Genomic DNA, 57671 nt, shown 5'->3' with positions numbered 1-57671 from the left:
TGATTGAACGTTTACCGGGCCGCCATGCTGACGCTTGAAAAACTGACCTATCTATATGAACACCTGCCGATGCGTTTTGACCTGCGCATTCAGCCGGGAGAACACGTCGCGGTGCTGGGCCCTAGCGGCGCAGGCAAAAGTACCTTGCTCAGCCTGATCGCGGGTTTCCTGCCAGCGGCCAGCGGCAAACTGTGGCTCAACGGAAGCGATCATACCGCTTCGCCACCGGCCAAACGCCCGGTGTCGATGCTGTTTCAGGAAAACAACCTGTTTGCCCACCTGACGGTCAGGCAAAACATCGGCCTGGGGCTGGATCCTGGCCTGCACCTAACCGCCGCCCAGCAGGAACAACTGGCACAGATTGCCCAGCAGGTCGGGCTGGAAGAACATCTGCAACGCCTGCCGTCGCAGCTTTCCGGCGGGCAGCGGCAACGGGCAGCCTTGGCGCGTTGCCTGATCCGCCAGCAGCCGATCCTGCTGCTCGATGAGCCTTTCTCTGCACTCGATCCGGCATTACGCAGTGAGATGCTGCAACTGCTGCAAAACGTCTGCGACCAGCGCCAACTCACGCTGCTGATGGTGTCACACAATCTTGAGGATGCTGCCCGCATCGCGCCGCGTACCTTGCTGGTCGTGGATGGGCGGATTTATTACGACGGCCCGACCCAGGCGCTGGTCAGCGGCAGCGCACCGGAGGCCCAGGTGCTGGGTATTCTGGTTAAACCGTGATCTACCACGCGTTTTTTATGCTGAACCAATAAACCTGTTGTGCGAATTTTGCACCTGTGGTTTTATAAAATTCTGTTTTTTACTATTGATGATAAGGCTCCCTGTGATCGCATCCTCGCTGACCTCGACCCTACTAACAACCGCGCTACCAGCCGCGGTGGTCGTCGTGCGTGTGGTGGTGGTCGTCGGCAACGCGCCGTAGGGTCCGAATCAACGCATCGATTCCCAAACCCCGCCGGCGCAAACCGGGCGGGGTTTCTTGTTTTAGTCCCCCTGCCCAGAAAAGCTAACCGGCCCAGAGAAAAGGATAGGCACATGGCAACTTCGGGCACGCCACACCAAGGCCAACGTATTACCGGCGCACAGCTGATCGTGCATCTGCTGGAGCGTCAGGGTATCACCACTATTGCAGGCATTCCCGGTGGCGCAGCGCTGCCGCTGTACGATGCTCTGAGCCAAAGCACCGTCATCCAGCACGTGCTGGCCCGCCACGAGCAAGGGGCCGGTTTTATGGCGCAGGGCATGGCACGTACCAACGGCAAGGCGGCGGTCTGCATCGCTTCCAGTGGCCCGGGAGCCACCAATCTGGTGACCGCTATTGCCGACGCCAAGCTCGATTCAATCCCGCTGGTGTGTATCACCGGCCAGGTATCATCCTCAATGATCGGCACCGATGCCTTCCAGGAAGTCGATACCTACGGTATCTCTATCCCCATCACCAAATACAACCATCTGGTCCGCGATATCAGCGATCTGCCACAGGTGATCTGCGACGCGTTCCGCATTGCCGAATCCGGCCGTCCAGGCCCGGTGTGGATCGACATCCCGAAAGACGTGCAAACCGCCGAAATTGAGTGGGATTCATTACCGCCAATGGCCGTACCCGACGCCCCACCGGCCTTTGACAGTAAGCTGGTTGAACAGGCTGCGGCCATGATCAATCAGGCCAAGCGGCCTATTCTGTATCTGGGTGGCGGCATTATCTGCGCAGAAGCCCATAAACCGGCGCTGGAAATGGCCGAGCGCTCCAACCTGCCAACCACCATGACGCTGATGGCATTGGGCGCAATGCCGGTAGAACACCCTCTGTCATTAGGTATGTTGGGGATGCATGCTGCGCGCAGCACCAACTTTATCCTGCAGGAAGCCGATCTGCTGATCGTGTTGGGCGCCCGTTTCGACGACCGGGCAATCGGTAAAACCGAGCAATTCTGCCCGAACGCCAAGATTATCCACGTGGACATCGACCGTGCCGAACTGGGCAAGGTAAAACAGGCCAATATTGCCATCCATGCCGACGTCGGCCAGGTGCTGCAACAGCTGTTACCGATGATTGAAGCACAGCCGCGTACCGAATGGATGAACACCGTTAACGATCTGAAGCGTGAATTCCCGATCAACATGCCAAATGTGGCAGACCCATTGAGCCATTACGGGCTGGTTAAGGCCGCGGCACGCTGCGTGGACGAAAGCGCCATTATCACCACCGATGTAGGCCAGCATCAGATGTGGGTAGCCCAGGCTTATCCACTGAGCCGCCCGCGCCAGTGGCTGACCTCCGGCGGTTTGGGCACCATGGGCTTTGGTTTGCCTGCTGCGATTGGCGCAGCCCTGGCAGAGCCTCAGCGCAAGGTGCTGTGTTTCTCCGGTGACGGCAGCCTGATGATGAATATTCAGGAGATGGCGACCGCCGTTGAGCATAATCTGGACGTGAAAATCATCCTGATGAACAACCAGGCCTTGGGGTTGGTACACCAGCAGCAGACGCTGTTCTATCAACAGCATATCTTTGCCGCCACCTATCCAAAGCGTACCGATTTCCTGAAAATTGCCGCCGGTTTTGGCCTGGACACCTGCGATTTGAATGCCGAGCCAGATCCACAGGCTGCGCTGCTGGCAGCGATCCAACGCCCTGGCCCTTGCCTGATCCACGCGCTGATCGATATCAACGAAAAAGTCTACCCAATGGTGCCACCAGGTGCCGCCAACATCGAAATGATTGGAGAATAAGCCATGCAATCACTACAAAAGAATCCACAGGTGATCCTGGAGTTGGCGGTACGGAACCATCCGGGCGTAATGACCCACGTTTGCGGCCTGTTTGCCCGCCGTGCCTTTAACGTGGAAGGTATTTTGTGTATGCCGCTGAAAGATGGGACCCAGAGCCGCATTTGGCTATTGGTGGCCGACGATCAGCGCCTGGTGCAGATGATCAGCCAGGTTGAAAAGCTGGAGGATGTATTACAGGTGAAACGCCATAACGAAGATATGCGGGTGTTTGAGCAGTTGGAGGCGTTCTTCCAATAAGCTTTGGCGGCTGAATGTTAAAGGCCGGGAAGTGGTTAGCCCCCGGCCTTAGCTACGTTTCCGTTATCAGTTCAGTAACTGAAGCACATAACGGATCAGTTCCAGTAACGCGATCAGCGCCCCAAGAACGATGATTGCCTTATCGATATCAATCACCCGTTTTCTCCATAACATGGAGTGAGCCACCGCCGCTTACCCTTACATTGCCTGTCACAGCGCAGCACTCAGTTGTTAGATGGGTGCAGTCTCACTCCGGCCAGAGCGCCGGATAACGGCACCATCCGTACACCCGACCAGGACTTGAATGTGTACATGCGCATACCGAAGTAAAGACAGCAGCAGAGCTAACCTGCTGATTATATCTTAACCAATTCAGGGCGCGACATAACAGATTTCCGATTTCTGCGTTTTTGACATTGAGGACGATCGACGATAAAATCAACTACGTTAGATGGGTGCTGTCTCATCCGGTCAGAGTGACCAACTCCAGCCCGGGAAATAAAAAAACCGACCTCACCAGTCGGTTTTTTTACGCCTGAAACTCGCCCGCCAGCACTTTCCATAAATGTTAAAGGCCGGGAAGTGGTTAGCCCCCGGCCTTAGCTACGTTTCCGTTATCAGTTCAGTAACTGAAGCACATAACGGATCAGTTCCAGCAACGCGATCAGCGCCCCAAGAACGATGATTGCCTTATCGATATCAATCACCCGTTTTCTCCATAACATGGAGTGAGCCACCGCCGCTTACCCTTACATTGCCTGTCACAGCGCAGCACTCAGTTGTTAGATAAATGCGGCTTCACTCCGGCCAGAGCATCGGATAACGGCACCACCCGTACACCCGACCAGGGCTTGAATAGGTACATGCGCACACCGAAGTAAAGACAGCAACAGCGCTAACCCGCTGATTGTATCTTAACCAGCCCAAGGCATGACATACTAGATATCCGATTTCTGAGCTTTTGACATTGGAGGGTATCAAAGATAAAATTGATCCGGTTAGATGAATGCGGCTTCAACCGGTCAGAGTCTCCATCTCTGAATCGGAAAATAAAAAAACCGACCTCACCAGTCGGTTTTTTTACGCCTGACATCAGCCCGCCAGCACTTTCCACAACAGGTGTCGATATACCGGCATCAACGCCTGCTGATGCATGTAATAGAAACACACCAGCGCCCCTCCCCAGCTAGCAATACAGGCCAACCGCAGCCGCTTCGGCGTTAGCCAGCGCGTCAGCTTATCGGCACTGCGCTTTCCTTCACGCCACCAGCGCCAACTCAGCCAGGCCGCCAGCCAGACCAGCACCACCACGCCAAACAACAGCCATTTGAACAACGCGCTGTTGGCGCTAGCAGGAATATCGATCGCGACTCCCGCCAGAATACCAGGGAAGAAATAGACCGGTGGCCAAGTCAGGCAACCGATGATATTTGGCAGGGCAAATTTGTAGGGAGGAAGATCAAGCATGCCGGCCACCATCGGCACCAGCGGGCGCGTCGGGCCAACAAAGCGACCGATCAAAATGGTAACGATACTGTGCTGATGCAGCGCATGCTCGGTTTTATCCAGCATCGCCTTGTTCTTTTTCAGGAACGACCAGCGGTGCAGCGGCCCCTTGAAAGCCCGGCCGATAAAGTAGGAGATCCAATCCCCCAGCAGACAACCGACAATACCCGCCCCCCAGGCCATATAAAAGTCCACCTGCCCGCTGCCGATCAGTGCGCCAATGCTGGCCATCATCACCGTGCCCGGCAATAACAAACCGACCAACGCCAGCGACTCCAGGAACGCCACCAACATGACCACCACCAGGGTGAAAGCCAATGACTGGGTGATCAACTGCTGTAAATAGGCTTCCATTAAACCTCTGTTGGTATGCTAAACATATGGGCGAAGGATTGTCCGGCGCGGGCCAGGGGGAGTCAATCGTTGAATTGTATGTAGATTTAGCCAATCCGGCCAGTGATAGACAATTACTGTATAAAAACCCATACTATAAACACCTATAGAACATCGATGATCAGGAACTAGTGACATCTCTACAGCAGGGTTTCTTACTCACTCGCCATTGGCGTGATACGCCCGCCGGTACCGAAGTTGAGTTCTGGCTGGCAACCGATAGCGGGCCACAACGGCTACGGCTGGCCCCACAGACCTCCGTGGCATTCATTCCCGCCGAACAGCGTCAGCGGGCCGAGTTGTTGCTGCGTGAAGAGCGTCATGTCGAGCTGAAACCCCTGCCGCTGCAGGATTTCCATTCCCGTCCGGTGATGGGCCTTTATTGCCGCCAGCATCGTCAGTTGATCAAGCTGGAAAAGCTGCTCAAAGAGGGCGGCGTCAACGTGTTTGAGGCTGATATCCGCCCGCCGGAACGCTATCTGATGGAGCGCTTTATCACCGCCCCGGTGTGGTTCAACGGCCAACCCGACGGTCATGGCCTGTGGCTCAATGGCCAGATGAAGCCTGCCCCAGACTACCGCCCCACTCTAAAGCTGGTATCACTGGATATCGAAACCACCGCCCATGGTGAGCTTTACTCCATCGCGCTGGAAGGCTGTGGCCAACGCCAAGTGTATATGCTCGGCCCGGCCAACGGCGGCACTGAGGCGCTGGATTTCGAGCTGGAATACTGCAACAGCCGCCCACAGCTGCTGGAACGCCTGAATCAATGGCTGGAGCAGCACGATCCAGACGCCATTATCGGCTGGAACCTGGTGCAGTTCGATCTGCGGGTACTGCAAAAACACGCCGAGCGGTATCAGATCCCCCTGCGCTTTGGCCGTGGCGGTAACCTGTTGGAGTGGCGCGAGCATGGCTTTAAGCAAAACCACTTCTTCGCCTCGGCCTCCGGGCGATTGATTATCGACGGTATCGAGGCGCTGAAGTCGGCCACCTGGAACTTCCCGTCCTTCAGCCTGGAATATGTGGCGCAAACGCTGCTTGGGGAAGGGAAATCGATCGACAATCCTTACCAGCGGATGGCGGAAATAGACCGCCGTTTTGCCGAAGATAAACCCGCTCTTGCCCGCTATAACCTGAAAGACTGCGAGCTGGTGACGCGCATTTTCGCCAAAACCGAACTGTTGACCTTCCTGCTTGAGCGCGCCACCGTGACCGGCCTGGCGGCCGATCGCAGCGGCGGTTCGGTGGCGGCCTTCAACCACCTTTATATCCCGCGCATGCATCGTCAGGGCTATGTGGCCCCCAACCTTGGGGAGTTGCCGGAAGAGCACAGCCCCGGCGGCTTTGTGATGGATTCACAGCCCGGCCTGTATGATTCGGTGCTGGTACTGGATTACAAAAGCCTGTATCCGTCGATCATCCGCACCTTCCTGATCGATCCCGTCGGGCTGGTAGAAGGCATGCAGCACCCGGATGATGAAAACTCGGTGCCGGGTTTTCGCCAGGCTCGTTTCTCCCGCACCAAACACTGCCTTCCCGAGATTGTTCGCCAGATCTGGCAGGGGCGCGAAGCGGCCAAACGCCACAACAACAAGCCGCTGTCGCAGGCGCTCAAGATCATCATGAATGCCTTCTACGGCGTGCTGGGATCGAGCGGCTGTCGCTTCTTCGATCCCCGGCTGGCTTCTTCGATCACCCTGCGCGGCCATGAGATCATGCGCCAGACGCGAGAGTTGATCGAAGCTAAAGGTTACCAGGTGATCTACGGCGATACGGACTCGACCTTTGTCTGGCTGAAAAAGGCCCACAGTGAACAGCAGGCCGCCGAGATTGGCCGCGAGCTGCTCGATCACGTCAATCAATGGTGGCATCAGCATCTACAACAGCAATATGGGCTGGAAAATGCGCTGGAGCTGGAGTTTGAAACCCACTACTCCCGCTTTTTAATGCCTACCATCCGCGGTGCCGAGCAGGGCAGCAAAAAACGCTACGCAGGGTTGATCAGCAAACCGGACGGCAGTGAAGAGATGGTGTATAAAGGGTTGGAAACGGTACGCACAGACTGGACCCCGCTGGCGCAGCAGTTTCAGCAGCAGCTCTATCAACGCATCTTCAAGCGCCAGCCCTATCAAGACTTTGTGCGCGATTACGTGGCCAAAACGCTGAACGGCGAATTTGACGACCGGCTGGTGTACCGCAAACGCCTGCGGCGCAAGCTGGACGACTATCAACGCAATGTCCCGCCACACGCCCGAGCAGCCCGCCTGGCCGATGACTATAATCGTCAACAGGGGCGGCCGCTGCAATATCAGAACGGTGGCTGGATCAGCTATGTAATGACGCTAGCCGGGCCAGAGCCGTTGGAAACCCGGCAATCCGCGATCGATTACGACCATTATCTCGAACGCCAGCTGCAACCGGTAGCAGACGCTATACTTCCCTTCCTGTACGACGATTTTTCGGCGTTGGTAACCAGGCAGATAGGCCTGTTCTGAGCGGTCAAAGCTGGGGGTAATACCATCCCATGGGGAAACCCTTTCTTTTTACTGGTGTTAGTCGGCATTTGGGAAGAAAAAATCATCGGGTTTTACAGGTGACGAATGCGCCGCCTTCCATTACCATAGCGCCCTTCCCAAATTCTGAACCACTATTCACAACATCGTTGTCGCCATGCCGTCACCAGACGTCTGGCGTAACAGGCTATTACCCGCTAAATGAAAATAAAGCTCGCCAACCGGTAACAACGCGGTGGCAGGCAAGATGCCGGGAATAGCAAGCAGTTGAAACAGGTTACCCAGGGCTTATCTGCCGGGTAGCAAGACTTACTTAATAAGAATCGAGCCGACAAACTATGCCTTTTACACTTGGTCAACGCTGGATCAGCGATACGGAAAGCGAATTGGGACTGGGAACCGTGGTAGCACTTGACGTGCGCATGGTCACCCTGCTTTTCCCCGCAACCGGTGAAAACCGCCTCTATGCCAGAAACGACTCGCCAATCACCCGCGTGATGTTTAACCCGGGCGACACCATCAGCAACCACGAAGGCTGGCAGTTGCAGGTGGAGGAAGTCAAAGAGGATAACGGCCTGTTGACCTATATCGGCACGCGTCTGGACACCCAGGAAAGCGGCGTCGCTATGCGTGAAGTGCTGCTGGACAGCAAGCTGACCTTCAGTAAACCGCAAGACCGCCTGTTTGCCGGTCAGATTGACCGCATGGATCGCTTTGCGCTGCGTTTCCGCGCCCGCAAATACCAGAGCGAGCAGTATCGCCTGCCGTTCGCTGGCCTGCGCGGCATGCGCGCCAGCCTGATCCCGCACCAATTGCATATCGCCTACGAGGTCGGCCAGCGCCATGCACCGCGCGTTCTGTTGGCCGATGAAGTGGGCCTGGGTAAAACCATCGAAGCCGGGATGATTATTCATCAGCAACTGCTGGCTGGCCGCGCCGAACGCGTGCTGATCGTGGTACCGGAAACCCTGCAACATCAGTGGCTGGTTGAAATGATGCGTCGCTTCAACCTCTATTTCTCACTGTTTGACGATAGCCGCTATTCCGAAGCGATGCTCGACAGCAGCAACCCGTTCGAAACCGAACAGTTAGTGATCTGCTCGCTGGATTTCGTGCGTCGCAACAAACAGCGCCTTGAGCAGTTGGCCGATGCCCACTGGGATCTGCTGGTGGTAGACGAAGCTCATCATCTGGCCTGGAGCGAAGACGCGCCGAGCCGTGAATATCAGGTGATTGAACAGTTGGCGGAGCACATCCCGGGCGTACTGTTGCTGACGGCAACTCCGGAGCAGCTTGGCCAGCAAAGCCACTTTGCCCGCTTGCGCCTGCTGGATCCCAGCCGTTTCCATGACTACCAGGAGTTTGTCACCGATCAACAGAAATACCGTCCGGTAGCCGATGCGGTGACGCTGCTGCTGAGCGGCGAGCGTCTGGCAGATGACAAGTTGAACCTGCTGGGTGAGCTGATCGACGAGCAGGACATTGAACCACTGCTGAAAGCGGCCAACAGCGATACCGACAACAGCGAACAGGCGCGCCAGGAACTGGTCACCATGCTGATGGATCGCCACGGCACCAGCCGCGTGCTGTTCCGTAACACCCGTAACGGCGTAAAAGGCTTCCCACGCCGTCACCTGCACCAGATCAAACTGCCGTTGCCAACGCAATATCAGACGGCGATCAAGGTGTCCGGCATCATGAGCGCCAAGAAAACCGTCGAAGCCCGCGCCCGCGACATGCTCTACCCAGAACAGATTTATCAGGAGTTCGAAGGGGAGAATGCGACCTGGTGGAACTTCGATCCGCGCGTTGAGTGGCTGCTGGATTATCTGGTCGCCAACCGTCATGAAAAAGTGCTGGTGATTTGTGCCCAGGCCGCGACAGCTCTGCAATTGGAGCAGGTGCTGCGCGAGCGCGAAGCGATCCGTGCCGCCGTGTTCCACGAAGGGCTGAGCATTATCGAACGCGATCGTGCCGCCGCCTACTTCGCTTCACAGGAAGAAGGCGCGCAGGTACTGCTGTGCTCCGAAATCGGTTCGGAAGGGCGTAACTTCCAGTTTGCCAGCCAGATGGTGATGTTCGATCTGCCGTTCAACCCGGATCTGCTGGAACAGCGTATTGGCCGTCTGGATCGTATTGGCCAGATGCACGATATCCAGATCATGGTGCCGTACCTGGAAAACACCGCTCAGGCCGTGCTGGGCCGCTGGTTCCATGAAGGGCTGGATGCCTTCGAGCATACCTGTCCAACTGGCCGGCCGATTTACGACAGCAGCTACGAGCAGCTGATTGGCTACCTGGCCGCCCCTACCGAGCAGGAAGGTCTGGACGAGTTTATCCATGCCTGTAACCAGCAGCACAAACAGTTGAAAATGCAGCTGGAACAGGGCCGTGACCGTCTGCTGGAAATGCACTCCAACGGCGGTGACAAAGCGCAGGCGCTGGCGGAAGCCATTGCTGCGCAGGACAACGACGTTAACCTGGTGAGCTTTGCACTCAACCTGTTCGATATCGTCGGTATCAATCAGGAAGACCGCAGCGACAACCTGATCGTCCTGACCCCATCCGACCATATGCTGGTACCGGACTTCCCTGGGCTACCGCAAGATGGCTGCACCGTGACGTTTGATCGCGAGCAGGCACTGTCGCGTGAAGATGCCCAGTTTGTCAGTTGGGAACACCCGATTATCCGCAACGGGCTGGATCTGATCCTCTCCGGCGACACCGGGAGCTGTGCGGTTTCCCTGTTGAAAAACAAGGCACTGCCGGTGGGCACCCTGCTGGTCGAACTGGTGTATGTGGTTGAGGCCCAGGCCCCTAAACACCTGCAGTTGACCCGCTTCCTGCCGCCAACGCCGATCCGCATGTTGATGGATCGCAAGGGAACCAACCTGGCGGCACAGGTCGAGTTCGAAAGCTTTAACCGCCAACTGAACGCGGTCAATCGCCACACCTCCAGCAAGCTGGTCAATGCGGTACAACAAGAAGTGCACGTGATGCTGCAACAGGCAGAAAGCCTGGTGGAAGAACAGGCGCGCGCCCTGATCGAACAGGCCAAGCAAGAGGCCGATGACAAGCTGAGCACCGAGCTGGCACGTCTGGAAGCCCTGAAAGCGGTTAACCCGAATATCCGTGATGACGAAGTCGAAGCGCTGGAGTTCAACCGCAAGCAGGTGCTGATTAACCTCAACGAAGCGGGATGGCGGCTGGATGCTATTCGTCTGGTAGTGGTGACGCACCAGTGATCCACACAGCGGGGAGCCAAGGCTCCCCGGTTTGCCCTTCTCAGCGGAGCTAACATGGAACCTTACAATCCCCCGCAAGATCCGATGCACGTGCTGTATCAGGATGAGCACATCATCGTGGTCAACAAACCTAGCGGACTGCTTTCCGTGCCTGGCCGTGCTCCGGAGAACAAGGACAGCCTGATGACGCGTATCCAGGCAGACTTTCCGGCGGCAGAATCCGTGCATCGCCTGGATATGGCGACCAGCGGGGTGATCGTGGTGGCATTGAACAAGGCCGCCGAGCGTGAGCTAAAACGCCAGTTCCGCGAGCGCGAGCCGAAAAAATGCTATATCGCCCGCGTGTGGGGGCATATGGCACAGGATGAAGGGTTGGTGGATTTACCGCTGATTTGCGACTGGCCGAACCGGCCCTTGCAGAAAGTGTGTTTCGAAACCGGCAAGGCTGCGCAGACCGAATATGTGGTGCTTTCCCGGGACCCGGATGGCAGCACGCGGGTCAAGCTGCTGCCCATCACCGGGCGCTCACACCAATTGCGCGTGCATATGCTGGCATTGGGTCACCCCATTCTCGGCGATGGCTTCTACGCCCCGCCAGAGGCCAAGGCGATGGCACCGCGCCTGCAACTGCACGCACAAGAGTTGCGTATCACCCATCCCGCGTTCCAGACCCCGATGCATTTTCGCGTAGAACCGGATTTCTGAGTTTTTAAGGGCGCCGCACTCGGCGCCCTTAACGACAACTACTTAAAGCCCTTCTCGCGTTTGATCAGGTCGTAGGCGGCCTGGATCTCCTGCGCTTTCTGTTTCGCCATCTCCATCATTTCCGGCGGCAATCCCTTGGCGACCAACTTATCCGGGTGATGCTCGCCCATCAGCTTACGATAGGCACGCTTGATGGTGGTGGCATCGTCGCTGCTGTTCACGCCCAGCACCTTGCAGGCATCTTCCAGCGTCGGGCCACGTTGCGCCTGCTGGTAGCCGCCCTGGGAGTATCCCCCTTGCTGCCCCTGCCAACTGCCGCCGCCAAACTGACGCCCTCCTTCGATCATACTGAGGAACTGATCGAACTGAGCGCGGGAAATACCCAGCTCTTCGGCGATCACATACAGCACCTGGCGTTCATTCGGATGCAATGAACCGTCGGCAAACGCGGCCTGGATTTGAATTTCCAGAAACATCCGAATCAGATCAAAGCGACCAAAACAGATGCTGCGCAACTGCTGCAAGGTTTCACGCAGCGGGAACTGGCTGTGCTTGCCTTCGCGGAACGCTTGCTGCGCCGCGGTACGGGCTTCGCCATGCAGCTGCAGGCGGTCCATAAACAGGCTGGCTATCTGGATATCGGCTTCGGTCACCCGCCCTTTCGATTTGGTCAGATGCCCCATAACCTGAAAGGTAGTGCGAAAAAATAACGTCTGCCGCGTTTGCTGGTCGGTAAAGAAGCCCCGGCTGCGCTTGTTATTACGTGCGGTGTCGATCATATGGCCAACGATCAACCCCAGCACGACACCCCAGAATCCGCCGCCAGCCCAAATGGCGACAATCACTCCGAGCAGTTTTCCCCAATACTGCATATACTCCCCAACTATCAAACCGTAATAAGCCGTGTATCCCTATCGGTACGAGCAAGGGTTAAGGCGATTTTTTCCAAGAATTCGATTATCATACCTGTCATTTATCTCTGCGCCTAACGACGACGCAATCGAACGGCAGGATTTAACACTAGCGCAACGCTGATGAGTGATATAGTCTCTGACCGTTTGCCGGACATGACGCCTCTGATGACGGAACACCAATACCGCGTATGAAAAAAAGTTTCCCAACACTGCTGGCCACGTTGATTTGGACGGCAATTTATAGTCAGCACGCGCTGGCAGATCTGGCCGAGCAATGTATGCTCGGCGTGCCTGTTTACGATAAACCTTTGATCAGCGGCGACCCCAACAGCCTGCCGGTCACCATCATTTCCGATGATTCAGAAGCCAACTATCCGAACAACGCGCTGTTCACTGGCAACGTCAACGTCGAACAGGGCAACAGCACCCTGACGGCGAAGCAGGTTGAGCTGAAGCAGACGCAAAAAGATGGGCTACCGGATCCGATCCGTACCGTTACCGCCACCGGTGACGTGAACTATGCGGATAATCAGATCAAACTGAAAGGCCCTAAAGCCTGGTCAAACCTGAACACCAAAGATACCGACGTCTATCAGGGCGACTATCAGATGGTAGGTCGCCAAGGGCGTGGTGACGCCGACAAGATGAAGATGCGCGGCCAAAACCGCTACACCATCCTGGAAAACGGTACCTTCACCTCTTGCCTGCCAGGCGATAACAGTTGGAGCGTAGTGGGCTCCGAAGTGATCCTCGATCGCGAAGAAGAAGTGGCCGAAGTGTGGAACGCCCGCTTCAAGATTGGCAAGGTGCCGGTGTTCTACAGCCCCTATTTGCAGCTGCCAGTGGGCAATAAACGCCGCTCCGGCTTCCTGATCCCCAATGCCAAATATGGCAGTAATAACGGCTTCGAGTTCATGCTGCCGTATTACTGGAACATAGCGCCAAACTTTGATGCCACCATCACCCCGCATTACATGACGAATCGTGGCCTGCAGTGGCAGAACGAATTCCGTTATCTGCTGCAACCGGGTCTGGGCACCATGGCCTTCGACTGGCTGCCAAGCGATAGGCAGTTCGAAAAAGACCATGGGGATGTCGACGACAGTAAGCGTTGGCTGTTCTACTGGGGCCATAACGGCGTAATGAATCAGGTGTGGCGTTTCAACGTCGACTACACCAAGGTCAGCGACCCTTATTACTTCACCGATCTGGACTCCAAATACGGCTCCACCACCGATGGCTACGCCACGCAGAAATTCAGCGTCGGTTATGCCGATGAGAACTGGGATGCCACGTTGGCTTCCAAGCAGTTCCAGATCTTCAGCGGGGTGGGCAACCAAAACGCCTACCGTGCGCAGCCACAGTTGGATCTCAACTACTATAAATCGGATATCGGCCCGTTTGATTTCCACACCTACGGCCAGGTTGCCAACTTTACCAGCGTCAACCCGAATAACCCAAAAGCCACTCGTTGGCATGTGGAACCGGCGATCAATCTGCCGCTGGCCAACAGTTGGGGTAGCCTGAATACCGAAGCCAAACTGATGGCAACGCATTTCCAGCAGACCATTCCAAACGGTTTTGCCGCCGACTATGCCAGCCGTAACCCGGGGAGCCCGGTTCCCGATCTGGAAGATTCGGTCAACCGCGTACTGCCGCAGTTCAAGACCGACGGCAAAGTGGTGTTCGAACGCCCAATGGATTGGTCAGAAGGTTTTACCCAAACCATTGAGCCGCGTATGCAGTACCTGTACGTGCCTTATCGCGACCAAAGCAACATCTATACCTATGACTCAACCCTGCTGCAAACCGACTACTCAGGCCTGTTCCGCGACCGTTCCTACAGCGGCCTTGATCGTGTCGCCTCGCAGAACCGCGTAGCAGCCGGTGTCACCTCGCGTATTTATGATGACGCACTGGTTGAACGTTTTAACGTATCCGTAGGTCAAATCTACTACCTCAGTCGCTCGCGGACCGGGGATCAAAGTAGCAACTTTGATAATAGCGATGATACCGGCAGCGTCGTCTGGGCTGGTGACACCTATTGGAAGATTGACGATCGCTGGGGCCTGCGTGGTGGTGTGCAATACGACACCCGTCTCGATAGCGTCGCGTTAGGCGACGCGGTTGTGGAATATCGTCAGGATCAGAATCGCATGGTGCAGTTGAACTATCGTTATGCCAGCCCGGAATATATTTCGGCAACCCTGCCGGATATCAGCAACCCGGGCTATCAGGACGGTATTTCACAGGTCGGTATGGTGGCCAGTTGGCCGATTGCCGATCGTTGGGCGGTGGTCGGGGCGTATTACTACGATACCCGTGCGAAACAAACCGCCAACCAATTGGTCGGCCTGCGTTATAACACCTGCTGCTGGGCGGTTAACGTGGGTTATGAGCGTAAGATCACCGATTGGGACAACGGCAATCAGGTCAGCAAGTACGATAACAAAGTTTCATTCAACGTCGAGCTGCGCGGCTTGAGCAGCGATCACAGCCTTGGCACCAATGAAATGCTGCGCTCGGGTATTCTGCCTTACCAGCGCGCATTCTGATATTGATTAACGAATTGAAAAAAAACAACTTTCACCCGCATTTGCGGAAACAGATAACGGGAAATGTATGAAGAACTGGAGAACGCTTCTTCTCGGATTGGTGGTTTGTGCCAATACCGCGTTCGCAGCACCGCAACAAATGGATAAAGTCGCCGCCGTCGTCGATAACGGCGTAGTCCTCGAGAGCGACGTGAACGGCCTGATGCAATCGGTGAAACTCAACGCACAGCAGGCTGGCCAGCAATTGCCAGACGACAATACGTTGCGTCACCAGATCCTTGAACGTCTGATTATGGATAACATCCTGCTGCAGATGGCGCAAAAAATGGGGATCACCGTCAGCGATGCCGATCTGGACAAGGCGATCGGCAACATCGCCGCCCAGAACAAGATGAGTCTGGATCAACTGCGTAGCCGCTTGGCGTATGAAGGTCTGAACTACAACACTTACCGTGCGCAGATCCGCAAGGAAATGCTGACCTCGGAAGTGCGTAACAACGAAGTGCGTCGCCGTGTCACCATCCTGCCGCAGGAAGTTGACGCGTTGGCCAAACAGGTCGGCGCACAGAACGGCGGTGAAACCGACATCAACATCAGCCACATCCTGATCCCGCTGCCAGAAAACCCATCGCAGAAGCAGGTTGATGAAGCCGAAGCGCTGGCAAAACGCCTGGCGGGTGAAGCGACCGGCGGTGCCGATTTCGGCAAACTGGCGATCACCTACTCTGCCGACTCACAGGCGCTGAAAGGCGGCCAGATGGGTTGGGGTAAACTGCAGGAAATGCCAACGCTGTTTGCTGAACGTCTGTCCAGTGCCAAAAAAGGCGACGTGGTTGGCCCAATCCGCTCCGGCGTCGGCTTCCATATCCTGAAGGTCAACGATATCCGTGGCGGTACCCAGTCGATTTCCGTGACCGAAGTGCATGCCCGTCATATCCTGCTGAAACCTTCAGTGGTGATGACCGACGATCAGGCACGCGCCAAGCTGCAAGAAGTGGCAGCGGCCATCAAGAGCGGCAAAGCGAAGTTTGAAGACGAAGCCAAACAGCTGTCACAAGATCCAGGCTCTGCCCTACAGGGCGGCGATCTGGGTTGGGCTTCGCCAGACATGTACGATCCTGCCTTCCGCGATGCGCTGCTGAAGCTGCAAAAAGGTCAGGTCAGCGAGCCGGTACACTCTTCCTTTGGCTGGCATCTGATCCAGTTGATGGATACCCGCCAGGTGGATAAAACCGATGCGGCGCAGAAAGATCGTGCCTACCGCATGCTGTTTAACCGCAAGTTCGCCGAAGAAGCGCAAACCTGGATGCAGGAACAACGTGCCGCTGCTTACGTGAAGATCCTCGATGGAAGCAATGCACCACAATAACCGTATCGTCATCACCCCCGGCGAGCCTGCCGGGGTTGGGCCGGATTTGGTCACCGTACTGGCACAACAGGATTGGCCTGTTGAGCTGGTGGTGTGCGCCGATCCGGCCTTGTTGCTTGAGCGCGCCCGCCAGTTGGCGTTACCGCTCACGCTGCGCGACTACCAGCCAGGCCAGGCTGCACAGCCCCAGCGTGCCGGGACATTAACGGTATTGCCCGTTGCAGCCCCGGAGGCCGTGGTCGCTGGTGAACTTAACGTCGCCAACAGCGCCTATGTGGTCGAGACTCTGGCACGCGCCTGTGACGGTTGCCTGAACGGTGAGTTCGCCGCGCTGGTTACTGGCCCGGTCAACAAAAGCATCATCAACGACGCTGGCGTCGCCTTTACCGGCCATACTGAGTTCTTTGCCGATCGCAGTCATTGTGAACGGGTGGTGATGATGCTGGCTACCGAGGAACTTCGCGTCGCTCTGGCAACGACCCATCTGCCGTTACTTGCAGTCCCGGGCGCCATTACCCAACAGAGCCTGTTCGAAGTGATCACCATTCTCGATCGGGATCTGAAAAACCAGTTTGGCATCCCACACCCGCTGATTTATGTCTGTGGGCTAAACCCACACGCGGGGGAAGGCGGCCATATGGGCCGTGAAGAGCTGGATGTGATTATTCCGGCTTTGGACGAGCTGCGCAGCCGCGGTATCCAGCTGATTGGCCCGCTCCCGGCGGATACGCTGTTCCAGCCCAAATATCTGCAACATGCAGATGCGATGCTGGCGATGTATCACGATCAGGGCTTGCCTGTACTAAAATACCAGGGGTTTGGTCGAGCGGTGAATATCACCCTCGGTTTGCCTTTTATCCGTACCTCGGTCGACCATGGTACCGCGTTGGAACTGGCTGGCAGCGGCACTGCCGATGCAGGCAGCTTCAAAACGGCCTTGGCTCTCGCCATTAAAATGATAATTAACAGCAATGAATAATAGAGTCCACCAAGGGCACTTTGCCCGCAAACGTTTTGGACAGAACTTTTTAACCGATCAGTTTGTCATCGATAGCATTGTCTCAGCCATTCACCCACAGCCGGGCGAAGCGGTAGTCGAAATCGGCCCAGGCCTGGGAGCCTTGACCGAGCCGGTTGGCGCACGGATGGATCGCATGACGGTCATTGAACTTGACCGCGATCTGGCGGCCCGCCTGGCCAATCACCCACAGCTAAAAGACAAGCTGACCATTCATCAGCAAGATGCCATGACGGTGAACTTCGCCGAGCTGGCAGCCGTAGAAGGCCAATCGTTGCGCGTGTTCGGCAACCTGCCGTATAACATCTCGACGCCGCTGATGTTCCATCTTTTCAGCTATACTTCCGCTATCCGCGACATGCATTTTATGCTGCAAAAAGAGGTGGTCAACCGTCTGGTTGCCGGCCCAAACAGCAAGGCATACGGGCGTTTGACCGTGATGGCGCAGTATTATTGTAACGTTATTCCGGTGTTGGAAGTGCCGCCGACAGCGTTCGCACCGCCGCCTAAAGTCGATTCTGCCGTGGTTCGTCTGGTACCACATCTGGTGATGCCCAATATTGTCGGCGATGTGCGCATGCTCAGCCGTGTGACCACCCAGGCATTTAACCAACGCAGAAAAACCATCCGCAACAGCCTGGGCGATCTTTTCACCCCGGAACAGTTGACGGAACTCGGCGTCGATCCGACGCTCAGAGCAGAGAATATTTCTGTAGCGCAGTACTGTAAGCTGGCTAACTGGCTTTCACAACAGCAGGCGCAGCAGCAATAAAGGAGCAGTTGTCATGATTGATTCGCCCCGTGTATGTGTGCAGGTACAGAGTGTGTATGTAGAATCACAATCGATTCCTGAGGAAGAACGTTACGTCTTCGCGTATACCGTTACCATCCGTAATCTGGGGCGCTTTGACGTGCAACTGCTGGGCCGTTACTGGCTGATCACCAACAGCAACGGCCGCCAAACCGAGGTTCAGGGCGAGGGGGTGATCGGTGAACAGCCCATTATCCGGCCCGGCAGCGAGTTCCAATATACCAGCGGTGCGATACTCGAAACCCCGCTGGGCACCATGGAAGGCCACTATGAAATGGTTGATCAGCAGGGTCAGCCATTCCGTACCGCCATTCCGGTGTTCCGTTTAGCCATCCCTACGCTGATCCACTAATATGTCGACATATCTTATCGGCGACGTTCATGGCTGTTTCGATGAACTGCAGTCGCTATTAGCTCAGGTTGATTTCGATCCCCTGCAAGACCAACTGTGGCTGACTGGCGACCTGGTCGCCCGTGGCCCTGGCTCGCTCGAAGTGCTGCGCTACCTCCGCTCTCTCGGCCCGGCATTGCGCATGGTTCTGGGTAACCATGACCTGCACCTGCTGGCGGTGTACGCCGGTATCAGCCGTAACAAACCCAAAGACCGCATTACCCCCTTGCTCGAAGCACCTGATGCTGACGAGTTGATCAACTGGCTGCGTCGCCAACCAGTGCTACAGGTGGATGATGAACGCAAACTGATCATGGGCCACGCCGGCATTACCCCACAGTGGGATATCGAGACCGCACAGATGTGTGCCCGTGAAGTGGAAGCGGTACTCAGCAGCGACAGTTATCCGTTATTTCTGGATGCGATGTACGGCGATATGCCCAACAACTGGAGCCCAGAGCTGAGTGGGCTTGCACGCCTACGCTTTAGCACCAATGCCTTGACCCGCATGCGCTATTGCTTCCCTAACGGCCAGTTGGACATGATCTGCAAAGATGCGCCGGGCAGCGCTCCCGCTCCGCTGAAACCCTGGTTTGATCTGCCGCGTCTGGTCGACCCCGAGTACAGTATCATCTTCGGTCACTGGGCTTCACTGGAGGGCAGAGGCACGCCGGAAGGCATCATCGGTCTGGATACCGGCTGCTGTTGGGGTGGGGATTTGACCCTGCTACGTTGGGAAGACAAGCGCTACTTTACCCAGCCAAGCAACCGCCGTGATGCGATAGACGGCGCGGATACGCTGGCGGCTTCTTAAAACGACAATGGGCACCCAAGGGTGCCCATTTGATAGCTAACCCGCCTTAGCGGCGTTCCAAAATCTCAAAACAGTAACCGTGCGAGTTCAGTGCGTCCGCATCGTGGAAGGCGCTGAATGAGGTTTCCCATTCGTCTGGCTCGTAATCCGGGAAGTAGGTATCTCCGCCTACTTCAGCATCGATATGCGTCAGATACATTCGGGAAGCCCGTGGCAGGAACTGGCTATAAATGCTGCCACCGCCCATCACCATCACTTCCTCCACCTCGCCAGCCGCAGCCAAAGCCTCCTCCAGCGAAGTTACCCAGGTCACGCCAGGTTCTTTACCCGGCTGGCTGCTTAATACGATATTATGACGGCCCGGCAATGGGCGGCCAATCGACTCAAAGGTCTTACGGCCCATAATCACCGGTTTGTTTAGCGTGTTACGTTTAAACCACGCCAAATCCTCCGGCAGGTGCCACGGCATGGCATTTTCCATACCAATAACGCGATCCGCCGCCAAAGCAGCAATCAGGCTGATAATCATTGTTTAACCCTGTATAGGCAGCAAAATTGCTCACACTATACGTAAAGCCCCGGCCACCGTCGATAGACGAATCGAGCGATACTCATATATCGGACGGCTCTGAAGATAAACTCTAATAATCCCAGATCCTTAGAAAAATCCCTAAACGCCGGGACGTTTACGATACAGCCACAGACCCGGTACCGACAGGCCGATCGACAAGGCTCCCACAATAAAACAGGCCTTGAGGAAGTTGGAGATCATCACCGACATCAGGGCTTCGCTGTAGCCCAAATGCGAAATTTCCACCACGCTGATCATCGCGGTATAGGCTGAAATACCGGGGAACATCGGGATCACCGCCGCAACGGTGAACACCTTGGGATGCGCCAGCAGCCAGCGTGACCAATAAATGCCGATGATGCCGATCAGAATGGCGGCCAGGAACGAACCCCACTCGATATTCATGCCAAAATGCATCAGCAGCATCCGCGATCCATGCCCCAGCGCCCCGAGCAAGGCACAATAGCGCAACGCTCGTACCGGCACATTGAACACCATGGCAAAGCCGAGCGCAGGTACCGCCGCCAACAGCATGTCCTGTAACAGCGCCCACAGCAGGCTCATGACCACCCCCGCAAATCCCACAGTGACATCGCCATCACCACGCCGATGCAGGTTGCCAACGTCAGCAAACTGGCCATCGCCCAGCGGGCCAGACCGGTATTCACGTGGCCTTTAAACATATCGGCTACCGCGTTGATCAGCGGGAAACCAGGCACCAGCAACAGCACGCTGGCCGCCATCGCCACGCTGGAGGTCTGGTGGAAAAACGGCACACGCAACAGCAGGCCGGAGACCGACGTAGCTACAAAGGCCGTCAGGCAAAAGTTGATCAGCGGATTCATATGGCGAGCGGTCAGCATCTGGCGCACAAACATCGCCAGGCCGCTGGCCATAAAGGTGACCGCAAAAGCATCTGGCCCACCGCCGTTAAGCATGCTGAAACAGCCACAGGACAACCCCACCATCAGCACCACCAGCCAACGCGGGTAGCGTAGCGGGCGGATCTTTTCAAAGCGCCGAGCCACGTCATGGACGTCGGCCAAATGGTGTTCCGCCAGGATCACAATGTGCTGGACCTCGGTCACCATTTGCATGTTGATCCCGCGATCGACGTTCTTCCGCGTGGTGGTCAGGCAGGCTTCATTGCTGATGGTGGTCAGCACCACGGCGTTAGCCGAGATGGAGCTTTCTACACTATCCATGCCAAGCGCCAGACCCAGGCGAGTCGAGAGTTGTTCCACCACCATGCTTTCCGCCCCGTGCTGTAGCAGCAGCAACGCACACTGAATACACAGACGGGTGATTTCACGCTGTTGCTGGTTTACACCGGGTAGCTCTGCGGTTAATTCCTTTTTCATATCGCTCAATCGCTTCCTCTTAATGAAGCCCCATCATATAACCAGAGATTAGTGTAATAGGTTGATGCACGTCAGGAGGAGTGGCGTTATTATCAGCAGAATTAGGCCTTTTTCAGAGACTCGCTCATGCTTGAAACCTCATTGTTCGTCGCCGGTATTGCCACGCTCGGCATGCTTTCCCCCGGGCCAGACTTTTTTCTGGTGATTAAAAATGCGGCGCGCTATCCGCGCCTGGCAGCAATGATGACCGCGTTCGGCGTGATCTGCGGCGTGGCAACTCATATGTCTTACTGTGTCGCGGGCCTGGCGGTGGTGATCACCACCACGCCGTGGTTATTCAACGTGCTGAAATACGCTGGCGCGGTGTACCTGATCTGGGTTGGCATTCAAGCCCTGTTATCACGCGGGGGCAGCAAGATGAACGTCAGCAGCCTGCCTCAACAGCAGGTCAGCCTGAAAAGCGCCTTTGTACAAGGGTACCTGTGTAATCTGCTCAACCCGAAAGCCACGCTGTTCTTCCTGGCGGTGTTTACCCAGGTACTGCAAATCAACTCCGGCCTGGGTGAAAAGCTGTGGTACGCCGGAATTATTTTCGGCCTTTCCGCCGTTTGGTGGCCGGTGCTGGTGTTTTTGATCCAAAGCGGGCCTGTGCGCCGTGGGCTGGAAAAGACCCAGAAGGTGGTCGATAAGCTGTTGGGTGGGATGTTAATCGCCTTGGGTATCAAAGTCGCGCTGAGCTGAAAAATCGGCGAGGGTAAAACCCTCGCCAAGCTATTACCCTTTCGCCTCTACGACCTCTTCCTCCGGTGCTTTGCCATCAATACTGCCGCGCCAGCCGTTTTGCTGCACGTGAGATAGGCGCTTCTGATCTTGCTCGATGGCCGAAGACAGCATTTCTTTAGCCCGTTGCAGGCTGGCGACCCGGAACTCGGTGTCTTCGTAGTTCTCCAACGTATCCTCCAGCATCTTCAGGTTATAACGCCGGAAGGTATCCGCCTTTTCACGGGCTTCGTAGGCGTCCAGCCCCAGCAGCTCGAGAGTTTCTCTGCCGATCAGCAACGAGCTTTCAAAGGTTTCCCGTGCGGGTTTCTCCACCCCCAACTGCCGCAGTTGATACCAGTGATCCACATCGCGGGCACGCGCCACCACTTTCAGGTGCGGGAAATGGCGTTTGACCAACGCCGTCAGTTGCAGGTTGGCTTCCACATCGTCGATGGCGTTAATCAGGATTTTGGCATGTTCTGCCCCCGCGGCTTCCAACAGATCGGCTCGCGTCGCATCGCCATAGAACACCTTGGTACCAAATTTGCGCAGCGTTTCGATATGGTCCGGATCGTGATCCAACACCACGGTATGCACGCCGTTAGCCAGCAGCATACGGCCGGCGATCTGGCCAAAACGGCCAAAACCGGCGATGATCACGCTGGCATTCTCTTCGTCGATCACGTCTGCCGGGCGTTCGTCCTGTGGGGCATTCTTGGCCAGGCGAGCGGCAACCACCAGCAGCAATGGCGTAGCGGCCATCGAAAGTGCAACGGCCAACGTCAGCGATTTAGCCCATTCGAGCGGTAATACACCGGCCATCTGTGCCGCAGCAAAGATCACAAAGGCAAACTCACTGCCCTGCCCCAGCAAAATGGCGAATAGCCCGCGCTGGCGCTTGGGTACCCCAAGCATTGGCGCAACCAGCCACAACAGTGCCGCCTTCAGCAGCATAAAACCCAGTAACAGCGAGGCGATCAGCAACGGATGATGGAACAGCGTGCCAAAGTCGATTGACATCCCCACGCCGATAAAGAACAGCCCAAGCAGCAGGCCTTTAAATGGCTGAATATCGCTTTCCAGCGCATGGCGGTATTCGGAACTGGCCAGCAACACGCCAGCCAGAAAGGCTCCCATCGCCATCGATAGCCCAGCCATCTCCAGCAGAATGCCAAAGCCAAACACCAGGAACAGCGCCACGGCGCTAAAGACTTCACGCATGCCGGAACGCGCCACAAAGTGCAGCAAGGGCCGGGTCACATAGCGCCCCAGTAACACCACGACCGCCAGCGCCCCCACCACCTTGGCAGCAGAAAACACAAAGGCACCCAGCGTGGTAGCCGCACCGCTGCTGGCTAGCAGTGGGATCATCGCCACCAAGGGAATGGCGGCAATATCCTGGAACAACAGCACCGCAAACGAGCTGCGGCCAATCGGCGAAGGCGTCAGGTTACGCTCACTCATCGCCTGCATGGCGATCGCCGTAGAGGAGAGAGCCAACGTCAAGCCAATCAGCAAGGCCACCTGCCAATTCAGGCCGAGGAAATAGCAGAAGGCGCTCAGCACCAGACCGCATCCCACCATCTGGATGCTCCCACCGCCAAAGACCGCTGCCCGCAGCGTCCACAACCGCCGGGGATCCAGCTCCAGCCCGATGATAAACAGCATCAATACCACGCCGATTTCGGCAAAGGTCAGTATCGACTCGGGATCGGAAACCAGTTTCAACCCCCAGGGGCCAATGACACAGCCCGCAATCAGGTAGCCAAGTACCGATCCCAATCCCAGGCGTACGGCAATCGGCACCAACAGTCCGGCCGATCCCAGATAGATCAGCCCTTCAATCATCATCGAGTGGTTATCCATGCACGGACTCCTGCTCTGCTGCTGGATCACTGTGTTCCATCAGATACTGCACCAGCCGCTGGCGATAGGCTTCTCCAGCGGCGATCAAGGCCGGTTCGTTACAGGTAAAGGTGTTGTGCACGGCAAAATACGGTTGCCACTTCATACCGCAGTAAATCGCTGTGGCCTGCAGCGGCTGGCCCAGTGCGGCAAAGTTGGGGTAATCGCCCAACGCGAAATGCTGCTCATCTCCGCCGCTGGTGACCGCCCATAGGCAGTCTTTCCCCACCAGGGCGTTGCCCTCGTGGCCATAGGCCCAGCCATGCTCCAGCACTTTGTCGATCCACAGTTTCAGCAACGGCGGCAGGCTATACCACTGCATCGGATGCTGTAAAACCACCATATCGGCCCGTTCCAACGCCCGCTGTTCGGCGTTGATATCGATATTAAAATCCGGATACAGTTCATACAGTGCACGAACTTCCACGCCGGGAATGTCTTTTACCGCCTGTAGCAACCGTTGGTTGGCATGAGAATGCCGAGGATATGGATGGGCGTAAATAATCAGGATCATGCGCTTCTCGTTGTTGCGTTTCATACAACGAGTATATACCAGTCATAGTGTCGCCATTACTGGCATGAAAACTTGCTGGCTCACGATGCCCCCATCCCCTGATCGTCAGGATATGGGGGCGATATGGCATCACCGGCTTACGGCAGTGACTGATTCAACGTGTTGATAATCTCAAACAAACGGTCAATTTCCTGGCGGGTGTTGTAGTGCATTAATCCGATCCGCACGACACCGCCACGTTGCTCCAGACCCAGTTGGCGGACCAGCCCCAGCGCATAAAAATGCCCGTTGCCGACACAAATATTATGTTCTCCCAGCGCCTTGGCAACCTCTTCAGGCAGCCCGTGCGCAAACGTCACGGCAAAAGTCGGGGTCCGGCGGTTGGCATCGGGCCGATCGATACCGTACAAGCGCGCCCCCTTCACTTGCCGTAGTTTTTCCAGGAAATAAGCGCTGAGCGCTTCTTCATGCTGGCTGAGTTGGCTAAAGCTGTCTTGCAAGCGCTGGCGCAACGGCGCGCCGGGTTCTCCCCACTGAGCCAGGTATTCGATCGCAGCAGTCACTCCCGCAAGCCCTTCAAAACTCTGAGTTCCCGTCTCGAAACGCCCAGGGCCAAGATCGGTGGCCGGCTCGACCTTGTAAGGACGTAACGTTTGTAACCACGGCGTAGCCAGATAGGCAATCCCGACGTGTGGGCCAAAAAACTTATACGCGGAACACAGGAGTATGTCGCAACCCAACGCCTGAACATCAATCAGACGGTGTGGAGCATAGTGCACAGCATCTACATAAACCAAAGCGCCTACCTGGTGCGCCACCTCAACGATACGCTTTAAATCCACGATCGAACCTGTGGTATTTGACGCATAGGTAACAGCCACCAATCGGGTTTTGGCGTTAATAAGCGCACAAAGTTTATCGACGTCTAACGTACAATCCTGCTCATTAACCGGGGCCTGATGAACAACGACCTGTTTATCGGCAGCGGCCTGTTGCCAGCTCGAAACGTTCGCATAGTGATCCAGAGCGGTGACGATCACCTCATCCCCCGCTTGCCACTCCCGGCTGATAGCGCGGCTCAGTTGAAAAGTCAGTGAGGTCATGTTGGCGCCAAAGACAATATTGTCGGCCGAGCTGGCATTCAACAACGCCCGAACAGACTCTCTGGCTTGTAACATCACTCGCTCAGTGGCTTTACTGGAAAAATAGTGTCCCCCCAGGTTGGCATTATGGTGGCCCAAATAATCGACCATCTTGTCTAACACCGTGCGCGGGACCTGTGAGCCACCGGGGCCATCAAAGAACACCACGCTTTTTCCTTGATACAGCTGACCCAGAGCGCTAAATTGCATCCGGCTTTGTTCAGGCGTAAATTTCATGCCACCCTCGCTGTCAGAACAAAAACATCCATATGCCCTTCTTTATCTGTCTCGACGGCACGGATTGGGCAGGCGTTATGCCACAACTTACTGTCTGCAATCATGGCAACTTCGCCATTTTCCAACACCTTACGGAAAAATGGCTCTTCGCGATTGCTGTTATAGAGCAGGATATCCCCGCCGACAATGTTATGCCTGTCGATACCGACTATCGCGATGTGATCAAAACCATCGCGATGGATACCTTCCGGTGCCACCTGAGTTTCAACATAGGTGGTGGTAATGCGGATTTGGTGGATCTCTATCTCCTGGTTGTCCGGTAGGTCATTGCTATTAACAAAGACCTCGCACATTTCGCGCATCCCCTCATTTTGCCAGGTCGTGGTCAAGAGCGGTTCGAATTGGCGGACGATATTGCCCTGAAAATGGTTGATATCCTCAGACTGTACAAACTCATGTTTGCCCGTCTCTACCACCAAGCCTTGCTGAAAACGCAGGACGGAATAACGCCGCAGGCGGTACTTGCCATCCGCATGCTGGGTGTGGGGAAGCGTGTTGAATGAAGGAGCCAGTTGAGCAATCCCTTCCTGGCTAAGATGGGTGATCTGCAGGATATTCTCGTGTTTGTTGAGCATGATGACACCTTATTGAACAGGCCTGTTTCACAACAGAAAATAACAGTAATCACCATTAAAAATAGATAAAGATAATGGGATATCAAATTTGTCATCCCAAAAATATGACGCACCCCTACAAAATCAGCACAAGCCGCAAACCGCAACCTTTGGGGGCTGCGGCAACAAAAAAGGCGCTGCAAAAGCAGCGCCTCAGTGGCAACCAAGTTATTAACTTACTTGGTGATACGTGCGTGTAGTTCCTGCACCGAAGTCACCTGCTCGGTTGGATCGGCCTTCATCGCCATCGAGGTGGCAAAACCACCGTTCATCGTGGTGTCGTAGTGCACTTTATACTGCAGCGCACTGCGGCGGATCAGCTTGGAGTCTTCAATCGCCTGACGCCCCGCCGTGGTATTCACGATGTAAGTATACTCGCCGTTCTTGATGCGATCCTGAATGTGCGGACGCCCTTCATGCACCTTGTTGACCAGGCGTGGGTTAATCCCCGCTTCGCCCAGCACCACTGCGGTGCCGTGGGTGGCATCCAGTTCAAAGCCCTGCTTGAGCAGGCTGGCAGCCAAATCCACTACGCGAGCCTTGTCCCCACTGCGTACCGACAGCAACGCACGGCCTTTCTTCATTCCGGAGTTACTGCCCAACATCGCCTTGGAGAAGGCTTCGGCGAAGGTGCGGCCAACGCCCATCACTTCACCGGTCGAGCGCATTTCTGGCCCGAGGATCGGGTCAACGCCTGGGAACTTGTTGAACGGCAGCACCACTTCCTTGACCGAGTAGTACGGCGGGATAACCTCTTCGGTCACGCCCTGTTCGGCCAGTGATTTACCGGCCATCACGCGCGCAGCCACTTTTGCCAGCGCTACGCCAGTCGCCTTGGAAACGAACGGCACGGTACGCGCGGCGCGTGGGTTCACCTCGATCAGGTAGACTTCGTTGTTCTTCACCGCAAACTGCACGTTCATCAGGCCACGGACCTGCAGTTCAAACGCCAGTTTTTCTACCTGCTGGCGCATCACGTCCTGAATCTCTTTGCTCAGCGTGTAGGCTGGCAGTGAACAAGCGGAGTCACCGGAGTGGACGCCAGCCTGTTCGATATGCTCCATGATGCCACCGATCAGCACGCGCTCGCCGTCACAGATAGCATCCACATCCACTTCTACCGCATCATCCAGGAAGCGGTCCAGCAGCACTGGCGCATCGTTGGACACGCTGACTGCGTTCTGGAAGTAACGGCGCAGGTCGATGTCGTCATAAACGATCTCCATCGCGCGACCACCCAGTACGTAGGATGGGCGAACCACCAGCGGATAACCGATACCGGCCGCTTTCTCAACTGCCTGCTCGATGGTTGCCACGGTGGCGTTGGCCGGCTGCTTCAGGCCCAAGCGGTTAACCGCCTGCTGGAAGCGTTCGCGGTCTTCGGCACGGTCAATCGCATCCGGGCTGGTGCCGATAATCGGCACGCCTGCCGCTTCCAGCTCACGCGCCAGTTTCAACGGGGTTTGCCCGCCGTACTGCACGATCACGCCTTTTGGCTTCTCGATGCGCACGATTTCCAGCACGTCTTCCAGCGTCACCGGCTCGAAGTACAAGCGATCCGAGGTGTCGTAGTCGGTAGAGACAGTTTCCGGGTTACAGTTGACCATGATGGTCTCGTAGCCGTCTTCGCGCAGCGCCAGCGAAGCATGTACGCAGCAATAGTCGAACTCGATGCCCTGGCCGATACGGTTCGGGCCACCGCCCAGGATCATGATTTTCGGGCGATCGTTGGTCGGGTTGGATTCACACTCGTCTTCGTAGGTGGAATACATGTAGGCGGTGTCGGTCGCAAACTCTGCCGCACAGGTGTCCACACGCTTGTAGACCGGGTGCATATTGAAGCTGTGACGCAGCTTGCGGATTTCGCTTTCCGCCACGCCAGCCAGCTTGGCCAGGCGCGCATCGGCAAAGCCTTTGCGCTTGAGCGTGCGCAGGAAATCAGCGTTCAGGCCGTTGATGCCCGCTTCGGCAACCTGCTCTTCCAGACGCACCAGCTCTTCAATCTGCACCAGGAACCAGCGGTCGATGTTGGTCAGGTTGAACACGCCATCGACGGACAGACCGGCGCGGAAAGCATCGGCGATATACCAGATGCGATCTGAACCGGCATCTTTCAGTTCACGGCGGATCTTGGTCAAGGCTTCCGGATCGTCCAGGCTCACTTTCGGATCGAACCCGGTCGCACCCACTTCCAGCCCACGCAGCGCTTTCTGCAACGACTCTTGCTGGGTGCGGCCAATCGCCATCACTTCGCCGACCGACTTCATCTGGGTGGTCAGGCGATCGTTGGCTCCGGCAAACTTCTCGAAGTTGAAGCGCGGGATTTTGGTGACGACGTAGTCAATGGAAGGTTCAAAGGAGGCTGGCGTACGGCCACCGGTGATGTCATTCATCAGCTCATCGAGGGTGTAACCCACCGCCAGCTTGGCGGCGATCTTGGCAATCGGGAAGCCGGTGGCTTTCGAGGCCAGCGCCGATGAACGGGATACGCGTGGATTCATTTCAATCACGATCAGGCGGCCGGTTTTCGGGTTCACCGAGAACTGCACGTTGGAGCCGCCGGTTTCCACGCCGATCTCACGCAGTACCGCCATCGAGGCGTTACGCATGATTTGGTATTCTTTGTCGGTCAGCGTTTGCGCTGGAGCCACCGTGATGGAGTCACCGGTATGGATCCCCATGGCATCGATGTTTTCGATCGAGCAGACGATGATGCAGTTGTCATTCTTATCGCGCACCACCTCCATCTCGTACTCTTTCCAGCCGATCAGCGATTCGTCAATCAGCAGCTCTTTGGTCGGGGACAGATCCAGACCGCGCTCGCAGATCTCTTCGAACTCTTCTCGGTTATAGGCGATACCGCCACCGGTGCCGCCCATGGTAAATGACGGGCGGATAATGCATGGGAAGCCCACATCGGCGGCCACCGCCAACGCTTCTTCCATATTATGGGCGATGCCGGAACGCGCCGTGTCCAGGCCAATTTTCTTCATGGCGATATCGAAACGGCGGCGGTCTTCAGCTTTGTCGATGGCATCGGCGGTAGCGCCAATCATGGTGACGCCGAACTCGGCCAATACGCCCTGCCGTTCCAGCTCCAACGCACAGTTCAGCGCGGTTTGCCCACCCATGGTTGGCAGCACCGCATCCGGGCGCTCTTTCTCGATGATTTTACGCACCACTTCCCAGTGGATCGGCTCGATATAGGTGGCATCGGCCATTTCGGGGTCGGTCATGATGGTGGCCGGGTTCGAGTTGACCAGTACGACGCGGTAACCTTCTTCACGCAGCGCCTTACACGCCTGGGCACCAGAGTAGTCAAATTCACACGCCTGGCCGATAACGATCGGGCCAGCGCCGAGGATCAGGATGCTTTTTATATCTGTACGTTTTGGCATGGCTTTTCTGGCTCCTGATTATTTGGCGTTGGTACGGTAAGTCTCAATCAGTTCGATAAAGTGATCGAACAGCGGCGCGGCATCGTGCGGGCCTGGGCTGGCTTCTGGGTGCCCCTGGAAGCTGAACGCGGCTTTATCGGTACGATGGATGCCCTGCACCGTGTGGTCGAACAGGGATTTATGCGTGACCCGCAACGTGCTCGGCAGATTATTTTCATCAACGGCAAAGCCATGGTTCTGCGCGGTGATCATCACGGTGTTGTTATCCAGATCCTTCACCGGGTGGTTACCGCCGTGGTGGCCAAGCTTCATCTTCATGGTTTTGGCACCGCTGGCCAACGCCAACAGTTGGTGGCCCAGGCAGATACCAAATACCGGGATATCGGTTTCCAGGAAGCGTTTGATGGCGCTGATGGCGTAATCGCAAGGCTCTGGGTCACCAGGGCCGTTGGACAGGAAGATACCGTCTGGAGCCATTTTCAACACGTCTTCTGCAGGGGTTTGCGCTGGCACCACGGTGAGGCGGCAGCCGCGATCCACCAACATGCGCAGGATGTTGCGCTTGGCGCCGTAATCGTAGGCCACCACATGGTAAGGCAGTTCGCCCGCAGGTTTGGCCTCCGGCAAATCGCCTTCCAGCGTCCAGCTCCCCTGTTGCCAGGCGTAAGCCTCTTTGGTGGTGACCTCTTTCGCCAGGTCCATGCCTTTCAGGCCAGGGAAAGCTTTGGCTTTCTGCAGCGCCAGTTCGGCATCGGTGAGGTCGCCCGCGATGATACAGCCGTTCTGTGCGCCTTTCTCACGCAGCAGGCGGGTAAGCTTGCGGGTATCGATATCGGCAATCGCCACGATATTGTGACGCTTGAGGTAATCGGCCAGGCCCATTTCGTTGCGGTAGTTGCTGGCAATCAGTGGCAGGTCGCGGATGACAAGGCCTTGAGCATGAACAGCGGAGGATTCTGCGTCGGAATCATTGGTGCCGACATTGCCGATATGAGGATAAGTAAGAGTAACGATCTGGCGGGAGTAGGAAGGATCAGTGAGGATTTCTTGATAACCGGTCATCGAGGTATTGAAGACCACTTCCCCCACTGCCGTACCTTCTGCCCCGATGGCCCGACCGTGGAATTGGGTTCCGTCTTCCAGAACCAATAGCGCTGACTTAATCAAAACACCCTCCGAGGAATAATCAATCACAATATTTGCATATTAATTCAGATTTCACGCCCTAAATCAATGCAAAAACCGCCCTCAAGGCCAATTTTTGGCAAATTGGGCGCATTTTAATGATGAGCGTCCCGCTTGTCTAGATAAAGCGCCATTTTTTCCATTATTTTTGCTGACCTCAGGGTTTTAATGGGGTCACAGGCACAAAAACATCAGCAAACTAGGCCGAGTAAACGGTTGCGAGACACAGTGACAGAAAAAATAGCTTAAAACAGCTAAAATCGGTGTGGGGAGCAATAAAGACGACGGAAAAAACAGGATTAAGACTAGATAAGGCCAACAAAAACAGATTACAGCATTAAAATTAATCGTAAGCCTCATTTTCAATGTTAAAAAAAAGGACAATAAAATTATTGTCCGATTATCATATCATTATGATCAACACAACCACATCACGATGGTGTTCAATAAATTATAACTGGTCTAAACCGAGCACGTCTCGCATATCAAACAGCCCATTATGCTGGTTTGAGATCCAGGATGCGGCACGGACCGCGCCATTGGCAAACGTCATCCGGCTTGAGGCTTTATGGGTGATCTCTACTCGCTCGCCAATATCGGCAAACATGGCGGTATGTTCACCCACTATATCCCCGGCACGAATGGTGGCAAAGCCGATGCTCTTTGGATCGCGCTCGCCGGTATAACCCACACGCTCGTAAACCGCACACTCTTTCAGATCGCGTCCCAAAGCACCGGCAATCGCCTCGCCCATGGCTAACGCCGTTCCTGAAGGAGCATCTACCTTGTGGCGGTGATGAGCTTCCACAATTTCGATATCGGTATAATCGCCCATCACCTTGGCCGCTTTTTCCAACAGCTTGAGCACCACGTTGACACCCACGCTGAAGTTGGCGGCAAACACGATACCAATCTGCTGCGCAGCGGCCTGAATAGCCGCTTTACCCGCATCATCAAAGCCGGTGGTACCGATCACCATGGCTTTGCCGTGGGCCACGCAAAACGCCAGATGGGCCAGAGTGCCTTCCGGGCGTGTGAAATCGATCAGGATATCGAAATCATTGACGACCTTTTCAAGGTTATCGCTGACGGTGACACCTACTGCGCCAACACCAGCCAGTTCGCCGGCATCTGTACCAACCAGGCTAGAACCCGGGCGCTCCAGTGCTGCACCCAATACCACGCCCTGTGCCTGCTGCACGGCCTGTATCAATTGGCGCCCCATGCGGCCACCGGAACCCGCAATCGCGATGCGGATGTGTGAATCAGTCATACTTCGCTCTCTTTTATGGTCAAAAGCCACTCCTCGGCTATGGGTTCAGGGTAACTTCCCTACCCTATCACTACCAGAGGATTTGCTTACGGATTAGAAAATTATGATATGCCCGATATGTTATCAGTAACGCTGTCAATTGATTAACAATTACCCGATTAGCGTCAACCTTCTGTTGCTACATAATCATGCACTATTTATGCATTGCGATGAATGGCGATAAAGTCGATTTTTGCTCATTCTGCACGCTAATGGGCGAGCTCAATACTGCGACACCTGAAGCCTGATGCCGGTGGGAGCCATTAATTACAGCTAGTTAAAACGCAAAACGGGAAGCCAAGGCTTCCCGTTACTTAATGATATTGGCAACGATCAGTCGATCTGCTTGATATCCATGCGCAGTTCTTTCGGCACTTCAAACACGATGTTCTCTTCACGGCCGCTAAGCTCATGCACATCCTTGCCGCCCAAGGCTTTCAAGCGACTGATGACGTCCTGAACCAGCACGTCCGGCGCAGAGGCTCCGGCGGTGACGCCAATGTTGCTGGCGTCTTTCAACCAGGATTCCTGAATGTCCGCCGCCGAGTCGATCAGATAGGCTGGTTTACCCACACGCTGGGCAAGTTCCGCCAAGCGGTTGGAGTTGGACGAGTTCTTCGACCCCACTACCAGCACCACGTCGGCATCACCTGCCAAGCTGCGCACCGCTTCCTGACGGTTGGTGGTGGCATAGCAGATATCGTCCTTACGCGGCCCGATAATATCCGGGAAGCGCTTACGCAACGCATCGATCACGTCAGAAGTATCGTCCACCGATAACGTGGTCTGGGTCATAAAGCACAGGTTATGTTCGTTCTTCACCTGCAATTGCCAGACATCTTCCGGCGACTCAACCAGGTACATGCCCCCCTCAGGGTTGCTGTACTGGCCCATGGTGCCTTCCACTTCCGGATGCCCGGCGTGGCCAATCAGGATTGCTTCGGTGCCCTTACGGCTGGCCCGAGCCACTTCCATATGCACCTTGGTCACCAACGGACAGGTAGCATCAAACAGCATGGTCAGATCGCGGGCTTTGGCCTCGGCCCGAACTGCCTGTGACACACCGTGGGCGGAGAAGATCAGGATCGAGCCATCCGGCACTTCCGCGATCTCTTCGATAAATACCGCACCGCGCTCACGCAGGCTTTCGACCACGTAGCGGTTATGTACCACTTCGTGACGGACGTAAATCGGCGCGCCATAAATCTCCAGCGCACGTTCTACGATGCTGATCGCACGATCAACCCCGGCGCAGAAGCCACGCGGGTTAGCCAGCAATATTTGCATGCGCTTCCTCCTGCTGCGGGTCGATCTCCAGCACTTCGATATCGAAGGTCACCGGATGCCCCGCCAACGGATGGTTGAAATCAACGGTGATCGAATCTTCCGCCACTTCGCGCACCACGCCAGGCATTTCACTGCCGTCGATGGCGGTAAACAGCATGATGGTACCGACATCCGGCACGCCGGTTTCGTTGAAGTCGCGGCGTGAGAAGAACTGGATGAGATCCGGGTTCTCCGCACCGAACGCGGCTTCCGGTTGCAGGGTAAACGCACATTTGTCCCCTACCCGCAAACCGATCAACTGCTGTTCCAACGGAGCAGACAGGCTGCCATCGCCCAGGCGGAACAGCGCTGGTTTGCCGTTGCCCTGGGTGGATTCCGCGGTCGTTCCATCTGCCAGTTTCAGCGTGAAATGCACCAGCACTGCGCTGTTGCCGTTAACCTGAGCCGTCATATCACTTACCTTCGCTGTTGACGCTTTTCTTCGCTGGCAAGAACCCTTCCAGCACGATCATGGCGGCACCGACGCAGATAAAGCTGTCCGCCAGATTGAAGGTCGGGTAATGCCAGTTGCCGATATAAAAGTCGATGAAATCGACCACAAAGCCATGCCACAGACGATCAAACAGGTTGCCGAGCGCACCGCCGATAATAAAGGCATAGGCGATATTATTCAGCTTCTGCTGGGCACTGCTGCGATACATCATCACCAGCAGCACCACCACGATGGCGACCGCAATACCGGCAAAGAACCAGCGCTGCCAGCCACCGTGATCCGCCAGGAAACTGAACGCCGCACCGTAGTTACGGGCGTAGTACAGGTTGATTGACGGGAACAACGGCTGGGTCTGGCCCAGCACGAAGTTACTCAGGATCCACTGTTTGCTGAAAAAATCCAGCGCCAGCACCACCACTACCAGCCATAGCCAGCGCAAGCCGGTCGAACTTATCGGTCTACTCATCAGGCGCTTGATCTCAGGCAAAGTTACGTTTTTCGCCGTCACCGGCTACGTTGGTCACACAGCGGCCGCAAAGTTCTGCGTGCTCCGCTACCTGGCCGACATCGGTGGTGTAATGCCAGCAGCGCGGGCACTTCTCACCATCCGCTTTGCTGAATGCAATTTTCAGCCCTTTCAACAGTTCACTTTGCTGCGCATCGGCAGGAGCATCGGCAAACGGTGCTACGCTGGCCGATGAGGTCAGCAACACAAAGCGCAGTTCGTCCTGCAGGCTGTTCAGGCGTGCTGCCAGATCGCTATCGGCATACAGCGTAACCGCCGCCTCCAACGAACCGCCAATGTGCTTGTCCGCACGTGCCTGTTCCAGCACCTTGTTCACTTCGCCACGCACTTTCAGCAGATCGGCCCAGAACGCATCGTTCATGCCTTCGCCTGCCGCCAGCCCGAACAGACCGTCATACCACTCTTCGGTAAACACGTACTGCGCGCGTTTGCCTGGCAGGAAGGCCCAGATTTCATCGGCGGTAAACGACATGATCGGTGCCATCCAACGTACCAGCGCTTCTGCAATGTGGAACAGAGCGGTCTGGCAGCTGCGGCGGGCAACGCTGTCGCTTTTCGCGGTGTACTGACGGTCTTTGATGATGTCCAGATAGAAGGACCCCATTTCTACCGAGCAGAACTGCATCAGGCGCTGCACCACTTCGTGGAAATCGTAGTTGGCATAGGCCTGCTCGATATCCTGCTGTGCGGCCATTGCACGGCCTACGGCCCAACGATCCAGTACCACCATCTCTTCCGGTGCCACGCAGTCAGTGCTTGGATCAAACCCGTTCAGGTTGGCCAGCAGGAAACGCGCGGTATTACGGATGCGGCGATAAGAATCGGCAGCACGCTTGAGGATTTCGTCGGAAACCGCAATCTCGCCGGTGTAGTCGGTAGAAGCGACCCACAGGCGCAGAATGTCGCCACCCAGCTTGTTCATCACGTCCTGCGGGCTGACGGTGTTGCCGATTGACTTGGACATTTTGCGGCCCTGACCATCGACGGTAAAGCCATGGGTCAGCACTTCTTTGTAAGGCGCCTTACCCTTCATGGCGGTCGAAATCATCAGCGATGACATGAACCAGCCACGATGTTGGTCGGAACCTTCCAGATACATGTCGGCAGAGTGGCCGTTGAATTCTGGACGCACGTCAACCACGGAAGAATGGGTTGAACCCGAGTCGAACCAGACGTCCAGCGTATCGGGCACTTTCACATAATCGGCCGCTTCGGCGCCGAGGATATCGGCAGCGTCCAGATCCCACCAGGCCTGGATCCCATCTTGCTCAACACGCTTGGCCACTTCTTCCATCAGCTCTACGCTGCGTGGGTGAAGCTGCTCGGTGTCTTTATGCACGAACAGGGACATTGGAACGCCCCAGGTACGCTGACGTGAGATACACCAGTCTGGACGGTTAGCCACCATGGTTTCGATACGCGCCTGGCCCCAATCCGGGATCCACTGCACGCCCTTGATCTCTTCCAGTGACTGCTTGCGCAGCCCCTTTTGATCCATGCTGATAAACCATTGCGGCGTGGCACGGAAAATGATCGGCGTTTTGTGGCGCCAGCAGCACGGGTAGCTGTGTTGCAGTTTTTCCACGTGCAGCAGAGCGCCTTTCTCACGCAGCAGCTCAACGATCAGATCGTTGGCCTTGAACACGAATTTACCATCCAGCGTTGGATAGGTGCCGGTCAGGTAGCAGCCGTTCGGACCAACCGGGTTGGCAACTTCCAGGCCGTATTTCTGGCCGATGATGAAGTCATCCGGGCCGTGACCAGGAGCGGTATGTACGGCACCGGTACCGGCATCCAGCGTAACGTGATCGCCCAGGATCGCCGGCACGTCAAAGCCCATAAACGGATGGGTAAAGCGCATCAGTTCCAGATCGCTGCCCTTGCAACTGCCCAGCACTTCCCAATGGGTAATGCCTGCACGCTTCATCACGCTTTCTACCAGGTCCGCTGCCAGGATCAGGCATTGACCTTCAACCTGTACCAGATGGTAGCTGAACTCTGCATTCAGCGAGATCGCACGGTTGGCAGGCAGCGTCCACGGTGTGGTCGTCCAGATCACCAGTGACACCGGGCCATTCACGTTGGTTACACCAAACTTGCTGGCCACCGCCGCCGCATCAACCGCATGGAACGCGACGTCGATGGATGGCGAGGTTTTGTCGTAATATTCAACTTCTGCTTCCGCCAAGGAAGAACCGCAGTCCGTACACCAGTGCACCGGCTTGGCGCCTTTGAGCAGATGACCATTACTGATGATCTTGCCCAACGCACGGATGATGTTGGCTTCGGTTTTAAAATTCATGGTCAGGTACGGATGATCCCAGTCGCCCAGCACCCCCAGACGGATAAAGTCTTTCTTCTGGCCTTCTACCTGCTCGGCAGCATATTCACGGCATTTCTGGCGGAACTCTGCCGGTGTCAGTTTCTCACCCGGTTTGCCATACAGTTGCTCAACCTTCAGTTCGATAGGCAGACCGTGGCAGTCCCAGCCTGGAACATAAGGCGAATCAAAGCCAGCCATCCCTTTTGACTTGATAATAATGTCTTTGAGGATCTTGTTTACCGAGTGACCAATGTGAATGCTGCCATTCGCATACGGAGGGCCGTCATGCAGAATGAAGGATTTCTTGCCCTTTTTGGCGGCACGAATGATCCCGTACAGATCCTGTTCATACCAACGTGCGAGCATGCCAGGTTCACGCTTGGCGAGATCGCCACGCATCGGGAACCCTGTTTCCGGCAAGTTCAGGGTATTCTTGTAGTCACTCATTAGATTCTCGATCTCGTTTCGGTTCGTAGATTAAGCCGGTGTCTGTAGCCCGAAGAACGTCCGGGCCGTCACCACATCATTGGCGATTTGCTGCTTTAGCGCATCGAGCGAAGCAAAACGCTGTTCATTGCGCAATTTTGCGCGCAGCACCACATCAAGGTGGCGCCCGTAAAGATCCATGGTTACATCCAGCAGATGCACTTCCAACTGCTGACGTACACCTGCCACCGTTGGGCGAGTGCCAATATTGGCCACGCCCGGCAAAGGCTCGGGGCCAAGGCCATAAACATCGACGGCATATACCCCTTTCACCGGGGCAACCAGGCGTTTGAGCGGCAGGTTGGCGGTTGGGAAACCAATGGTTCGCCCCAGTTCATCGCCATGCACTACGCGCCCGGAAATACTGTAAGGATGCCCCAGCAGGGTTTCTGCCAGCGGCAAATCATCATCACGCAACGCATTGCGGATGGCGGTGCTACTGATACGCAGATCGCCTTCACGGAAGCTTGGCGTGCTGACCACCTCAAAGCCGAATTCTTGCCCGGCAAGCTCTAACAGCGGGAAATCCCCCTGGCGACCAGCACCAAAGCGGAAATCATCCCCCACCATCAGGAATTTTACCCCCAGCTTTTCGACCAGCAGCTCAGCAACGAATGCCTGAGCGGTATGGGCGGCAAAGCGGGGATCAAACTTGACGCACAACAGGTAATCAACCCCGGCCTGCGCCAGGTATTTGGCTTTGTCACGCAAGCGCGTGAGGCGGGCCGGAGCCTTATCCGCGGCAAACAGTTCCAGCGGCTGCGGCTCAAAGATCATGACGATGACCGGTAACCCCAGTCGCCGTCCTTCCTGCTTCAACTGCCCCAATAGCGCCTTATGACCGCGATGGACGCCGTCAAAATTGCCGATGGTGAGCACACAGCCACGGTGGCGTGCCCGGATATTATGGATGCCGCGAATTAGCTGCATAGCTGGCCCAACACAGTGGAAATCGGCGGATTATACCTTGTACAGCGGTCAAGGTTAACCCGCGATTGGTTCCTTTGATGTAATAGTCATACCATACCGGAGGATAATCGCCTTAACCACCGTTTATCTGGCCCAATGCGTGCTATATTAGCGCGCTGATAGCGAGCTTGGCTTCTGGCCGACGCTTGAAAGACGGGGGATAACCCACCAGGACCAACAGCTTGCAGACTGTGATGCAAATCACATGGCGATTTTTCTCGTGAAACACTGTATTCCCATGGCTGAAGCTGGTAAAATCCTGCGCCATCACAACGTAGCAAGTGCCGCCCGTACAAACGGCGCTTATTTGCACAAATCCATTGACAAACGAAGGCTAAAAGGGCATATTCCTCGGCCTTTGAATTGTCCTCAATATATATATTTGGGAGTTGGACCTTGGCTAATATCAAATCAGCTAAGAAACGCGCCATACAGTCTGAGAAACGTCGCAAGCATAACGCTAGCCGTCGCTCAATGGTGCGTACCTTCATTAAGAAGGTTGACGCAGCTATCGCAGCTGGCGACAAAGACGCAGCACAAAAAGCATTCCTCGTAATGCAACCACTTGTGGATCGCCAGGCAGCTAAAGGCCTGATCCACAAAAACAAAGCAGCGCGTCATAAGTCAAACCTGACGGCGCGTATCAACGCAATGCAATAAGCATTACGTTGTGTGCTTGTTAAAAAAACCGGCTTCGGCCGGTTTTTTTACGCCTGGCGTTCAAGCCTACAGCGCGAACAGCGCCGAGAAGTCCTTGTTGCATACCCGCTGTACCGCCGGATGCTGGATCATTCGCTCGGCAAAAATGATGTAATACTCTTCCTGCACGCTATCGACACGGCCGATCTCCACCACGTCATCATCGCTATAGGTATCCAGCGCATACAGCGTTGGCGCCACGAAGATCGCATTGTGGTACAGGCCGAAAGCCTTCATCAGGGCTGCATCGTCAAACTCCCCCAGTATCTCAACCTTGATACCTTGCGTGTTGAACCAGTTAAGCAGCTTGCGCCCCAGCATTGAACGCCTTCCCGGGATCAACAAGCGGCGCTGTTCCAGACAGGCCGGAAACGGTAAATCGGGTATCGGCTGACGACAGAAGAAGCTGACCCCACACTCCCCCAGCTTAAGCGAAAACAAGCCTTCCTGCTGGCTGGAGTCGACCGGGCAATCCGACAGGATCATATCCAGTTTATGCTGGCTCAGTTGCTCAAGCAGCATCTCATGGGTTGATTCAAAACAGCGCAGGTGGATTTGCTCATTGTCCACTACCACCGCAGTTTCCAACACCTGGCTGACCAGACGTTTGGATAGCGCATCCGCTACGCCCACGTCAAACAGCAGGTTGGACTCCTTGCGGTAGTTGACGATATCCAGCATTTCCTGGCTGAGCATAAACATCTTGTCGGCATAGCGGAACACCAGTTGGCCTAGCTCGGAGGGGACCAGCCCGCGCCCCTGGCGTTTGAACAGCTTACCGTTGAGCCGTTCTTCCAGTGCCTTGATTTGGCCAGTGATGGTCTGCGGCGTGAGGAACAGGGCTTCCGCCGCTCCCACGACCGACCCCTCCTTGCAGACCTGCCAGAAGTAATACAGATGGTTAAAGTTGATATGAGACATTCTCAAAACGTTCTCTCCTTAGGTTTCTCATCGGCAAACGGTCTGCCGTGATGAGCGACAAACTCCCTATCGTTAATTTCGGACAACGCAAAGTTATCTTTAATCCCAAGTGCAGCGTGGCTGACGAAGCCACGCTGCCGCTACTATTGTAATAGCCCTTCAGCAACGAGGGGTAAACACAAAGGTCATCGGCTGCGGGGCAAACTCAAACGCAGCAGGCCGTAACCCACTACCGCAGCGCTGGTCGATCCCAATAGTATGCCTAATTTGGCATAGGTACTGAGAGCCACATCCGCCTCGGCGAAGGCCAATGAGGCAATAAAAATCGACATGGTGAAACCAATACCACAGAGCACGGCCACGGCAAACACTTGTTTAAAGCCGATATCCTGCGGCAAACGGGCAATCCCCAGTTTCACCGCCAGCCAGCAGAAGACGAAAATCCCCAGCGGCTTGCCGATAAACAGCCCGGCAGCAATCCCCAGCGGCAACAGTGAAGTCAACCCGCTCAAGGACACCCCTTGCAACGAGACACCCGCGTTGGCAAAGGCAAACAGCGGCAGGATCAGGAAGGCGACCCATGGGTGCAGCTCATGCTCCAGGGTTTCGGAGGGCGAAGGCTCACTCTTGGCGTTCAGCGGGATCATAAAGCCGACAATCACCCCTGCCAGCGTAGCGTGAACACCCGACTTGAGGATCGCAACCCACAGCACCAATCCGACCATCATATACAGCGAGGTTTTACCCACTCCCCGCCAGTTCATTAGCGCCAATACCACGATCGCCGCAGCCGCAACGCCCAGCGCCACCATCGAGACCTGATGGGTGTAGAACAACGCGATAATGATGATGACCCCAAGGTCATCGATAATCGCCAAGGCCAGCAAGAATACTTTCAGGCTGGTCGGCACCCGGTTGCCCAGTAAGGCCATCACGCCCAAGGCAAAGGCAATATCCGTTGCCGCCGGGATCGCCCAACCCTGGCGGGTTACTTCATCGGCACCGTTGAACAGCAGATAGATCAGCGCCGGAGCCAGCATGCCGCCTAACGCGGCAATCGCCGGGAAGATGGCCTTCTCACGCCCAGCCAGGGAACCTTGCAGCAGTTCACGTTTGACTTCAAGCCCCACCACCAGGAAGAAGATGGCCATTAAACCGTCGTTAATCCACAGCAGCAGCGGTTTGGCAATGTCCAGCGAGGCGATGCTGACCGCCACGGGTAAGTTAAGGAAGGCCTGATACAGCCCCTGTACGGGGGTATTAGCCATGATCAAAGCCACCACGGCGGCAGCGATCAGAATAATGCCCCCAGCGGCTTCTTGACGCAGAAATTGACGAATAATAGTAGTCACAGTAAGTCGCTCCAAAATGCCCGTCGTCTTTCAAGCTGCGACTCGAAATCCATAGGGCATAGATAATGGGGGCAAAGCGCCCCGGTTTCCAGACAATGAAACGAGTATAGTCGAGGAATCACCTCGAAAAAATCAGTTTATAAATGCAAAACAACTCGTAAAAACCGACTTATTCGCGCTATATATCACACTTTTAATAGGGACTTTCATACAGCAAAGATAAAAAAACCCCGGTTTGCTTAAACCGGGGTTTGAGGGTTGATGCGTGGAAAACGTTGATTAACGAGTCAGGTCGTCAAAAAACTTTTTCACGCCGTCGAAGAAGCTTTTCGAACGCGGGCTGTTTTTATCCCCAGAAGGGCCACCCAGGCTCTCTTCCAACTCTTTGAGCAGTTGCTTCTGCTTCTCGTTCAGACTCACCGGCGTTTCTACCACCACGCGGCACAGCAGGTCACCCTGGCTGCCACCCCGTACCGATTTCACCCCTTTGCCACGCATGCGGAACAGTTTGCCGGTCTGAGTTTCCGCCGGGACTTTCAGCTTGACGCGGCCATCCAGCGTTGGCACTTCAATCTCGCCACCCAAGGCAGCCATAGCAAAGTTGATCGGCACTTCGCAGTAGAGATTATTGCCTTCACGTTCGAAGATCGGGTGAGCACTCACCTGAACCTGAACGTACAGATCGCCTGCTGGCGCGCCGTGTTCGCCAGCTTCACCTTCACCCGCCAGGCGGATGCGGTCGCCAGTATCTACGCCCGCCGGGATTTTCACCGACAGGGTTTTGGATTTCTCTACGCGACCATGGCCGTGACATTTGTTGCACGGATCCTTGATGATCTGACCACGCCCGTGGCAGTGCGGACAAGCCTGCTGCACGGTGAAGAACCCTTGGCGCATCTGCACCTGACCCTGACCATGACAGGTCGGACAGGTTGCCGGCGAACTGCCCGGCTTGGCACCGTTGCCATGGCAGACATCACACTCTTCCAGCGTTGGAATACGGATCTCTTTGGTCACGCCACGCACGGCTTCTTCGAGCGTCAGATCCATGTTGTAACGCAAATCGGATCCACGGCTGGCACGTTGACGGCGTCCGCCGCCAAAGATATCGCCAAACACGTCGCCAAAGATATCGCTGAAGTCGGCACCGCCGCCACCAAAGCCACCACCACCGCCCATACCACCTTGCTCAAAGGCCGCATGGCCGTATTGATCGTAGGCAGCACGTTTTTGATCGTCGGTCAGGACCTCGTAGGCTTCCTTGACCTCTTTAAACTGGCTTTCGGCGTCTTTTTCCTGATTACGATCAGGGTGATACTTCATCGCCAGGCGCTTATACGCCTTTTTGATTTCGCGCTCGTCTGCCGTCTTGGCAACGCCGAGCACCTCGTAATAATCTCTCTTCGCCATTATTTCTCTTACCCTTAACATGCGTGCACGGGCGTAGAGTTGCCTCGACGCCCGTGCTGGTTTCCGGTTACGGCCTGTGGCCGCACCGTGCCCGCTTAAGGGCGATTATTTTTTGTCTTTAACTTCTTCAAACTCGGCGTCAACCACGTCGTCATCTTTCTGCGCCGCGTTGTCTGCACCGGCATCAGCACCCTGTGCCTGCTGCGCTTGCGCCTGGGCCATTTCCATCAGCTTGCCGGAAACCTGCACCAGAGCCTGGGTTTTCGCTTCGATTTCGGCTTTATCTTCGCCTTTCACCGCCGCTTCCAGATCTTTCAGCGCGCTCTCGATAGCGGTTTTGTCTTCAGCTGGCAATTGCTCGCCCGCTTCTTCCAACTGCTTACGGGTACCGTGGATCAGGTGATCCGCCTGGTTACGAGTTTGCACCAGTTCTTCGAACTTACGGTCAGCTTCAGCGTTCACTTCGGCATCGCGTACCATTTTCTGGATTTCTTCTTCGTTCAGACCAGAAGACGCCTTGATGGTGATCTTCTGCTCACGGCCGGTGTTCTTGTCTTTCGCAGACACGTGCAGAATACCGTCGGCGTCGATATCGAAGGTGACTTCGATCTGCGCCATACCGCGTGGTGCCGGCTGGATGCCGTCCAGGTTGAACTGGCCCAGTGACTTGTTGTCATTGGCACGTTTACGCTCACCCTGCAGCACATGGATGGTCACCGCTGCCTGGTTGTCTTCGGCAGTAGAGAACACCTGGCTGTGCTTAGTCGGGATAGTGGTGTTTTTGGTGATCAGCGGCGTCATTACGCTGCCCATGGTTTCGATACCCAGTGACAGTGGGGTAACGTCCAGCAGCAATACGTCTTTCACATCACCGGCCAACACACCGCCCTGAACCGCAGCACCAACGGCTACCGCTTCGTCCGGGTTAACGTCTTTACGTGGTTCTTTACCGAAGAAATCAGCAACTTTCTTCTGAACCATAGGCATACGGGTCTGGCCACCGACCAGGATCACGTCCTGAATGTCAGAAACCGACAGGCCTGCATCTTTCAGTGCCACTTTCAGCGGCTCGATAGAACGAGCAACCAGATCTTCTACCAGCGACTCGAGTTTTGCACGGGTCACTTTGATGTTCATGTGTTTTGGACCGCTGCCATCTGCAGTGATGTACGGCAGGTTGACGTCGGTCTGCTGAGCGGAGGACAGCTCGATCTTGGCTTTTTCAGCGGCTTCTTTCAGACGCTGCATCGCCAACGGATCGTTGCGCAGATCCATGCCCTGCTCTTTCTTGAACTCTTCCACCAGATAGTTGATCAGGCGGCTGTCGAAGTCTTCACCACCCAGGTGGGTATCACCGTTGGTCGCCAGAACTTCGAAGGTTTTTTCACCGTCAACGTCGTCGATCTCAATGATTGAGATATCGAAAGTACCACCACCCAGGTCATAAACCGCGATGGTACGGTTGCCCACTTCTTTGTCCAGGCCATAAGCCAGGGCCGCAGCAGTAGGTTCGTTGATGATACGTTTCACTTCCAGACCTGCGATACGGCCAGCATCTTTGGTCGCCTGACGCTGAGCATCGTTGAAGTAGGCAGGAACCGTGATAACCGCTTCAGTTACCGGCTCACCCAGGTAATCTTCCGCCGTTTTCTTCATTTTCTTCAGGACTTCCGCAGAGATCTGCGGTGGTGCCATTCTCTGGCCCTTCACTTCCAGCCAGGCGTCACCGTTATCGGCAGCAACGATGCTGTAAGGCATGATAGCCTTGTCACGCTGTGCTTCTTCATCCTGGAAGCGACGGCCAATCAGGCGCTTGATCGCAAACAGGGTGTTCTGTGGGTTAGTAACAGCCTGACGCTTAGCAGGCTGGCCAACCAGAATTTCACCATCCTGGGTATATGCGATGATTGAAGGAGTGGTGCGATCGCCTTCGGCATTCTCCAGCACGCGCGCCTTGCCACCATCCATAATTGCTACACAAGAGTTGGTTGTACCCAGGTCGATACCAATAATTTTGCCCATCTAAACATCTCCACTAATAAATTCATAATCGGTCAGGTTGCTAACTATATGCGGGCGTTTTTTTGCTTTTCAACTGCCCGGCATCTCAGTGTTACCCGCGGTCAGCAACTGCGGTTGCCAATAAGATGGGGCCATCCACACCAGCATCAAGGGGCAGGGCAAAAAAAATTTCGTTTTTATCCGCAGCCAGATCATTGTTTCCTGGCGTGGGGATCATTATGATGCCGCGCGCTCTGATGGAAGTTATGGGTTTTTCGGCCATTCAGACCAATTATTAAATTACCTATCCATTTTCGTTACAATTCTGTTATCGCAGAGGACATATGCACTCCAACAAGTTGGCAAATCCCGGCCCCCTGGGTCTGATGGGCTTCGGGATGACTACCGTCTTGCTGAACCTGCACAACGCGGGCTTTTTCCCACTGACTTCCGTCATCATCAGTATGGGGATTTTCTTCGGTGGCATGGCTCAGATTTTTGCCGGTATTCTTGAGTTCAAGAAAGGCAACACCTTCGGCTTGACCGCCTTCACCTCTTACGGCTGCTTCTGGCTGAGCCTGGTAGGCATCCTGCTGCTGCCACGCATGGGCCTGGCAGAACCGACCGACGCGAACGTCCTCGGCATCTACCTTGCACTGTGGGGCGTCTTCACCCTGTTCATGTTCTTCGGCACGCTGCGTACCAACCGTGGGTTGCAGTTTGTGTTTGCCAGCCTGACCGTGCTGTTCGCACTGCTGGCCGTCGGCAACATTACCGGTAACCACGCGATCCTGACGTTCGCCGGTTACGAAGGCATTATCTGTGGTGCCAGCGCGATCTATCTGGCAATGGCAGAGGTGATCAACGAACAGTTGGGCCGCACCGTACTGCCAATCGGCCCGGTGGAAGCTCAGCAGGCAACACCCGCTGCTGTTACCGCATAAATCCGTACTAACGTGATATAAAAAAACCCTGCGGTGTTTAATCGCAGGGTTTTTTATTGGGCGAAAATCGCTTAGTTCAAGAGCGGTTTTTCACTGTTCAGGTCGCGACGCAGGTAGATCCCCAGTAATAGGCCGAGCGTCGATAATGCCAGCATATAGTAAGCGGGCGCTAACGGGGTTAACTTCATGATCAGCGTGACAAATACCGGGGTTAAACCACCAAAAATCGCGTATGCCACGTTGTAGGAGAACGAAATCCCGCTAAATCGCACTTCCGCCGGGAAAGCCCGCACCAACACGTAAGGCACCGCGCCGACAATCCCCACGCTGAAGCCAACCAGCGCGTAGGTGGCAAACAGCATTTCTGGATGTGTTGCCACCGACTGATAGAACAGCCAACTGCACCCCGCCAACAGCAAACTGCCGACGATAAAGGTTTTGCTGGCGCCAAAGCGGTCTGCCGCCGAACCAGAGACGATACAGCCTGCAAACAGCATGATGATGGCGATGCTGTTGGCCTGCAATGACAGCGCCGGGGCTATGGCAAACTGTTTTTGCAGGTAGGTTGGCGTCATCAGGATCACCACTACAATGCCTGCCGACAACAGCCAGGTCAGCAGCATCGAGACCGCGATCTCTTTGCGGTGATTCATCACCACCGATTTCAGCGGCAGCTCTTCTGCCAGCGCCTTACGCGCCTGCATCTCGATAAAGATTGGGGTTTCCTGCAACCAGCGGCGCAGATACATGGCGAACAGGCCAAAGATACCGCCCAGGAAGAACGGAATACGCCAGCCACCGTCATGAATGGCCTGTTGGCTGAGCGTGGTATTGATGATGGTGGCCACCAGCGAGCCGAGCAGGATACCGGCCGTCAGGCCAGCGGTGAGCGTGCCACAGGCAAAACCAACGCGTTTGCGCGGCACATGCTCCGCCACAAATACCCAGGCACCAGGGACTTCACCCCCGATCGCCGCGCCTTGCAGAACCCGCATCAACAGCAGCAGCAACGGTGCGGCAATACCGATACTGGCGTAGGTGGGCAGCATCCCCATCGCCAGCGTCGGTAACGCCATCAGCAGGATGCTCAGGCTGAACATCTTTTTACGGCCCACCAGATCGCCAAAGTGCGCCATGATAATGCCGCCCAATGGCCGAGCCAGGTAGCCCGCAGCAAAGATACCAAAGGTCTGCACCTGGCGCAGCCACTCAGGCATATCCGCCGGGAAGAACAGGTCGCCCATTACCGCAGCAAAGAAAACAAAAATGATGAAATCATAAAACTCCAACGCACCGCCCAGAGCAGCCAACGTCAGAGTCTTATAATCTTGCCGGTTGAGCCGGCGATTATTATCGTGATGCATAAGATACCGTTAGAGGAAACAGGAAAGACACAGAAAGCATAATGGCTAACTGTAAAAAGTTTCTTACTATAACGGCAAAATACTTTCACACCAGATGCGCTGAAGGTTATCCCGCAGATTGCTGAAATTTAGAGATTTATCTCGCGCCGCGCATTCTTGGGACGAAATGCTGCTACCACGGACTCGTGGGTCTCTACATAGGGGCCTTCGAGCAGTTGGATGCAATAAGGCACGCTGGCAAAAATACCGTGCACCACCACCTTGCCTGCCTCGTCCTTCACCCCTTCCAGCGTTTCTTTAATCGATTTGGGTTGCCCCGGCAGGTTGATGATCAACGCCTGTTTACGGATCGCCCCAACCTGACGTGAAAGAATGGCCGTTGGCACATAGTGTAGGCTGATTTGGCGCATTTGCTCGCCAAAACCCGGCATGACCCGATCGGCAATTGCCAGGGTAGCATCGGGAGTCACGTCACGCCGGGACGGGCCGGTGCCGCCGGTAGTCAACACCAGATGGCAGCCCATTTCATCAACCAGCTCACACAGGGTATGCTCAATCAGCGTCTGCTCGTCGGGGATCAGCCGGGTTTCCAGGGTGAACGGCGTCGCCAAAGCGCTGCCCAGCCACTCTTCCAGCGCCGGGATCCCTTTATCCTGATAAACGCCCCCTGAAGCGCGGTCCGAAATAGAAACCAAACCAATGCGTAATGTATCCATGTTTTACCTCTGTTTTATGCCCCGGTTACCCAAGGGAGATTCATCACGGGAGTATAGGGTGTTTGCTCAATGAGGTGGATATTCAGGTATAAAAAAAGGTGGCCGAGGCCACCTTCTGCGCTGATTGATTGCCGCTGTTACAGCAGATCGGCGATCATTTTTTCCAGCTTGCCCTGGTCTACGGCAAACTTGCGGATACCGTCGGTCAGTTTCTCAACCGCCATTGGATCCTGGTTGTGCTGCCAGTAGAACTCAGGCTCGGTCAGCGGTGCCGGACGCGCTTTCACTTCGCCGGTATAAGACAGTTTACGCTCCAGTGCGCCTTCGCTCTCTGCCAGCTCTTTCAGCAGTGCAGGTGCGATGGTCAGACGATCGCAGCCCGCCAGTTCGATGATTTCACCGACGTTACGGAAGCTGGCACCCATCACCACGGTTTCATAGCCGTGCTGCTTGTAATACTGATAAATTTCAGACACTGAAACCACGCCCGGATCTTCGTGCGGAGCGAACTCTTTCTTGTCGCCATTGGCTTTGTACCAGTCAAGAATACGGCCAACGAACGGCGAGATCAGGTACACGCCAGCTTCGGCGCAGGCACGCGCCTGAGCGAAGGAGAACAGCAGCGTCAGGTTACAGTTGATGCCTTCTTTTTCCAGGCGCTCGGCGGCACGGATGCCCTGCCAGGTGGAGGCCAGTTTGATCAGGATGCGATCGTTGCTGATGCCCGCTTCGTTATACAGTTTGATCAGGCGCTTGGCTTTGGCAACGCTGGCTTCGGTATCATAAGACAGACGCGCGTCCACTTCGGTGGAAATGCGGCCCGGGACCAGTTTCAGGATCTCCAGACCAATGTTGACGGCCAGCTTGTCTGCGGCATCGGCAACCTGCTGATCGCGATCGCTGCTCTGCTCACGTGCCCAGGCAATGGCTTCATCGATCAGTTTGCGGTATTCAGGAATTTGCGCTGCATTGAGGATCAGCGAAGGGTTGGTGGTGGCATCTTGCGGTTGATATAGCTTCATTGCAGCGATATCACCCGTATCCGCAACTACCGTAGTCAGCTGGCGTAGGGACGTTAATTTATCGGTCATGTTGGCATTATCTCATCGTTTGTGCATGAACTTTTGGCATCGTTCAACCATGCCTTGTCCTGATAATAACATGCACGTAGCCCGGCGCAAGGCAGGAAAATCACGCGCTGGCGGCGGTTGTTTTATCCTTGTGCGAGCAACCGGTTACGCACCGATAATTCGCCATTACCGAAGCAATGCCACGGCATTAACGCGCTATCCTCCCAGGAAATTATGTTAAATTCCCGCAGCTGTTTTATTCACCGAAAAACCCAAAAGAAGGCTGTAATTCCCGTCAATGGGATGATTTTAGCCAAGTTCTTGTCGAGAACTGACTCAAGTTTTCCTCACCGGAGTCGAAGAACCTGAGGAGCAGTAATCTTAACAAGGAGAAACACGTGACGGATCTGATTAACTTTATCAATAACATCTTGTGGGGTTCAGTACTGATCTATTTGCTGTTGGGTGCCGGCATCTACTTCACCTTGCGTACCCGCTTTATTCAAATTCGTCACTTCAACCACATGTTTTCCGTGTTGAAGAACAGCACCAAAAGCGACGGTGCGGGCATTTCGTCCTTCCAGGCGCTATGTACTTCACTTGCCGCTCGTGTCGGCACCAACAACCTTACCGGCGTGGCGATAGCGCTTACGGCTGGCGGCCCCGGTGCCATCTTCTGGATGTGGGTGATCGCGTTTATCGGCATGGCGACCTCTTTCATTGAGAGCACCCTGGCGCAGCTTTACAAAACCAAAGACGATAACGGCCAATACCGTGGTGGCCCGGCCTACTATATGGAAAAAGGCTTGGGAATGCGCTGGATGGGTGTGATGTTCTCCATTTTCCTGCTGATCGCTTTCGGCCTGGTGTTCAATGCGGTACAGGCCAACTCCATCGCCCTGGCCAGTGCCGTAGCCTTCAACATCGACCCCATGTACGCCGGCATAGTATTGGTGGTCCTGAGTGCCATGGTGATCTTCGGCGGTATTCGTTCCATCGCCCGCGTCGCAGAAAAAATCGTGCCGTTTATGGCCTTGGCTTACCTGCTGCTGGCGCTGTGGATCATCGGCCTGAATATTGAGCATATGCCTGCCATCCTGGCGTTGATCTTCAAAAGCGCTTTTGGCCTGCAGGAAGTTGCTGCCGGCACCCTGGGCTACGGGATCTCACAGGCCATGACGCAAGGTATACAACGCGGGCTGTTTTCTAACGAAGGCGGGATGGGGTCTGCCCCCAACGTGGCCGCTTCCGCGACTCCTTATCCGCCACACCCTGCCTCGCAGGGCTATGTGCAAATGCTTGGCGCATTTGTCGATACCATCGTCATTTGCAGCGCAACGGCGGCGATTATTTTGGCCTCTGGTGCACTGGATAATCCCCCGTCCGACATCAGCGGTATCGATCTGACCCAGCGGGCCATGGCCAGCGCCGTCGGTTCCTGGGGCGCGCCCTTTGTCGCGATCGCCGTTTTCCTGTTTGCCTTTACCTCTATCATTGCCAATTATGCCTATGCCGAGAACAACCTGATCTTCCTCAAGCACCACCATCCGACCAAGCTGACGATTTTCCGCTGCTTTGCCTTGGGCATGGTGATGTTTGGTTCGATGGCAGAATTATCCACGGTGTGGAAAATGGCGGACATCTCGATGGCGCTGATGGCGATCACCAATCTGACCGCTATCTTGTTACTGTCCGACGTGGCCTTCACATTGGCCAAGGATTACAACCACCAGCGTTCACTCGGCAAGCTGCCCACCTTTGACATCAACCACTACCCGGAGCTGGGATCTCAACTCGAACCGGGGATCTGGAAGCCGACCAGGCAGCGTTAATCCTGCAGGGCGTGCGTAAAGTGCGCCCTATCACAGCCATACCTCCTGGTCTTGCGCGCTTTTTGCTACAGTAGCCACATGTTGATAAACAGGATGTGACCATGCTCATTATTATTTCACCTGCCAAAACCCTGGATTATGCAAGCCCGTTAGCCACCGAACGCTTTACCCAGCCCGAATTGTTGGATCAGTCGCAAAAGCTGATCAAACTCTGCCGTAAGCTGACCCCGGCGCAAATTTCCGGCCTGATGAGCATCAGCGATAAGCTCGCGGGCCTGAATGCCGCACGCTTTGGCGAATGGCAGCCTGACTTCACCCCGGACAATGCTCGTCAGGCGCTGCTGGCGTTTAAAGGCGACGTTTATACCGGCTTACAGGCGCAAGACTTCAGCGAAGAGGATTTCGACTTCGCACAGCAGCATCTGCGGATGCTCTCTGGCCTGTACGGGGTGCTGCGCCCGCTGGACCTGATGATGCCTTACCGGCTGGAGATGGGGATCAAGCTGGAGAACCCGAAGGGCAAAGACTTGTACAGCTTCTGGGGCGATCGGATCACCGAGAAACTGAATCAGGCCCTGGAGCAACAAGGCGATGATGTGGTGGTGAACCTGGCTTCGGATGAATACTTCAAATCGGTAAAACCGGCCAAGCTGCACGGTTCACTGATCAAACCGGTATTCCTGGACGAGAAAAACGGCAAGTACAAAGTCATCAGTTTCTACGCCAAGAAAGCGCGTGGGCTGATGAGCCGCTTTATCATCAAAAATCGCTTGGAGCGCAGAGAACAGCTGGTTGATTTCAATCTGGAAGGGTATGCCTTCGATGAAGCAGCTTCGGCGGGTAATGAGCTGGTATTCAAACGCCCTGAGCAATGAGCAATCCGTTCCCTCTCCCGACAAGGAGAGGGAACGGGTTTTGTCAGACTGGCAACGTCATCATGAATTGACGCAGCGCGGCAAAGTCCGCCGCCATGTTATGCGACAACAGCGGCAACTGTGCACGCACCGCCAAGGCCTTTGGCAGCGGTAACTCCTGGCCGAGGATCTCTTCGACGCTTTCCTTGAACTTGGCCGGATGTGCCGTGCCCAGGAACAGGCCAAACTCCCCTGCTTGCAGTTGATCACGCAGAACGCGGTAGGCGATCGCCGCATGAGGCTCTGAAAGGTAGCCCAAGGCAGCCAACTCTTTCATGGTTTCTTTGGTGGTTTCATCACTCACCGCGCCATGAGCCAACTCCTTCAACTGCCATATTTTACGGCGGAACAACTCTTCCACACGCGGCCAGTTGTTAGGCTGGCTGACGTCCATCGCGTTGGATAACGTCGCCACGGTGGCGTTTGGCTGCCATTGGCCAGTAGTCAGGAAGCGTGGCACGGTGTCGTTAGCGTTGGTGGCGGCGATAAAGCGTTTCACCGGCAGCCCCAGGGATTTCGCCAACAGCCCGGCGGTCAGGTCGCCAAAGTTGCCGCTTGGCACGGAAATCACCAACTGATTGCGGGCTTCCTGCGGCAGTTGCGCCACCGCTTCAAAGTAGTAGCAGATTTGCGCCAGCAGGCGGCTGATATTGATCGAGTTGGCCGAGTTCAGGTGTACGGCCTCTTTCAGTTCCTGATCGTCAAACGCCTGCTTCACCAACGCCTGGCAAGCGTCAAAGTCGCCATCGATAGCAATGGTGTGGATGTTGCCACCCAACGTGCAGAACAGCTTTTCCTGCAGCGAACTGATCTTGCCCTGTGGATAGAGGATCACCACGCGCACGTTTTTCAGGCCGTAGAAGGCATGGGCAACGGCAGCGCCGGTATCACCGGAGGTTGCAGTCAAGATGGTTACTGGCTGATCGCCCGCGACTTCCGCCAGCATCTGCGCCATAAAGCGGCCGCCGAAGTCTTTGAACGCCAGCGTCGGGCCGTGGAACAGCTCCAGACAGGCGACATCGCTCTCCACCTGCGCCACCGGGGCCGGGAACTCAAACGCGGCCTTCACCCGCTTGTACAGCGCTTCTTCGCCGATCTCGTCGCCAATAAAAGCGGACAGGATCTTGCTGCTGCGAGCGACAAAGTCCATCTCCAGCAGTTTATCAATCTCGGTCAGTTCGAATTCTGGCAGTTCCAGCGGGAAAAACAGCCCTTGCTGCTTACCCAGGCCCTGTTTGATAGCCTGCGCGAAGCTGACCTGTTCGTTATGATCTTTCAGATTGTACAGTTTCATGCGTTATCCCAATAGTCGAGCGCCAGCGGTATCCAGGCGGCAAATATGAACAAAACCTTCGTCGTTTTGCAGGTAATGGTTGGTCAGCCAATCGGCCATGCGTTGCGCCGTTGCGCCGTCATCACAGACCGCAAACAGCGTCGGGCCGGAGCCGGAAATGCCACAGGCCAAGGCACCGATCTCCTGTGAGGCTTTACGCGCTTCGGCGAAGCCTGGCAACAGGCGGGTGCGATAAGGCTCGGCAATCACATCCTGCATCAGCTTGGCCGCCAGACGCGGTTGCTGGGTGTGGCAAGCGTGAATAAAGCCCGCCAGATAGCGACCATGGCTGATACAGTCCTGGCGGCGGTATTGCGCGGGCAAAATGGCGCGCGCCTCGGCGGTGGACACTTTGATGCCCGGATAGGCCATCACCCACAGCCAGTCTTTAAAGCCAGGCACTTCCTGGCTGATGATCCCTTCTTCTTCCAGCATCAACTGCAAGCCGCCCAGATAGCACGGCGCAACGTTATCGTAATGCACGCTGCCGGAAATACGCCCTTCCAGTTCGCCCATCAGGGCCAGCAGTTGCGTCTCGTTGAGCGGGCGATCGCAAAATTCGTTCATCGCCATCAGACCGGCCACCACCGAGCAAGCGCTGGAGCCCAGCCCGGAACCGATCGGCATGTTCTTCTCCAGCCGCATCGCTACCGGCACTTCACGACCAATCGCCTGGCAGAAACGCTCCCAACACTGGTAAACAATGTTCTCTTTAGGATCGCTCGGCAGCTTGCTGACAAAACGCCCGCCATTTTCCAGGCTGAAGCGGCTGGCCGCTTCTACACTGACGCAATCCCCCAGCAGCGTGCCGTCGATAGGGGAAACCGCAGCTCCCAGCACATCGAACCCGACGCTGACGTTACCAATTGAGGCCGGTGCATACACCTTAACCATATTAGACTCCCAACTTCCATGACAGTGTGCGCAACAGATCGGCAAATACCCCGGCCGCCGTCACATCATTACCGGCACCATAACCGCGCAGCACCAGCGGCAATGGCTGATAGTAGCGGCTGTAGAAGGCCAAAGCGTTCTCACCGTTCTTCACTTTATACAACGGATCGTTGCCATCTACCGCATCAATACGTACCAGGCAGCGGCCTTCTTCGATAGCCCCCACATAGCGCAGCACCTTACCTTCCGCGGCAGCAGCGGCCACACGGCGGTTAAATTCGGCATCCAACTCCGGCAGGCGGGCAATAAAGTTCTCCACATCGCCGCTGGCATCAAACGACGGTGGTAACACCGATTCGACTTCAATATCGCTCAGTTCAAGCGCATAGCCTGCTTCACGCGCCAGGATCAGCAGCTTGCGAGCGACATCCATCCCCGAAAGATCGTCACGCGGATCTGGCTCGGTGTAACCCAAGGCCTTGGCCTGCAAGGTGGCCTCCGACAGCGACATCCCCTCATCCAGCTTACCGAAGATAAAGGACAGTGACCCCGACAGGATACCGGTGAAGCGCATCAGCTCATCGCCCGCATTGAGCAGGTTCTGCAGGTTTTCGATCACCGGCAAGCCCGCCCCCACGTTAGTGTCATACAGGAATTTGCGGCGAGAACCGGCTGCTGCGGTGCGCAGTTGCTGGTAATAATTCATCGACGAGGTGTTGGCCTTCTTGTTTGGCGTTACCACGTGGAAACCATCGGCCAGGAAATCGGCATACTGATCGGCCACCGCCTGGCTGGAGGTACAGTCGACAATCACCGGATTGAGCAGGTGGCACTCTTTCACCAGGCGGATCAGGCGGCCCAGATTGAAAGGCTCTTTGGCTTCGGCCAGTTCGTCCCGCCAGCTTTCCAGCGAGATGCCGTGCACGTTGGTCAACATCGCCCTTGAGTTGGCAATGCCACAGATGCGCAGATCGATGTGTTTTTGCTTCAGCCAAGGTTGCTGACGATAAACCTGCTCGATGAGCGCCCCGCCAACGCCACCCACGCCAATCACAAACACTTCGATCACCTGATCGGTGTTGAACAGCATCTGATGGCTGACGCGCACGCCAGTGGTGGCGGAATCGTTATCGACCACCACAGAGATTGAACGTTCGGAAGAGCCTTGAGCGATCGCCACGATATTGATGTTGGCGCGCGCCAGAGCAGAGAAGAAGCGTGCAGAGATGCCACGCAGGGTGCGCATACCGTCGCCAACGACCGAGATAATTGCCAGGCGTTCCATCACGTCCAGCGGCTCCAGCACGCCGTCTTTCAACTCCAGGTAGAATTCGTCTTCCAGGGCACGACGAGCTCGTTGCAGCTCACTCTGCGGCACACAGAAGCTGATGCTGTACTCGGAAGAGGACTGGGTGATCAACACCACTGAGATCCCGGCGCGTGACATCACGGCAAACACACGGGCCGCCATGCCGACCATGCCTTTCATACCTGGGCCGGACACGTTGATCATCGCCATATTGTTCAGATTGGTGATGCCCTTTACCGGCGTATCATCGGCCACGCTTTCGCCACCGATCAAGGTGCCGGGAGCTTGCGGGTTGGCGGTGTTTTTAATCAGGCAAGGGATTTGGAACTGGGCAATCGGGGTGATGGTACGCGGGTGGAGAACTTTGGCGCCGAAGTAAGAGAGCTCCATCGCCTCCCGGTAGGACATCGACTTCAATAATCGGGCATCCGGCACGGTACGCGGGTCGCAGGTATAAACCCCGTCCACATCGGTCCAGATCTCGCAACAGTCTGCTCGCAGGCAAGCGGCCAGCACGGCGGCGGAATAATCGGAGCCGTTACGCCCCAGCACGACCAGTTCACCTTTGTCGTTACCGGCAGTAAAGCCCGCCATCAGGATGATATGGTCTGAAGGAATGGCCGCAGCAGCGATACGCAGGGTGGACTCGGCAATATCGACGGTCGATTCCAGATAGTGGCCCTGAGCCAGCAGCTTCTCTACCGGGTTAATCACAGTAACCGGATAACCTTTGGCTTTGAAGACGCCTTCCATGATGGCAATAGAAAGCTTTTCACCCCGACAGATGATAGCCGCATTGACGCTATCCGGGCACTGCCCCAACAACGCCACGCCATGCAGTACCTGTTTGAGCTGCGCGAACTCCTGCTCGACCAGTGCCTTCAGGCGATCGTACTCAAAGCCTGGCAACGCCTTGGCCAAACCGCTGAGCAGGTCGGCAAAGATGCGCTCGGCGTCGCTCATGGTTGGCAGAATATCCTGGCCGGCTACCGTTTTGTCAATCATCGCCACCAGATGATTGGTGATCTTGGCCGGTGCGGACAATACCGTGGCTACCTGTCCTTGGCGTGCATTGTTCTCCACGATATCGGCAACGCGCAGAAAACGTTCCGCATTCGCTACCGAGGTTCCACCAAATTTAAGCACTCGCATTTCTGTTATCTCCTGAATTTATGCCGAAAAAAAAGCCCGCACTGGTTAGGTGCGGGCTTTTTTCTTCTGTTTCCTGTACGCGTCAGCCCGCCCCGTTACCTGTGGTATCGGTGGTGGTAATAATTGTCGTATTCAGGCTGATGTTTCGCATTTTGTCTGTCTGTCTCATTAGAATCTCTGTCCCCTCTATTGGTTAAAGCAATCGTCTGGCCAAGTCAAATTATTTCTTTGTTTTGCCTATTTACTGGCCACAGTGGGATCTGCGCGATGAAGCCGATAAAAAAACAGAATTGCAGAACAAAAAATCACAATAAAGCCGATTAAATAGTGAATAACACCAGCCAAGCAACAGAAAACGCCTACATCACTTCGTCAATTTTTTTTCAACATCATGCAGCAACCTGTGCAGCATGACGGTATCGCGCTGCTGCAAGACCCCGAGCCGCTGGTGTAACCAATCGCGCAATTTTTGGTCGCCCGCCACGTCCAGCGCTTGTAACAGGCGATCTGCCCGTTGCCGCAACGCGTTGAGTTGCCCGGCATCGGCCAGGGGTTCCTGCTGCGTGCTGACTGACATTAACTGCGCCAGTTGATAGCAATACACCATCACCGCCTGGCCGAGGTTCAGCGAAGGATAATCAGCCACCATCGGGACGCCGGTCAGCAGATCGGCCAACTCCAGTTCTTCATTGGTCAGGCCCGAGTCTTCACGGCCAAACACCAGTGCAGCCTGATGTACCCATTGGTGGCGTTCCGCCAACTGCTCCGTCAGTTGCTGGGGGGTACAGTAGTAATGAAAGCGTGCGCGGCTGCGAGCGGTAGTCGCAACGGTAAAGTCCACATCTTCCAATGCCTGCTCCAGGGTAGCAAACGTCTGCACCGCATCCAGAATATCGCCAGCACCGTGGGCGACCCAGCGGGCAGCGGGCTGCAGATGGGCCTCGCTGTCGACGATGCGCAACGAGGTGAAGCCCATGGTTTTCATCGCCCGCGCCGCTGCGCCAACATTTTCCGCCCGAGCGGGCGCGACTAACACGATATGAAGCTGCATCAAGACTCCAGAAAAATAATGAGAATAGTTCTTTGACTGTTGGGATTTGTCTGATTATATTTACAAACGATTAACATCGTAAATGATCGCTTGCTATAATATTATTAAATAGGCATTTCAACCTATAAATCACACGAAACAATCATAAATGTAGGTTAAGTTTTAATTTTCATTAAAAACAAAGCACTATATTTTCGCCCCAAACAGTTAGCTTTCAATTGTAACGCATCAGCTCCAACAAAGCTGAATCGTTCACAGAATTTGACGATCTGTGACTTAACATGGCAGTTC

At 55.5% G+C, this 57671-nt stretch carries 51 protein-coding genes and 1 other annotated feature (1 of these 52 cut by a window edge); of the genes, 19 read left to right on the top strand and 32 right to left on the bottom strand.

What is annotated here, in order from left to right:
* The 5 genes from thiP to ilvN all read left to right on the top strand — a co-directional run.
* Positions 1-38, top strand: the 3' portion of a protein-coding gene (thiP, locus tag KGP16_RS03970; protein ID WP_094982156.1) for a thiamine/thiamine pyrophosphate ABC transporter permease ThiP. 1570 nt of this gene lie to the left of the window's left edge; the window shows 38 of its 1608 coding nt (coding positions 1571-1608); its start codon lies beyond the left edge, outside the window; it ends in the stop codon at positions 36-38.
* Entirely contained in the window at positions 25-729 is a 705-nt protein-coding gene (thiQ, locus tag KGP16_RS03965) for a thiamine ABC transporter ATP-binding protein ThiQ (protein ID WP_059199726.1), read from the top strand. Before thiP ends, thiQ begins: the two co-directional genes overlap by 14 nt.
* A gap of 88 nt (positions 730-817) precedes the next feature.
* Positions 818-931 carry an ilvB operon leader peptide IvbL gene (gene ivbL, locus KGP16_RS03960; protein WP_193569011.1) on the top strand — a complete coding sequence of 38 codons (114 nt, stop codon included), beginning with the start codon at positions 818-820 and terminating at the stop codon, positions 929-931.
* A 113-nt stretch (positions 932-1044) separates the two neighbouring features.
* The gene (gene ilvB, locus KGP16_RS03955) at positions 1045-2739 is read left to right on the top strand and encodes an acetolactate synthase large subunit (protein WP_059199725.1); all 1695 of its coding nucleotides are present in this window, start codon (positions 1045-1047) and stop codon (positions 2737-2739) included.
* 3 nt (positions 2740-2742) lie between these two features.
* The gene (gene ilvN, locus KGP16_RS03950; protein WP_021179286.1) at positions 2743-3036 is read left to right on the top strand and encodes an acetolactate synthase small subunit; all 294 of its coding nucleotides are present in this window, start codon (positions 2743-2745) and stop codon (positions 3034-3036) included.
* Between the two features lie 66 nt (positions 3037-3102).
* On the opposite strand, the gene dinQ (KGP16_RS03945) is transcribed toward ilvN, so the two are convergent.
* The 3 genes from dinQ (KGP16_RS03945) to KGP16_RS03935 all read right to left on the bottom strand — a co-directional run bounded on the left by dinQ (KGP16_RS03945) (position 3103) and on the right by KGP16_RS03935 (position 4896).
* On the bottom strand, positions 3103-3183 hold the full coding sequence (dinQ, locus tag KGP16_RS03945) for a damage-inducible type I toxin DinQ (protein WP_166735140.1): 81 nt from the start codon (positions 3181-3183) through the stop codon (positions 3103-3105).
* Between the two features lie 470 nt (positions 3184-3653).
* The gene (gene dinQ, locus KGP16_RS03940; RefSeq protein WP_166735140.1) at positions 3654-3734 is read right to left on the bottom strand and encodes a damage-inducible type I toxin DinQ; all 81 of its coding nucleotides are present in this window, start codon (positions 3732-3734) and stop codon (positions 3654-3656) included.
* A gap of 394 nt (positions 3735-4128) precedes the next feature.
* Complete coding sequence (locus KGP16_RS03935) at positions 4129-4896, bottom strand: DedA family protein (protein WP_021179284.1); 768 nt, start codon at positions 4894-4896, stop codon at positions 4129-4131.
* Between the two features lie 170 nt (positions 4897-5066).
* Between KGP16_RS03935 and KGP16_RS03930 the strand changes: the two genes are divergently transcribed.
* From KGP16_RS03930 to rluA, 3 genes are all read left to right on the top strand, one after another.
* Positions 5067-7433 carry a DNA polymerase II gene (locus KGP16_RS03930; protein ID WP_209523322.1) on the top strand — a complete coding sequence of 789 codons (2367 nt, stop codon included), beginning with the start codon at positions 5067-5069 and terminating at the stop codon, positions 7431-7433.
* A gap of 356 nt (positions 7434-7789) precedes the next feature.
* Positions 7790-10696, top strand: coding sequence for an RNA polymerase-associated protein RapA (rapA, locus tag KGP16_RS03925; RefSeq protein ID WP_059199723.1), 2907 nt, complete (start codon positions 7790-7792; stop codon positions 10694-10696).
* 54 nt (positions 10697-10750) lie between these two features.
* Entirely contained in the window at positions 10751-11401 is a 651-nt protein-coding gene (gene rluA, locus KGP16_RS03920) for a bifunctional tRNA pseudouridine(32) synthase/23S rRNA pseudouridine(746) synthase RluA (protein WP_059199722.1), read from the top strand.
* Positions 11402-11439: 38 nt separating this feature from the next.
* Here rluA and djlA read toward each other — a convergent pair whose 3' ends face one another.
* Positions 11440-12273 (bottom strand): co-chaperone DjlA, encoded by an 834-nt coding sequence (gene djlA / locus KGP16_RS03915; RefSeq protein ID WP_021179279.1) that lies wholly within the window; start codon positions 12271-12273, stop codon positions 11440-11442.
* Positions 12274-12503: 230 nt separating this feature from the next.
* Here djlA and lptD point away from each other — a divergent pair, with 230 nt between their 5' ends.
* From lptD to apaH, 6 genes are all read left to right on the top strand, one after another.
* A complete protein-coding gene (lptD, locus tag KGP16_RS03910; RefSeq protein ID WP_094982159.1) occupies positions 12504-14870 on the top strand; it encodes an LPS assembly protein LptD in 2367 nt (788 codons plus the stop codon).
* Between the two features lie 67 nt (positions 14871-14937).
* The gene (surA, locus tag KGP16_RS03905; protein ID WP_094982160.1) at positions 14938-16239 is read left to right on the top strand and encodes a peptidylprolyl isomerase SurA; all 1302 of its coding nucleotides are present in this window, start codon (positions 14938-14940) and stop codon (positions 16237-16239) included.
* Positions 16226-17218 carry a 4-hydroxythreonine-4-phosphate dehydrogenase PdxA gene (gene pdxA, locus KGP16_RS03900; protein ID WP_223501492.1) on the top strand — a complete coding sequence of 331 codons (993 nt, stop codon included), beginning with the start codon at positions 16226-16228 and terminating at the stop codon, positions 17216-17218. The genes surA and pdxA overlap by 14 nt, the downstream gene beginning before the upstream one ends.
* A complete protein-coding gene (rsmA, locus tag KGP16_RS03895; RefSeq protein ID WP_021179275.1) occupies positions 17211-18029 on the top strand; it encodes a 16S rRNA (adenine(1518)-N(6)/adenine(1519)-N(6))-dimethyltransferase RsmA in 819 nt (272 codons plus the stop codon). Before pdxA ends, rsmA begins: the two co-directional genes overlap by 8 nt.
* Before the next feature lie 13 nt (positions 18030-18042).
* Positions 18043-18420, top strand: coding sequence for a Co2+/Mg2+ efflux protein ApaG (gene apaG / locus KGP16_RS03890; protein ID WP_039995481.1), 378 nt, complete (start codon positions 18043-18045; stop codon positions 18418-18420).
* 1 nt (position 18421) lies between these two features.
* On the top strand, positions 18422-19273 hold the full coding sequence (gene apaH / locus KGP16_RS03885) for a bis(5'-nucleosyl)-tetraphosphatase (symmetrical) ApaH (protein WP_021179273.1): 852 nt from the start codon (positions 18422-18424) through the stop codon (positions 19271-19273).
* Positions 19274-19319: 46 nt separating this feature from the next.
* On the opposite strand, the gene folA is transcribed toward apaH, so the two are convergent.
* The 3 genes from folA to KGP16_RS03870 form a co-directional block, all read right to left on the bottom strand.
* A complete protein-coding gene (gene folA, locus KGP16_RS03880) occupies positions 19320-19802 on the bottom strand; it encodes a type 3 dihydrofolate reductase (protein WP_024483559.1) in 483 nt (160 codons plus the stop codon).
* 141 nt (positions 19803-19943) lie between these two features.
* Entirely contained in the window at positions 19944-20408 is a 465-nt protein-coding gene (locus tag KGP16_RS03875) for a threonine/serine exporter (RefSeq protein WP_021179271.1), read from the bottom strand.
* Positions 20405-21205: a threonine/serine exporter ThrE family protein gene (locus tag KGP16_RS03870; RefSeq protein ID WP_039995480.1), complete on the bottom strand. Its 801-nt coding sequence runs from the start codon at positions 21203-21205 to the stop codon at positions 20405-20407. The genes KGP16_RS03875 and KGP16_RS03870 overlap by 4 nt, the downstream gene beginning before the upstream one ends.
* 126 nt (positions 21206-21331) lie before the next feature.
* On the opposite strand from KGP16_RS03870, the gene KGP16_RS03865 reads away from it, so the two are divergent.
* Positions 21332-21946 carry a LysE family translocator gene (locus tag KGP16_RS03865; RefSeq protein ID WP_021179269.1) on the top strand — a complete coding sequence of 205 codons (615 nt, stop codon included), beginning with the start codon at positions 21332-21334 and terminating at the stop codon, positions 21944-21946.
* Positions 21947-21979: 33 nt separating this feature from the next.
* On the opposite strand, the gene kefC is transcribed toward KGP16_RS03865, so the two are convergent.
* The 12 genes from kefC to ribF form a co-directional block, all read right to left on the bottom strand.
* Positions 21980-23833: a glutathione-regulated potassium-efflux system protein KefC gene (kefC, locus tag KGP16_RS03860; RefSeq protein WP_021179268.1), complete on the bottom strand. Its 1854-nt coding sequence runs from the start codon at positions 23831-23833 to the stop codon at positions 21980-21982.
* The gene (gene kefF / locus KGP16_RS03855) at positions 23826-24386 is read right to left on the bottom strand and encodes a glutathione-regulated potassium-efflux system oxidoreductase KefF (protein ID WP_059201950.1); all 561 of its coding nucleotides are present in this window, start codon (positions 24384-24386) and stop codon (positions 23826-23828) included. Before kefF ends, kefC begins: the two co-directional genes overlap by 8 nt.
* Before the next feature lie 137 nt (positions 24387-24523).
* The gene (locus tag KGP16_RS03850) at positions 24524-25765 is read right to left on the bottom strand and encodes a cysteine desulfurase-like protein (protein ID WP_223500843.1); all 1242 of its coding nucleotides are present in this window, start codon (positions 25763-25765) and stop codon (positions 24524-24526) included.
* The gene (locus tag KGP16_RS03845; RefSeq protein WP_071682153.1) at positions 25762-26400 is read right to left on the bottom strand and encodes a 2OG-Fe dioxygenase family protein; all 639 of its coding nucleotides are present in this window, start codon (positions 26398-26400) and stop codon (positions 25762-25764) included. The genes KGP16_RS03850 and KGP16_RS03845 overlap by 4 nt, the downstream gene beginning before the upstream one ends.
* 215 nt (positions 26401-26615) lie before the next feature.
* Positions 26616-29837 (bottom strand): carbamoyl-phosphate synthase large subunit, encoded by a 3222-nt coding sequence (gene carB, locus KGP16_RS03840; RefSeq protein ID WP_024527203.1) that lies wholly within the window; start codon positions 29835-29837, stop codon positions 26616-26618.
* Between the two features lie 18 nt (positions 29838-29855).
* Complete coding sequence (gene carA, locus KGP16_RS03835; RefSeq protein ID WP_115159055.1) at positions 29856-31004, bottom strand: glutamine-hydrolyzing carbamoyl-phosphate synthase small subunit; 1149 nt, start codon at positions 31002-31004, stop codon at positions 29856-29858.
* A gap of 469 nt (positions 31005-31473) precedes the next feature.
* Positions 31474-32295, bottom strand: a complete 822-nt coding sequence (dapB, locus tag KGP16_RS03830; protein WP_094982164.1) for a 4-hydroxy-tetrahydrodipicolinate reductase — start codon at positions 32293-32295, stop codon at positions 31474-31476.
* A gap of 372 nt (positions 32296-32667) precedes the next feature.
* Complete coding sequence (gene ispH / locus KGP16_RS03825) at positions 32668-33621, bottom strand: 4-hydroxy-3-methylbut-2-enyl diphosphate reductase (protein ID WP_021179261.1); 954 nt, start codon at positions 33619-33621, stop codon at positions 32668-32670.
* Positions 33602-34072: an FKBP-type peptidyl-prolyl cis-trans isomerase gene (fkpB, locus tag KGP16_RS03820; protein WP_094982165.1), complete on the bottom strand. Its 471-nt coding sequence runs from the start codon at positions 34070-34072 to the stop codon at positions 33602-33604. Before fkpB ends, ispH begins: the two co-directional genes overlap by 20 nt.
* A 1-nt stretch (position 34073) precedes the next feature.
* Positions 34074-34580 (bottom strand): signal peptidase II, encoded by a 507-nt coding sequence (gene lspA, locus KGP16_RS03815; protein WP_024527207.1) that lies wholly within the window; start codon positions 34578-34580, stop codon positions 34074-34076.
* 13 nt (positions 34581-34593) lie between these two features.
* The gene (gene ileS / locus KGP16_RS03810; protein WP_094982166.1) at positions 34594-37410 is read right to left on the bottom strand and encodes an isoleucine--tRNA ligase; all 2817 of its coding nucleotides are present in this window, start codon (positions 37408-37410) and stop codon (positions 34594-34596) included.
* Positions 37411-37440: 30 nt separating this feature from the next.
* Positions 37441-38379, bottom strand: a complete 939-nt coding sequence (ribF, locus tag KGP16_RS03805; RefSeq protein WP_024483575.1) for a bifunctional riboflavin kinase/FAD synthetase — start codon at positions 38377-38379, stop codon at positions 37441-37443.
* Positions 38380-38814: 435 nt separating this feature from the next.
* Here ribF and rpsT point away from each other — a divergent pair, with 435 nt between their 5' ends.
* Complete coding sequence (gene rpsT, locus KGP16_RS03800) at positions 38815-39078, top strand: 30S ribosomal protein S20 (RefSeq protein ID WP_024527210.1); 264 nt, start codon at positions 38815-38817, stop codon at positions 39076-39078.
* 66 nt (positions 39079-39144) lie between these two features.
* Here rpsT and nhaR read toward each other — a convergent pair whose 3' ends face one another.
* The 5 genes from nhaR to KGP16_RS03775 all read right to left on the bottom strand — a co-directional run bounded on the left by nhaR (position 39145) and on the right by KGP16_RS03775 (position 45084).
* Entirely contained in the window at positions 39145-40044 is a 900-nt protein-coding gene (gene nhaR, locus KGP16_RS03795; RefSeq protein ID WP_021179255.1) for a transcriptional activator NhaR, read from the bottom strand.
* Positions 40045-40223: 179 nt separating this feature from the next.
* The gene (nhaA, locus tag KGP16_RS03790; protein WP_059199710.1) at positions 40224-41390 is read right to left on the bottom strand and encodes a Na+/H+ antiporter NhaA; all 1167 of its coding nucleotides are present in this window, start codon (positions 41388-41390) and stop codon (positions 40224-40226) included.
* A gap of 279 nt (positions 41391-41669) precedes the next feature.
* Entirely contained in the window at positions 41670-42800 is a 1131-nt protein-coding gene (dnaJ, locus tag KGP16_RS03785) for a molecular chaperone DnaJ (protein ID WP_021179253.1), read from the bottom strand.
* A gap of 105 nt (positions 42801-42905) precedes the next feature.
* Positions 42906-44822 (bottom strand): molecular chaperone DnaK, encoded by a 1917-nt coding sequence (gene dnaK / locus KGP16_RS03780; RefSeq protein ID WP_021179252.1) that lies wholly within the window; start codon positions 44820-44822, stop codon positions 42906-42908.
* A 91-nt stretch (positions 44823-44913) separates the two neighbouring features.
* Entirely contained in the window at positions 44914-45084 is a 171-nt protein-coding gene (locus KGP16_RS03775; RefSeq protein WP_166734064.1) for a hypothetical protein, read from the bottom strand.
* Between the two features lie 61 nt (positions 45085-45145).
* Here KGP16_RS03775 and satP point away from each other — a divergent pair, with 61 nt between their 5' ends.
* Positions 45146-45745: an acetate uptake transporter gene (satP, locus tag KGP16_RS03770; RefSeq protein WP_039995478.1), complete on the top strand. Its 600-nt coding sequence runs from the start codon at positions 45146-45148 to the stop codon at positions 45743-45745.
* A gap of 71 nt (positions 45746-45816) precedes the next feature.
* Here satP and KGP16_RS03765 read toward each other — a convergent pair whose 3' ends face one another.
* The 3 genes from KGP16_RS03765 to tal all read right to left on the bottom strand — a co-directional run bounded on the left by KGP16_RS03765 (position 45817) and on the right by tal (position 48916).
* The gene (locus KGP16_RS03765) at positions 45817-47109 is read right to left on the bottom strand and encodes an MFS transporter (RefSeq protein ID WP_166734062.1); all 1293 of its coding nucleotides are present in this window, start codon (positions 47107-47109) and stop codon (positions 45817-45819) included.
* Between the two features lie 128 nt (positions 47110-47237).
* A complete protein-coding gene (mog, locus tag KGP16_RS03760) occupies positions 47238-47825 on the bottom strand; it encodes a molybdopterin adenylyltransferase (RefSeq protein ID WP_209554985.1) in 588 nt (195 codons plus the stop codon).
* Between the two features lie 137 nt (positions 47826-47962).
* Positions 47963-48916, bottom strand: a complete 954-nt coding sequence (gene tal / locus KGP16_RS03755; protein ID WP_024483582.1) for a transaldolase — start codon at positions 48914-48916, stop codon at positions 47963-47965.
* Between the two features lie 377 nt (positions 48917-49293).
* On the opposite strand from tal, the gene KGP16_RS03750 reads away from it, so the two are divergent.
* Complete coding sequence (locus KGP16_RS03750; RefSeq protein WP_223500841.1) at positions 49294-50727, top strand: sodium:alanine symporter family protein; 1434 nt, start codon at positions 49294-49296, stop codon at positions 50725-50727.
* A 101-nt stretch (positions 50728-50828) separates the two neighbouring features.
* Positions 50829-51602, top strand: a complete 774-nt coding sequence (yaaA, locus tag KGP16_RS03745; RefSeq protein WP_059199707.1) for a peroxide stress protein YaaA — start codon at positions 50829-50831, stop codon at positions 51600-51602.
* A 43-nt stretch (positions 51603-51645) separates the two neighbouring features.
* Here the strand turns inward: yaaA and thrC are convergent, their stop codons facing one another.
* From thrC to KGP16_RS03720, 5 genes are all read right to left on the bottom strand, one after another.
* Complete coding sequence (gene thrC, locus KGP16_RS03740; RefSeq protein WP_223500840.1) at positions 51646-52935, bottom strand: threonine synthase; 1290 nt, start codon at positions 52933-52935, stop codon at positions 51646-51648.
* Between the two features lie 3 nt (positions 52936-52938).
* Entirely contained in the window at positions 52939-53868 is a 930-nt protein-coding gene (thrB, locus tag KGP16_RS03735; RefSeq protein WP_059199705.1) for a homoserine kinase, read from the bottom strand.
* A gap of 1 nt (position 53869) precedes the next feature.
* Positions 53870-56329, bottom strand: a complete 2460-nt coding sequence (gene thrA / locus KGP16_RS03730; RefSeq protein WP_059199704.1) for a bifunctional aspartate kinase/homoserine dehydrogenase I — start codon at positions 56327-56329, stop codon at positions 53870-53872.
* 25 nt (positions 56330-56354) lie between these two features.
* Positions 56355-56473 (bottom strand) — a sequence feature (Thr leader region).
* The gene (gene thrL, locus KGP16_RS03725) at positions 56412-56480 is read right to left on the bottom strand and encodes a thr operon leader peptide (RefSeq protein ID WP_071998276.1); all 69 of its coding nucleotides are present in this window, start codon (positions 56478-56480) and stop codon (positions 56412-56414) included. (Overlaps the previous feature by 62 nt.)
* A gap of 213 nt (positions 56481-56693) precedes the next feature.
* Complete coding sequence (locus KGP16_RS03720; protein ID WP_223498867.1) at positions 56694-57380, bottom strand: tRNA/rRNA methyltransferase; 687 nt, start codon at positions 57378-57380, stop codon at positions 56694-56696.
* Between the last annotated feature and the right edge of the window lie 291 nt (positions 57381-57671).

Origin of the sequence: Serratia sp. JSRIV006, assembly GCF_019968685.1 — a bacterium.
GTDB classification, from domain to species: domain Bacteria; phylum Pseudomonadota; class Gammaproteobacteria; order Enterobacterales; family Enterobacteriaceae; genus Chania; species Chania fonticola_B.
The sequence above is the reverse complement of the archived record's forward strand: the minus strand, read 5'-3'. Positions and strand labels throughout refer to the sequence as shown.

Bases quoted from the DNA above. Each gene is read 5' to 3' on its own strand.
- thiQ (WP_059199726.1), top strand. From the start codon at position 25: ATGCTGACGCTTGAAAAACTGACCTATCTATATGAACACCTGCCGATG.
- ivbL (WP_193569011.1), top strand. From the start codon at position 818: ATGATAAGGCTCCCTGTGATCGCATCCTCGCTGACCTCGACCCTACTA.
- ilvB (WP_059199725.1), top strand. From the start codon at position 1,045: ATGGCAACTTCGGGCACGCCACACCAAGGCCAACGTATTACCGGCGCA.
- ilvN (WP_021179286.1), top strand. From the start codon at position 2,743: ATGCAATCACTACAAAAGAATCCACAGGTGATCCTGGAGTTGGCGGTA.
- KGP16_RS03935 (WP_021179284.1), bottom strand. From the start codon at position 4,896: ATGGAAGCCTATTTACAGCAGTTGATCACCCAGTCATTGGCTTTCACC.
- rapA (WP_059199723.1), top strand. From the start codon at position 7,790: ATGCCTTTTACACTTGGTCAACGCTGGATCAGCGATACGGAAAGCGAA.
- rluA (WP_059199722.1), top strand. From the start codon at position 10,751: ATGGAACCTTACAATCCCCCGCAAGATCCGATGCACGTGCTGTATCAG.
- djlA (WP_021179279.1), bottom strand. From the start codon at position 12,273: ATGCAGTATTGGGGAAAACTGCTCGGAGTGATTGTCGCCATTTGGGCT.
- lptD (WP_094982159.1), top strand. From the start codon at position 12,504: ATGAAAAAAAGTTTCCCAACACTGCTGGCCACGTTGATTTGGACGGCA.
- surA (WP_094982160.1), top strand. From the start codon at position 14,938: ATGAAGAACTGGAGAACGCTTCTTCTCGGATTGGTGGTTTGTGCCAAT.
- pdxA (WP_223501492.1), top strand. From the start codon at position 16,226: ATGCACCACAATAACCGTATCGTCATCACCCCCGGCGAGCCTGCCGGG.
- rsmA (WP_021179275.1), top strand. From the start codon at position 17,211: ATGAATAATAGAGTCCACCAAGGGCACTTTGCCCGCAAACGTTTTGGA.
- apaG (WP_039995481.1), top strand. From the start codon at position 18,043: ATGATTGATTCGCCCCGTGTATGTGTGCAGGTACAGAGTGTGTATGTA.
- apaH (WP_021179273.1), top strand. From the start codon at position 18,422: ATGTCGACATATCTTATCGGCGACGTTCATGGCTGTTTCGATGAACTG.
- folA (WP_024483559.1), bottom strand. From the start codon at position 19,802: ATGATTATCAGCCTGATTGCTGCTTTGGCGGCGGATCGCGTTATTGGT.
- KGP16_RS03875 (WP_021179271.1), bottom strand. From the start codon at position 20,408: ATGAGCCTGCTGTGGGCGCTGTTACAGGACATGCTGTTGGCGGCGGTA.
- KGP16_RS03870 (WP_039995480.1), bottom strand. From the start codon at position 21,205: ATGAAAAAGGAATTAACCGCAGAGCTACCCGGTGTAAACCAGCAACAG.
- KGP16_RS03865 (WP_021179269.1), top strand. From the start codon at position 21,332: ATGCTTGAAACCTCATTGTTCGTCGCCGGTATTGCCACGCTCGGCATG.
- kefC (WP_021179268.1), bottom strand. From the start codon at position 23,833: ATGGATAACCACTCGATGATGATTGAAGGGCTGATCTATCTGGGATCG.
- kefF (WP_059201950.1), bottom strand. From the start codon at position 24,386: ATGATCCTGATTATTTACGCCCATCCATATCCTCGGCATTCTCATGCC.
- KGP16_RS03850 (WP_223500843.1), bottom strand. From the start codon at position 25,765: ATGAAATTTACGCCTGAACAAAGCCGGATGCAATTTAGCGCTCTGGGT.
- KGP16_RS03845 (WP_071682153.1), bottom strand. From the start codon at position 26,400: ATGCTCAACAAACACGAGAATATCCTGCAGATCACCCATCTTAGCCAG.
- carB (WP_024527203.1), bottom strand. From the start codon at position 29,837: ATGCCAAAACGTACAGATATAAAAAGCATCCTGATCCTCGGCGCTGGC.
- dapB (WP_094982164.1), bottom strand. From the start codon at position 32,295: ATGACTGATTCACACATCCGCATCGCGATTGCGGGTTCCGGTGGCCGC.
- ispH (WP_021179261.1), bottom strand. From the start codon at position 33,621: ATGCAAATATTGCTGGCTAACCCGCGTGGCTTCTGCGCCGGGGTTGAT.
- fkpB (WP_094982165.1), bottom strand. From the start codon at position 34,072: ATGACGGCTCAGGTTAACGGCAACAGCGCAGTGCTGGTGCATTTCACG.
- lspA (WP_024527207.1), bottom strand. From the start codon at position 34,580: ATGAGTAGACCGATAAGTTCGACCGGCTTGCGCTGGCTATGGCTGGTA.
- ileS (WP_094982166.1), bottom strand. From the start codon at position 37,410: ATGAGTGACTACAAGAATACCCTGAACTTGCCGGAAACAGGGTTCCCG.
- ribF (WP_024483575.1), bottom strand. From the start codon at position 38,379: ATGCAGCTAATTCGCGGCATCCATAATATCCGGGCACGCCACCGTGGC.
- dnaJ (WP_021179253.1), bottom strand. From the start codon at position 42,800: ATGGCGAAGAGAGATTATTACGAGGTGCTCGGCGTTGCCAAGACGGCA.
- dnaK (WP_021179252.1), bottom strand. From the start codon at position 44,822: ATGGGCAAAATTATTGGTATCGACCTGGGTACAACCAACTCTTGTGTA.
- KGP16_RS03775 (WP_166734064.1), bottom strand. From the start codon at position 45,084: ATGGCCGAAAAACCCATAACTTCCATCAGAGCGCGCGGCATCATAATG.
- satP (WP_039995478.1), top strand. From the start codon at position 45,146: ATGCACTCCAACAAGTTGGCAAATCCCGGCCCCCTGGGTCTGATGGGC.
- KGP16_RS03765 (WP_166734062.1), bottom strand. From the start codon at position 47,109: ATGCATCACGATAATAATCGCCGGCTCAACCGGCAAGATTATAAGACT.
- mog (WP_209554985.1), bottom strand. From the start codon at position 47,825: ATGGATACATTACGCATTGGTTTGGTTTCTATTTCGGACCGCGCTTCA.
- tal (WP_024483582.1), bottom strand. From the start codon at position 48,916: ATGACCGATAAATTAACGTCCCTACGCCAGCTGACTACGGTAGTTGCG.
- yaaA (WP_059199707.1), top strand. From the start codon at position 50,829: ATGCTCATTATTATTTCACCTGCCAAAACCCTGGATTATGCAAGCCCG.
- thrC (WP_223500840.1), bottom strand. From the start codon at position 52,935: ATGAAACTGTACAATCTGAAAGATCATAACGAACAGGTCAGCTTCGCG.
- thrB (WP_059199705.1), bottom strand. From the start codon at position 53,868: ATGGTTAAGGTGTATGCACCGGCCTCAATTGGTAACGTCAGCGTCGGG.
- thrA (WP_059199704.1), bottom strand. From the start codon at position 56,329: ATGCGAGTGCTTAAATTTGGTGGAACCTCGGTAGCGAATGCGGAACGT.
- KGP16_RS03720 (WP_223498867.1), bottom strand. From the start codon at position 57,380: ATGCAGCTTCATATCGTGTTAGTCGCGCCCGCTCGGGCGGAAAATGTT.